Genomic DNA, 57,113 nt, shown 5'->3' with positions numbered 1-57,113 from the left:
TGGACGCCTTCCTGGCGAAGGCCAAGGACGCGGAACTGTCCGACCGCGCGCTGAAGATCAAGCGCGAACTGGCGAAAGCCTGATCCCCTTCGACCGTGGCGCCGATTCGGGGCCGGTCCCATGCGATGCGCCCTGCCGGCAACGGCGGGGCCTTTGCATATGCCTCGGGCCGGCATCGGAACGCGCCACAGCCGCCCCGCCGCGGATCGGCGGCATCGTCCCGCACGATGTCCCGCGCGGTCCCCAGGGTCGGCGGGCACATCCTGTCCGGCCCTGTCCCGCCCGGCATCGACGGCGGCCGGGGCATGAAACGGCAAGCAGGCTTTTCCAGACGAGGCCGCGATGGGTGATCCGGTTCGGGAACACAAGATCGGCTCCCTCACCGTCTTTTCCAATCATCCCGTCCTCGATCAGTTCGCCCGCGACATGCTGGCCGGCATCCGGGCGGAAAACCTTCCCGCCGCCCGGATCAACATCTATGTCGGCATCCATCGGAAATTCGGCCCCGCCCTGTTCCGCAGGGGGCTGCGGCTCGGCATCCAGACCGAACATTACTTCGACGAAGACGGCCGTGCGATGTGGAGAAAGCCTCGCCCACGGCGGTTGCTGAAACAGCTGCTGTTCTATCACCTCATCCTGGACCTCAGCCCCGCCAACGCCCCCTATTACCGATGGCTTCCCGGCTTTCTGCGGCGCCGGGTGCTGTTCGGCCCGCATGTCTTTCCCTGCCGGCCGGTGCCCTATCGGGCCGGGCAATGCCCGCCGGTGTTCTTCGGCGCCCTCAACGACCGCAGGGCCAAGATCCTGGCCCGGCTGCCCAAGGATCATTGCCACGTGCTGTCCGAGACCTATGGCGCAGACCTGCACAAGGCCGTCTGCGACAGCCGCGGCGTCGTCAACATCCATTTCGCCGATGGCATCTATACCGAATATCCGCGGCTGCTGTCCTCGTATCTCGCCGGCAAGCCCGTGCTGTCCGAAAAGCTCGGCGCGGAGCTGGTGGAGGGGCGGGATTACGGCACGCTGGGCCAGGACCACAGCGATCAGCAGCTCCGCGCGATCTTTTCGTCCTTCTGCGGCGGTTTCGCCGCCCGTCACCGGCTGACGGATTTCCTGCGCCGCATCGCCGGGCCATAGCCCCTCGCACAGGCGGGCCAGGCCGCGAAAGCCGGTGAACTCGGGCCCCGGCCATGCTATCATCGCCGCAGCCGGGGCGGAGGGCTGGGCATGATCGGCGAGGATGTTCGCGGCGGCGTGGTGATCGGCATGCTGCTGGGCCTGGAAAAGGGGCGGCCGCTGGTGGTCTTTCCCGGCAATCCCTCGGCCCAGGCGGTCCCGGCGCGCAGCCTGGTGCGTTTCGATCCGGGCGACATCGGCATCGAGCTTGCCATCCTGTTCGAGGATGGCGACGCAGCCCGGCCGCTGGTGATCGGCCGCATCGTCTCGGCCATGCCCGCCGGGCCGGTGGCGGTCGCCGATGGCGAGCCCTTGCGCATCACCGCCCGGCAACGGATCGAACTGCGCTGCGGCAAGGCCTCGATCGTGATGGAGGCGGACGGCCATATCACCATCCGCGGCACCTATCTGGTCAGCCACGCCTCGGCGGCGAACCGCATCCGGGGCGGCTCGATCAACCTGAACTGATGTATCCGCCCGCCCCCGCCCTGCCCGAGATCCTGCGCCAGCACGCCGAGCAGGCGGCCTTCCTGTGGACGCTCTACGACCGGGCGATGCTTTTCCCCGAGGAAAACCCCGAGATGGACGCCCTGCGCATCGCCCGCCTGCTGGAGCGGCTGGAGGCGCATCTGGACGGGCTGCGCCTGGCCGGCGCCGAGGGGCTGCGCATGGCCGAGGCGCGCATGGCCGAATATCCCGAGCCGGGCGAACTGTTCGTGCTGCGCATGCTGCAACCCGGCGCCGAGGGGCTGCGGGTGGCCGCGCTGGACCTGGACAAGGTCAGGGCCTATCTGGCCGGCCGGCTGGGTCAGCCGCCATAATCCGCCATGTCGAGCCGGCGCAGGAAGATATTGCCGTCATAGCCCATCTCGAACCCCTCCCAGTTCTCGCCGTCGAAGATGAAGATCTCCTTCCAGCCCGAGATCACCAGCTTTTCGGCCGAGGCGTGCATGAAAAATCCCTGCCCCAGTTTGCGGAACGGACGCAGCGCGTTGCCCTCCTGCACGCTGATGCCATAGGAGGAATCGGTCCAGTAGCGGCGGCCCTTGAAACTGCAGATGCCGAAATAATCCCAAGGCGCAGCCTCCAACGGCGTCAATTCCTCGCCCATCAGCGCATAGGCGGTGCCCTCGGCGCCTCCGAAATGCATTGCACCATCGGCCGAGACCTCCAGGGCGTAGAAATTGCGCTGGTCGGGGATCTCCACCGGCACCCAGGCGCGGCCTTCCAGCCGCAGAAGCAACCCGCCATGGCCGCAGGCATGCACATCCTGGGCCGATCTGCCGTGAATGGCGCGCAACACCGCCAGATCATGGGGGGCGATCAACTCCCAGTCGCCGCCCGGTTCGCGGACATAGGCCACGCCGCGGTCGCCAAAGACGAATTGCGGGCCGCCCTCCAGATGCCAGATCCGCCGCAATACGCCCTCGGGCAAGGCGGTGACGCTGTCGCCCGCAGGCGTCAGGTCATGGATCAACCCGCCCAGTTCCAGCACGACATGCCTGTCCGGCGCCAGCGTGGCATGGGAATTGATCGCGTCCTCGATCTGCAACCGCACCGTAAAGGTCAGCGTCTCGCCGAAGTCGATGTCGAGCAGGAAGGACCGCGAGAATTCGCAATGGATGTCGGTCAATTCGAAACTGGCGGCATAGCGCGTGCCGCCCAGGTGAAAGGCATCCACCGCCTCGATCCTCACCTCGGAAGGGTCGAGATCGTCCAGGGGATTGCCGGAAGGGGTGTCGGTATCGGCCATGTCAATTCCTCAACTGGGTATTCAGGACGTCCTGCGTCGATGGCTGGCTGGTCGAGCCGTCGGCATTCTGCTTGGGCTTGGCCACGCTTTGCAGATAGGTCACGATCACCACCTCGATGCATTCCAGCGCGGCCTTCTTTTCTTCTTCCGAGGTGGGCGGTTGCAGCTTGTCATGGTGATCGCCATAGGCTTGCTTGGTCTCGTCCAGCGCCTCGCGCACGGTCGGCTTGGGGCTCTTCTTCAAGAGATCGCGGTTGGCCTTGGACTTCATCGGATGCGGCGCCCCCTTCATGCTGCCCGCGCCGCTTTTGGGGCTGCCATCGGGGTTCAGGTTGAAGGAGCGCATGCAGATGCAGGGCGCCTTGTCCACATGATAGCCAGGAAAGGCGGCATAATTCGTGCCGCCCCGCGATTTCTGCATCATCTGGTTTTCCAGCGGATGCTCGGACTGGTCGGGATGCTTGCAAGGGGACTTGCCATGTTCGTGCAGCTGCATTTCCAGCTTGTTCAGCAGCGTCACGCAATCGGCAAAGGCCTGGTTCGCCGCGCAGATCTCGGGGAAAGGCGGCGTCTGCCCGCCGGGCGAGGCGTGGTTGTGCGTGGCGAGGTCGGAAAAGCGGATCACCGGCTCGCCGTCGAATTTCACGTCGTTCGACCACGAGGTGAAGTATTTCTTGCCGGTGTTCTTCGAGGTGATGATGCCCTTTTTCGCCGCGCAACCCGCCTCGGTCCCCGAGGTGCGGCTGACGTCGGACTTGTTCTTGATGTTCAACGTCTTGCCGCGGATGAACACCGTCCCGGTGCCGTTTTCCGTGTCCGAGGCCATGCCGAAGCTGGGATAGGGCACCGGCACGCCCGGCGGCGTCGCCGGGTTCTCGGGCGGGGTGAAGCAGGTGTCGGGAAAGGCGGCGATGGTCTGGGCGTTGACCGCCTTGCCGCTGATCTCCAGCCCGTTGGCGAAAACCCCGCTCATCGCGCCGCCCCCGTGGCAAGGCGATCCTCGGCCGAGACGCGCCGGGCGGCGCCGCGCGCCTCGTGCAGCACCGCCGCCCCGCAGGCGCCATCGTCACCCGAGGCATCGACCAGCACCGGCGAGCCCGGCGCATAGCCCCTGCGCACGGCCGCCAGCGCCATGCCCAGCAGGACGGGCACCACGGCCGCGCCGATATTGCCCAGGCTCTCGGCCGGGCTCCACAAGTCCTGGAAGGCCGAGCGGCCGCGTTCCAGCCGCAAGGTCATCAGCGCAGCCTGGCGGAAGAAATGCTGCTCGCCCGGCAGGTCCGAGATACGGTATTCGACATGGGCAAGGTCGGTCTCGGCCTCGGCCAGGGCGGCGCGATAGGCCGCGGCCATGCCGTCGCCGCGCAGGGGCAGGTCCGCGCCCCCCTCGCCCCGGCCGTTGCCCAGGAAGGCCACCTCGCGCGCCAGGCCCAGCCCGGTCAGCCGCAGGGCGCCGCCCGACCCCAGCAGCACCGCCGCCGCCGCCTCGCCGGGAATGAAGCCGTCAGCATTGCCATCCTGGAGCAGCCGCTCCAGCCCCGCGTAATGCGCCAGCGCCGGCCCGGTCAGGTAGCTGTCGAGCCCCAGCAGGATCACCCGCCCCGCCTGCCCCGCCGCGATCATGCGCCGCGCCCGCTCCAGCCCGGCGAAGCCCGAGGGCCGGCCATGCGCCACCACATGCGCCCGCCGCTCGGGCAGGCCAAGGATCTGCGACAGCATCCGCAGCAGCGCCGAGGGATCGGGCACCGGGCGGCCGGGGCGGCCCTCCTCGGCCAGGCACAGGATCAGTGCGGCCTCGGCGGCGGCGGGTTCCTGGCGCAGGATGTCGGCCAAGGCGCCGGCGGCCAGATGCGCCATGCGCCGCTGGCCGATCCAGTTGCGCGGCAGCGGCACCGGCGCGCCGATGCGCCAGCCGCCGGGGGCGGTAAAGCGCGTCTCGGCGAACCCGTCCAGCCGCGCCCGCATCGCCGCCGCCGACGAGGCCCAGTCCAGCCCCACCGCCGTGACCATGCCCGCCGCCAGCACGCCGATCATGGACCGTTCCCCCCGTCCGCGCCCCCGCCCTCGCCCAGAACGGCCGCCAGGCGGATATAGCCGCGCCCCTCGCGCTCGGCCCGCAGCATGGCGGCGGTGGGCGCGCCGATCCAGGCGCGCGAGAACTCGGCGATGGTGCGGCGGATCGGCACCTGCACGCGCCAGCTCAGCATCAAGACCCGCGCCTCGGCGTCGATGGCCAGCGTGTCGGGCAGCGCCACGGTGTCGAGGCAGCAGTCGCGCCCGCGCCAGACCCGGAACGGCAGCCGGGTGTCGGGCAGGCGGAACGCCTCGCGCCCGCGCGGGGTCAGATGCACCAGCACCACCGGCGTAAAAGGCGCGGGCGGCACGATCTGCTGGTCGGGGGGCGCCATCTGGTGGTAACGCTCGTCGAAGTCCCGCGGCAGGAAGGGCGCGGTTTCCGCCACCCAGCGCTCGTCATAGGTGCCGCCATAGGGCAGGCGCAGCGGCCAGCCGCGCCCGTAGGGCCCCAGCGCCATCGGCTGCCAGTCGCCATAGGGCGAGGTGATCTCGTGCCCCGGCGCCTCGGTATTGGGCAGCGCGAGGCCCGCCGGACTGCCGCCCGCGGCGGTGGCCCAGCCCAGCCCCACCGGATTGGCGGCATGGACCGGCACGTCGGGGCCGGGCGGACGGCTGCGGTCGGGCCCGCCAAAGGCGGTGTCATAGGAAAACGGCATCCGCGTGAAGGGATAGGGCCGGGTCGCGGCAATGGCCGGCCCCAGCGTGCGCCATTCGCGCTGGCCGACCACGTCGAACTGCTTGGACCAGTTGCCCACCGCCAGCCCCACGCGCAGCCGCTCGACCGGGCGGCCGCCGGGGGCATGGGCGGCGCCGTTCAGCACCACGTCGCAAAGAGGCTTGCGAAAGGCGAAATCGCTTTCCCAAAGCGGTGCGGAAAAGCCCGGCGCGCCGGTATATTCGTCGGCCATGACCAGCGGGCGCTGGTCCTGAAGCGGCAGGGGCGGGTCGCTTTCACGCTCGGGAAAGGCGAAGCTGCCCTTGACCACCAGCAGCATGAAGGGCTGCCCGGCCACGTCCATGCCGGTCCCCATCTGATGGGGAAAGCCGGTCTGGTCCAGGATCTGCACGGCACGCCTCAGTCCAGGGCATAGGCAAAGCCGTCCGGCCCGCCGGTCACCGTCACCCTGCCGATGCCGCGCCCCTCCAGCCTGGCGTCCAGCACCCGGCGGCTGAGTTCGGGCAGGATCGCGCCGGTCAGGATGGCGTCGACCATGCGGCCGCCCGATTCGACCTCGGTGCAGCGGGCGCGGATCTGGTCCATGACGCCCGTGCCGATCACCAGCTCGGCGCCATGCGCGGCGGCCAGCCTGCGGCCGATGCCGGCCAGCTTCTGCCCGGCGATGGCCTCGATCATCGCATCCGAAAGCGGCAGGTAGGGGATCGTCACCAGCCGCCCAAGCAGCGCCGGGGGAAACACCTTCAGCAGCGGCGGGCGCAGCGCGGCCGACAGGCTGTCGATCTCGATCCGGCTGCGGCCGGCATCGGTCAGCGCCATGATCTCGTCGGTGCCCACGTTCGAAGTCAGCAGGATCAGCGTGTTGCGAAAATCGATCCGCCGCCCCTCGCTGTCGTCCATCATCCCCTTGTCGAAGACCTGGAAGAAGATCTCGTGGACGTCGGGATGGGCCTTTTCCACCTCGTCGAGCAGGATCACCGAATAGGGCCGGCGCCGCACCGCCTCGGTCAGCACGCCGCCCTTGCCATAGCCGACATAGCCCGGCGGCGCGCCCTTGAGGGTCGAGACGGTATGCGCCTCCTGGAACTCGCTCATGTTGATGGAGATCAGGTTCTGCTCGCCGCCGTAAAGCGCATCGGCCAGGGCCAGCGCGGTCTCGGTCTTGCCGACGCCCGAGGGGCCGCAAAGCATGAAGACGCCCATCGGCTTTTCCGGCGCGCCCAGCCCGGCCATGCCGGTCTGGATGCGGCTGGCGATGGCGGCCATGGCATGGTCCTGCCCGACCACGCGCTGCGCAAGCAGGCCGGCAAGGCCCAGGGCGCGCTCGGTCTGGCTGGCCAGCATCCGGCCCAGCGGGATGCCGGTCCAGTCCTGCACCACCGCCCCCACCGCCAGCCGGTCCACCGAGGGCAGGATCAGCGGCCGCTCGCCCTGCCGCTCCGCCAGCTCGGCCATCTTGGCGCGCAACAGCGACAGCCGCGCGGCCGGGTCAGGGTCCGGGGTTTCGGCATCCGCATCACCGGACGGCGCAGCCGCGGCAGGCGCATCGGGCGCAGCCTCGGCAGATGCCCCCTCGGCGGCGATTTCGGCGGCCTCGCCCCCGGCTTCCGCCCCGGTCTCGTCCAGCGCCATGCCCTCGCCGCGCAGCTCGGCCCGCAGCGAAAGGATGTCGGAGACCAGCACCTTTTCCGCCTCCCAGCGTTCCAGCGCGGCGGCGCGCTCGGCCTCGGCCGCGGCGCGTGCGGCGTCGTTGGCGGCCTGGCGCTCGGTCGTGTCGATGCCGATGGCGGCCTCGCGGGCGATGATGCCCGCCTCGATCTCCAGCGCCTGCAGGCGGCGCTCCAGATCCTCCAGCTCCGCCGGCGTCGCGTGCTGGCTGACGGCGACGCGGGCGCAGGCGGTGTCGAGCAGGCTGATCGCCTTGTCCGGCAATTGCCGCGCCGGGATATAGCGATGCGACAGCGAGACGGCGGCGCCGATCGCCTCGTCCAGGATCTCGACCCGGTGATGCCGTTCCAGCACGCCCGCCACGCCGCGCAGCATCCCGACCGCGGCGGCTTCCGAGGGCTCCTCGACCTTCACCACCTGGAAGCGCCGGGTCAGCGCCGGGTCTTTCTCGATATGCTGCTTGTATTCGGCCCAGGTGGTGGCGGCGACGGTGCGCAGTTCGCCCCGCGCCAGCGCCGGTTTCAGCAGGTTCGCGGCATCGCCCGTCCCCGCCGCGCCCCCGGCGCCGATCAGCGTATGCGCCTCGTCGATGAACAGGATCACCGATTTCGCCGAGGCCTGCACCTCGTCGATCACCGCTTTCAGCCGCTTCTCGAACTCGCCCTTGACGCTGGCGCCGGCCTGCATCAGCCCGATGTCCAGCAGCCACAGATCGACCGCCGCCAGCTGCGGCGGCACGTCGCCGCGCGCCAGCCGCAGGGCAAAGCCCTCGACCACCGCGGTCTTGCCCACCCCGGCCTCGCCGGTCAGGATCGGGTTGTTCTGCCGCCGCCGCATCAGGATGTCGATGATCTGGCGGATTTCCGGGTCGCGGCCGACCACCGGGTCGATCTTGCCGGCCCGCGCCCTCTCGGTCAGGTTGGTGGCGTATTTCGCCAGCGCCCCTTCGGGCGGTTTCGGCACATTGGCCGGCGCGGGCTCGGGCGAGACCGCCGGTTCGGCCTCGGCCGAGCCGGCCAGGATACCGGGCAGGTCCGGCGCCAGGCGGTCGGGGTCGATGCGGCCGAATTCCGGGCTGATGCGCAGCAGCAAGCCTTCCAGCACCGGGGTCTTGAGGCAGGCGACCAGGATGTCGCCCGAGCGCACGCGGTCGGTGCCCCGCTCCAGCGCGGCCAGCGTCCAGCCCTCCTGAATGGCGTGGAAGATGTGGTCGGAAAACTCCTCGACCGCGCTGGCCCCGCGCGGCAGGGCGTCGAGCGCGCGGGCCAGATCGCCCTCCAGCCGCGCCGCATCGACCCCGGCCGCGGCGGCGATCAGCGCCAGGTCCGAATCCGCCGCCCCCGCCAGCGCGGCGATGAAATGCACCAGCTCGACATAGGGATTGCCGCGCGCCTTGGCGTTGCGCGCCCCTTCGGAAAACGCCCGCAGGCACAGCGCATCCAGCCGGCCGACCAGTTCCTTGCGCTTGACGGTTTCTCGGGATCCTCTGGCGGGGGCGCGGGGCGTCACGGTCGTCATCCTGGCCATCCTTGCAAAGCTGGCAAAAGAACCGGAGCGATAAAACGGGCTTGCCAGGGGCAGGCTCGGGGGGAAATGATCCCAAGGGAAAGTGTATTTCAAAACCGCGGCTTTCGGAAATCTTTTCGCAAGGAGCCGGCCATGGCCAGCCTGCCGCAAAAGGGAACGTCGCCATGATCCCGGCCCTGCCGGGGGACATCTTCCGCGAGGGCCAGGTGCTCAACAACACCTGGGCCGTCGAGGGCGTTCTGGGCCGCGGCGGCACCGGCGAGGTCTATCGCGCCAAAAGCCTCGTCACCGGCCGGGTGGTGGCGATCAAGGCGCTTTCGGCCGGCTTTTCCGGCGACGAGGGCTATCTTGAGCTGATGCGCCGCGAAGAGGCGATGCGCGACATCCTGCACGACGCCGTGGTGCGCTACAGCGACTGCTCGCGCACGCCCGAGGGCCATGTCTTCCTGGTCATGGACTTCATCGACGGCCCGGCGCTGTCCGAGGTGATGGCCGAGCGGCGGCTGGGCACGCGCGACTTGCTGATCGTCGCGCATCGCGTGGCCGAGGGGCTGGTCGCCGCCCATGCCCGCGGCGTGGTGCATCGCGACCTGTCGCCCGACAACGTCATCCTGCGCGACGGCCGGGTCGAGGGCGCGACGGTGATCGACTTCGGCATCGCCAAGGACACCGCCGCCGGCGCGCATACCGTGGTCGGCAACCAGTTCGCCGGCAAATACGAATATGCCGCGCCCGAACAGTTCGACGGCAAGGCCGAGCCAGCCAGCGACCTTTACGCGCTCGGCGCGCTGCTGCTGGCGGCGGCGCGGGGCGAGGTGCCCTTTGCCGGCGCGACGCCCGGCGAAATGATCCGCCGCAAGGCCGAGCCCCTGGACGTGACCGGCCTGCCCGAACCGCTGTCCGGGCTGATCCTGTGGCTTTCGGCGCCGCGCATCGGGGAACGCGCGCCCTCGGCCGCCGCAGTGGTGGCGCGGCTGGACGCGCTGCTGAAGGGGGCCGAGGCCGCGCCGGCCCGCAAGGGCGCCGCGCCGCGCCCGCAGCCGGCGCGCAAGGCGGGCGGCGGGCGGCGCTGGCTGGTCCTGCTGCTTCTGGCCGTGGTGCTGGCCGGCGGGTTCCTTGTCGCAAGGCCGCTGCTTTTCCCCGCCCTGCCGCTGGTCCAGCCCTGGCGGCTGGAGGCGGCGGGGGGCGAGGCGCCGCGGCTGGCCGGCCCGGCGCCGGATGCGGCCAGCGCCGCGCGGATCGCCGCCGCCTTCGCCGCCGCCGCCGGCGGCAGCCCGCCGCAGGACGCCCTGGCCCCGGCGCGCGGCATGCCCGCGCCCGGCTGGGCCGAGGCGGTCGAGCGGCTTTTCCCGCAATTGCAGGGCTTGCAGGACTGGACGGTGCTTGTCACCGACCTGCGCGCCGAGATCGCCGGCAGCGCCCCCACCCCGGCCGAGCGCGACGCCATCGCCGCCCGGCTGGCGGAATGGGCGCGGGCCTCGGGCATGGAGCTGGTGCCGCGGCTTGCCGCCGGCCCCGCCCTGCTGATGCCCGCCGATCTGGACGCGCTGCTGGCCGGCGCCGCCCGCTGCGGCCCGCTGACCAGCGACCTGCCCCAGGGCGGCGCCCCGCCCGGCGCCGGCGTCGCGATCCGCGGCGCCCTGCCCGATGCCGCCGCCGCCGCGGCCCTGGCCGAGGCGCTGCGCCCGGCCCTGGGCGAGCGCGCCCTGCGGCTGGAGACCGAGACGCTGAGCCCCTCGCTTTGCCGGATCCGCGCCGCGGCGGCGGGCCTGCCCGAGGGCGGCATCGGCATCCGCCTGTCCGAGGCGCGCCGGCCCGAGCCCTCGCTGACCGGCATCTATCGCCCCGGCGACAACCCGGTCGCGGACGTGCTGATCCCCGCCGAACTGGCCGCGACGCCCGGCGCCGAGCTTTGGGTCGCGGTCGAGGAAACCGGCAAGGTCTTCAACGTCCTGCCCAACATGGCCGACCAGGAAACCCGGCTGGACCGCATCGGCCAGCCCGAAGGCGCGCTCAGCCGCGTGCGCGTGCTCTGGCCCGCCGGGGATGCGGGCCTGGGACCGGGACGCATCGCCTTTCGCGTGAACGACCGCGATTTCGGCAAGGCGGGGATCTTTGCCTTCGTCACCCGCGGCCCGCTTTTCGACGAGCGCCGGCCGGGCGACGAATCCGCCGACGCCTTTGCCGAGGCGCTGGCGGCGCGGCGCACGGCCGATCCGCAGCGCATCCTGGCCGCCACCCAGCGCATCCTGGACCTGCGGCCCTGACCGCGCCAAGGCCGGGGGCACGCCCCAGCCAGGGGGCGGCACCGCCGATCCGCAGGATTTCATTGCGCAAAGCCGCAGTCCATGAGATGATTTTCCCATTTCGAGAAGAACATAATGCGGCCTTTGAAAAGGTTTCCCCTATGTTTCTCGCTCCGCTCGCCGTGCCGGATTCCGCCGGGTTGGATCTTCGCAACGACATGAGGTTTCTGGCGCTCGAAAGGGCGCTGGACGGGGCCTCTCGGGCGGCACGGGCCGAACAGCTGGCCAAGGGCAATACCGGCGACGTGGCGCTGGACTGGGCGCATCTGCTGGACGAGGCCGAGGCGCTGGCCCAGGCCGGCCGCGACCTGCGCCTGCTGGTCGTCGTGGCGCGGATCATGGCCAACCTGCGCGGCGCGGAAGGGCTGGCCGAGGGGCTGGACCTGCTGGCCGAGACGCTGGAAACCTGGTGGGACCACCTGCATCCCGCCCTGCGCGAGGGCCAGCTGGTGCGCGAGGCCGCGCTGCGCCGGATCAACGCGCTCTACCAGATCGAGAATGCCGATGCCGGCATCCTGGGCGATCTGGAGTTCAACACCGTGCTGGTCCCGCGCGGCCTGCCCGCGGTCTCGGGCGGGGATCTGGCGGCGGGGGCGGTCACGGCCTCGGTGCTGGCGGCCGAGGGGCCGACGGGGCTTTCGGCCGCCGAACAGGCCGACCGCGCCGCCCGCCATGACGCCAGGGCGACGCGGGTGCTGACCGCCTGCCGCGCCCTGCGCGACACCGAGCCCGAGGCGGTAGCGCAGCTGGAAACCGGGCTTGCGGCCGCGCTGGCGGCGCTGGCCCGGCTGGAGGCGGCCCTGGCCGCGCGCATCGGGGACGATCCGCCGACCCGCTTCCCGGCGCTGCGCCGGATGCTGGAGCGGATGGCGGCGACGCTGGCCAGCCCCGAGGCGCAGTTCAGCCGCCCCACGCAGCCGGCAGCGCAGGCGCAGGCCGATGCGCCCGCAACGCCCCGCGCGCCGACGCCCGCCCCCGCGGCCGTTGCCGCGGCGCCCGCATCGGCGGGCCTGCCGGCAAGGCTGGCCTCGCGTGCCGAGGTCGCGACCTGTCTCGACCTGATCATCGATTTCTACGAACGCAACGAACCCGCCTCGCCTTTGCCGCATCTGGCGCGGCGGATGAAGAAGATGGTGCCGATGAACTTCCTGCAGCTGATGGAGGAACTGGCGCCGGGAGGGATGAAGGAATTCCGCAATGTCGCCGGAGTGGCCGAGGACAAGGGACGCTGACGGCAGGGCGCAATCGGGGCCGGCGCCGCGATGGCGCCGCGACAGGGAGTAACCCGCGATGAGCGAGAGCAAGGCCAAGGTAATCGAGCGCAATCGCGCCCCCAGGGTGCAGATCGCCTATGACGTCGAGCATTACGGCAGCCCGACCACCATCGAGCTGCCCTTCGTCATGGGGGTGATGGCGGATCTGGCGGGCAAGTCCACCTCGCGCGAGGCGCAGAAGCCGCCCGCCGAACGGTCCTTCGTCGAGGTGGATGCCGGCCGCTTCCCCGCCTTCATGGAGGCGCTTTCGCCCCGCGTCACCGCCCGCATCCCCAACCGCCTGCCCCGCAAGGAGAGCGAGGAGGCCGGCGCGGAGGAAGAAGAGATGTTCGTGGACCTGACCTTTCGCAACATGGGCGATTTCGCCCCCGACCGCATCGCCGAGCAGATCCCCGAACTGGCCGAGCTGATGAAGATGCGCCGCAAGCTCGAGGAACTGCTGAGCTACATGGACGGCAAGACCAGCGCCGAAAAGCGCATCGCCCAGCTTCTGAACGACGAGCCGCTGCTGGCCCGCGTCGCCGAGCAGGCGGTGGCCCCCGGCGGCGACGGGACGGAGGGCTGAGCCATGGCCGAACAGGAACTCAAGGGCACCGAAGCCGCCGCCGAAGCCGAGGCCGTCGACCTGGACGAATTCGGCACGCTTCTGGAAAAGGACTTCCGCGTCAAGGAACAGGACGACAGCGCCAAGCTGCGCGAACTGGTCGCGAACCTGGCGCTTGCCGCCCGCGAAAAGGCCGGCAGCGCCACGATCTCCGGCAATGCCGTGCGCTCGATCAAGTCGCTGATCGCCGGCATCGACGAGCTGCTGACCACGCAGATGAACGAGGTGCTGCACGCCCCCGAGATCCGCCGCATGGAGGGAAGCTGGCGCGGGCTGCATTACCTGGTCAACAACACCGAAACCGACACCATGCTCAAGATCCGGGTGCTGAACATCACCAAGGACGAGCTTGCCGACCAGCTGGAGGATTTCGAGGGGCAGATGTGGGACCAGTCGCCCATGTTCCGCAAGCTCTATACCGAGGAATATTCCAGCTTCGGCGGTGCGCCCTTCGGCAGCATCGTCGGCGATTACGAATTCAGCCACCACCCGCGCGACGTGGGGCTGCTGCGCAACCTGTCGGGGATCTGCGCCTCGGCGCATGCGCCCTTCATCGCCGCGGCCTCGCCCCGGCTGTTTCGCATGGAAAGCTGGCAGGAACTGCCCAATCCGCAAGACCTGAAGATGGTCACGTCCTCGCCCGACTACGCGGCCTGGCAAAGCCTGCGCGAAAGCGAGGATGCGCGCTATATCGGCCTGACCCTGCCGCGGGTGCTGGCGCGCCTGCCCTATGGACCGGACACCATCCCGGTCAAGGGCTTCGACTTCCGCGAAGAGATCGACGGCAAGCACGACCATTACGTCTGGATGAACGCGGCCTTCCCGATGGGGGTGAACATCAACCGCAGCCACAAGCTTTATGGCTGGGGCAGCCAGATCCGCGGCGTGGAATCGGGCGGCGCCGTCACCAACCTGCCGGTGCATACCTTCCCCAGCGACGACGGCTCGGTGGTGATGAAATGCCCCACCGAGATCGCCATCGACGACCGGCGCGAGCATGAGCTGGCCAAGCTGGGGCTGATGCCGATCCTGCACCGCAAGAACACCGATGTCGCGGCCTTCCTGGGCGCGCAGACCTTGCAGGATTGCGAGGCCCGCGCCGGCCGGCTGGTCGATCTCGACGCCCAGGCCAACGAGCGGCTGTCGGCGAACCTGCCCTATCTGCTGCCGGTCTGCCGCTTCGCGCATTACCTCAAGGCCATCGCCCGCGACAAGATCGGCACCTTCAAGGAACGCGCCGACATGGAGGTCTGGCTGTCCGAATGGATCAACCGCTACGTGCTGGCCAATACCGCCATGGCCGACGACAAGGCCAAGGCCAAGCGGCCGCTGGCCAAGGCCGAGGTGCAGGTGGACAGCGTCGAGGGCCGGCCCGGCTATTACGCCGCCCGCTTCTACCTGCGCCCGCATTACCAGCTGGAAGGCATCAACGCCTCGCTGCGGCTGGTTTCGGAACTGCCCTCGGTCAAGGGGCCGTGACGCGCTTTGCCCAGGGGCCGCGGCGGCCCCTGCGGCGCCGGGCCGGCGGGCGCCAGGGCGCGCGCGGCCCCCGACGCGGCCCCGACGGGCCCCGCCATGTCTGAAACCCGGCTTGCCGAACAGGCCGAACAGGGAGATGTGAGATGGCTTTCACCGGATACCTCAAGATCGACGGCATCGACGGCGAATCGCGCCGGGCCGATCACGAAGGCGAAATCGACATCTGGGGCGCCGACCTGAAGGCCGAGCAGAAAAGCTCGGCCGCGACCGGGTCTGGCCGCGTGCGCGGGCGCGCCACCGTCAGCGACCTGACGCTTTACAAATGGTATGACGCCGCCTCGCCCTACCTGGCGCTGGCTTGCATGCAGGGCAAGGCCTTCGAGACCATGACCTTCACCGTCCGCAAGGACTCGGGCGAGGCGCATCTGGACTACCTGACCATCACCATGACCAATTGCCTGATCTCGTCCTATTCGATGAGCCAGAACCAGCCCGCACCCGAGATCGACACCATCGCCGAGCAGATCGGCATCTCGTTCGAGAAGATCGCCGTCAAATACGTCGTCCAGGCCGACGACCATTCGAAAGGCGACGAGCATGAGGTCGAATACGACCTGATGGCCGCCAAGTGACCGCCCCGAGGCGCGCAGGATCGCCATGGCCAGCCCCGCCCCCGACCGCCCCCGCACCGCCACGCCCCTCCAGGCGCGGCGCGAGGAGGTGCAGCCGAGCCTGTGGGACCGGCTGATCGACGACCTGCCCGCCATGACGGCCGAGCTCGCCCGGCGCGAGGCGGCCCTGGCTGCCCGCCACGGCCCCGCCCGGCTGGCGGCGCTGCTTGCGGGCGAGGGGCGGGACGGGCTCGACCCCGACCAGGCGCGCGACCTGGCGGCGCTGGCGCAATTGCAGGCCCGCCGCGCCGCCCTGCAGGAACGCGGCATCCTGGTCACGCCCGAGGTGCTGCGCGAGGCGGTGCGCCGCGACATCGAGGATCTGTTCGGCATCGAGCGGCTGGAGGTGCGCTATCTGCTGACCCCGGCCGAGCGCCGCACCGCACCCCCCGGCATCGCCGGCGGCGCCGAGGATCCGGCCGAGATGCTGGCCGATTTCCCCCATGTCCGCGCCTCGGTGCTGAATTACGGCGTCCCGGCCTTTGCCGGGCGGCGCGCGGGCGATTTCGACCACGAGGCGCTGGCGCGCGAATTGCGCGAGGTGCTGGCGGTGTTCGAGCCGCGCCTGCGCCGCGACACCATCCGCGTCACCGTCCAGCCCGGCACCCGCACCGGCCTGCGCGTGCGCATCGAGGGGCTGCTTCTGATGGCCCCCGCGCCCGAACGGCTGCGGCTGCTGACCACCATCGACCTTGACACGGGCGCCGCCGCCACGGTGCTGGAGGAGGGCTGATGGACCGCGCCTTCCTTGCCGCCTACGAGGCCGAACTGGACCATATCCGGGTGCTGGCCGGCGAATTCGCCGCCCTGCATCCCAACGTGGCACGCAACCTGTCGCTGGACGCCGTGCCCTGCCCCGACCCCTATGTCGAGCGGCTGCTGGAAGGCGTGGCCTTCCTGGCCGCCCGCACGCGGATGAAGGTCGAGGCCGAGGGCCAGCGTTTCGCCGCCGGGGTGCTGGATGCGCTTTGGCCCGACCTGGCCGCGCCGGGGCCGGCCATGGGCATCGGCGTGCTGCAGCCCGGCCCGCAGGTGCAGGCCATGGCGGGCGGGCATCCGGTGCCGCGCGGCAGCCGCTTCACCGCCGCCGTGCGCGAAGGCCTGGCCACCCGCGCCACCTATGCCACCGCGCAGGCGGTCACGCTCTGGCCGCTGGCACTGGCGGCGGCCGATTACCTGCCCGACCGCGGCGCGCTGGCCGCCGCCGGCCTTGCCGCGCCGGGGGCCGAGGCGGGCATCCGCATCGGCCTGCACGCGACGGGACCGGCCGCGCTGTCAGCCTTGGCGCTGGATAGGCTCGACCTGTGCTTTGCCGGCAGCGCGCGGGCGGGGGCGCTGTTCGACGCCATCTTCGGCAGCGGCCTGGGCGCGCTGGCCCGTCCCGCCCGGCCGGGTGCGCAGGCGCTTTCCCTCGGCCGGCCCGGCCTGGTGGGCACCGGCGACGACGAGGGGCTGACCCCGCGCCTGCGCCCCAGCTTCGAGGGGTTCCGGCTGCTGCGCGACTATTTCCTGATGCCGGAACGCTTTCACTATCTGCGGCTGGAGGGGCTCGCCCCCGCCGTCCGGCAATGCGGCGAAGGCGTGGCGCTGGAGCTTGCCGTGCCGCTTTCCCGCCCCGAGCCGCTGCTGGAGGGGCTGGGCCGCGACGATTTCCGGCTCTTCGCCGTGCCGCTGGTCAACCTGTTCGAGAAGGAATGCAATTTCGTCGAACTCGACGCGCGGGCCACGGCGCATCCGGTCCACCCCGACCGCGCCCGCACCCGCGACTTCGAGGTCTATCGCCTGGTCCGCGTCGCCGATGCCGACCGCGAAGGCGCGGACGGGCTGCTCTGCCCCGCCCATGCCCCCGAGGCGCCGCGCCATCCCGGCCCGCTCTGGTGGGCCGAGCGCCGCCCCCGCCGGCCGGCCACCGACGAGATCCGGCGCGGCCAGATGCGCAGTTCCCATGCCGGGCACGACCTGTGGATCTCGGTCTCGCGCGCCGGGGACTGGATGCCGCGCCGGCTGGACATCCGCGCGCTTTGCACCAATCGCGACCTGCCGATCCTGGACGACACGCCGCGGCTGACGCCCGAGGGCGGCGAGCCGGTGATGCGGGTGGATCTGGTCGGCCCGATGCGCCGGCCGCAACCGGCGCTGGCGGGCGCGCCGCCGATGGCCGGACAAAGCGGCGCGGCGGGGCTGGACGAGCTGACCTGGCGGCTGGTGGCGCAGCTTGCCTCGGGCCATCTGTCGCTGGCCGAGGCCGGGCGCGACGGCGCGCCGCTTTGCGCGCTGCTGGCGCTTTACGCCGACCGCGGCGATCCGCGGCTGGCCCGCCACGCCCGCGCCGTCGCCGCCGTCGCCAGCCGCCCGGTGATCGAGCGGCTGGACCTGCCCGGCCCGCTGGCCTTCGGCCGCGGCACCGAGATCACGCTGGAAATCGACGAGGCGCCGCTGGCCGGGGCCAGCCGGCTGCTTTTGCCGGCGCTGCTGGACCGGCTGTTCGCGCGCCACGCCTCGGTCAACAGCTTCGTGCGCACCCGCACCCGCCTTGTGCAGAAACAGGAGGAGATGTCATGGCCGATGCGGCCCGGCCTGCGCGCCCGGATCTGACGGGGAACCCGCCCCCACCCGCCGGCATCGAGGCCTTCGCCCTGATGCGGCGGCTGGAATCGCCCGGCCGCCGCTTCGGCCATGCCGGCGGCCTCGAGCAGGAGCCCGCGCGGCTGGGGCAGGAAATCCGCCTGGGTCCCGCCGCCTGCGAGGTCGCGCGCTTCAGCCCCGCCGAGGGCGACGGCCCCGCCCGCATCGCGCTGGAGATCACCGGGCTGTTCGGCCCCGAAGGCCCGATGCCGCTGCACCTTAGCCGGCGCATGCTGGAACGCATGTCCGAACGCTGGTTCGCCGGCTCTGCCCAGCCCGAGCCGGGGGCGGATCGCGCTTTCCTGGAGTTCTGCAACCTGCTCCAGCACCGGATGATGGCGCTTTACTACCGCGCCTTTGCCGAGGCGCAGCCCGCCATCGCCGCCGACCACGGGCGCGAGGGCCGGCTGGCGGCGATGATCGCGGCGCTGGCGGGCCTCGGCCTGCCCGGCATCGCCGAAGCGCTCGACGATCCCGCGCCGGTCCTGCGCCACGCCACCGGGCTGGCCAGCCAGATCCGCAGCCCCGAGACGCTGGCCGCGCTGCTGTCGGACCTGCTGGACGCGCCGGTGCGGGTGGCCGAGTTCGTGCCCTATTGGCAGGACATCCCCGCCGCCCTGGCCAGCGGCCTTGGCCGCGCCCATGCCGGGCTGGGCCGGGGCGCGATGCTGGGTCCGCGGGTCTACCAGCCGCAGGCGCGGGCCGAGATCACCGTCGGCCCGCTGGGCCTTGCGCAATACCGCCGGCTGGCCGAGGACGGCCCGGAACGGGCGGCGCTGCGCCGCCTGCTGCGCTTTGCCATGGGCGAAGAGATCGGCTTCGACCTGCGGCTGGTGCTGGCCGCGCCCCAGGTGCCGCCGCCCCGGCTGGGCGCGGGCATGGCGCTGGGGCGGACCGGCTGGCTGGGCGACGGGGCCGCGCGGGACCGCGACGACCTGTGCCTGCCGCTGGACGAAAGGCAGGCCGCCTGATGACCCTGCGCCTCACCGTCCTCACAAGCCCCGTTCCCCAGCCCCGGCCCGAGCTGCGGCTGGAGGGCGGCCGGGCGGTGCTGGGGCGCGAGCCGGGCTGCGACTGGCAGATCGACGACCCCGAGATGTTCGTCTCGCGCCGCCATTGCATCGTCGAGGCCACGGCCGAGGGCTGGACCGTCACCGATACCAGCTCGGGCGGGCTGTTCATCGACGCGGCGGCCGAGCCGCTGGGACCGGGCCGCAGCGCCGCGCTGTGCGACGGGATGCGGCTGCGGCTGGGCGACGTGACGCTGGGCGTGGCCGTCGAGGCCGTGGCGGGGGCCGCAGCGGCGGCGCCCGCCGATCCGGGCATCGGCATCGACCCGTTCTTCGCCCCCCGCGATCCGGCGCCGCCACCGCCGCCGCGGCCCTCGGATCTGCCCGAGCCCTTCGAGCGCACGACCGGCCGTTTCGCGCCGCCGCAGCCGCCGGCGCCGCCGCCCGGCTTCGACGATCCCTTCACGCTGGACCCGCTGCCGGCCGCGCAACCGGCAGCCCCGCCCCCACCGGGCGACGACTGGAACTGGGGACCGTCCGGCGCGACGCCGCCCCAGCCCGATCCCGCGCCCGTCGTGGAAACCCCTGCCCCCACGGCCCCGCCTCCGCCATCCGACGCGGCCGCCGCCTTCCTGCGCGGCGCCGGGCTGGACCCGTCGGGCGCCGAGGGCGTGGACCTGGAAGCGCTTGGCCGGCGCTACCGCATGCTGGCCGAGGGGCTGGTCGCGCTGCTGCGCGCCCGGGCCGAGGAAAAGGGGTCGCTGCGCGTCGCCCGCACCACGCTGGGCGCAGCCCAGGTCAACCCGCTGAAATTCCTGGCCATGCCCGACGAGCAGGTGGCCGCGCTGGTCGCGCCGCGCGGGGCGGGCTACCTGGACCCCGACGCCGCCATCGCCGAGGCGTTCCGCGACCTTGCCGACCACCGGATGCGCAGCTGGCACGGGCTGCAGGCGGCGCTGCGCCGGATGATCGACCGCTTCTCGCCCGAGGCGATCGAGGCGCAGCTGGCCGATGCCGGGCTGCTGCGGGCGCTGCTGGCGGGCGGGCGCTCGGCGCTGCTCTGGGACGCCTATGCCGCCCGCTGGGCCGAGATCGCCCGCGCCGCCGAGGACCGTTTCCTGGGCGAGGTCGGCGCCGAATTCCGCGATGCCTACGAAACCCCTGACAGGAGCGAGCCATGACCACGATCTTTCCCCTATTCACGCGCCGGGCCACGCTGGCCGGGCTTGGAACGCTGGCGCTGACGGCGGCCTGCGGCGGGCCGCAGGGGCCCGGTTCGGTCAACCTGGCGATGTCGGCCGCGGCCGGGGTCAATCCCGGCCCCGACGGCAGCGACCGGCCGCTGACGCTGCACATCCTGCAATTGCGCGGCACCGCCGGCTTCGACGCCGCCGACACGCTGGCGCTGCAAGACCCCGCCGCCGCCCTGGGGGCCGACCTCGTCAAGGCCGAGACGGTCACGCTGGCCCCCGGCGGCAGCGCCGAAAAGGCGCTGGTGCTCGACCCGTCGACGACGGCGGTGGCGGTGGTCGCCGGCTATCGCGACCCGGCCGGCAAGACCACCCGCGCCAAGGCCACCGTCTCGCCCACCGGGACCGCCAGCTTCACCGTCACCGCCGGGCCGGGCGGCGTCGTGATGGCTCCAGCCTGAAGGGAAAGCGCATGACCGAAGGCAGCCGCGTCGTCTGGTCCGAGGGCCTGTTCCTGCGCCCGCAGCATTTCCAGCAGCAGGACCGCCATGCCGCGGCCCAGCTGCGCGCGCTGCTGCGGGCGCGGCCGCGGCAGGCATGGGGCTTTGTCGCGCTGCGGCTGGATCCCTCGGCGCTGGAGGCCGGGCAGGTCGCCGTCGCCGAGGCCGAGGGGCTGTTTCCCGACGGCACCGCCTTTCGCATCCCGGCCGAGGCCCCGGCGCCGCCGCCGATCACGGTCGGCCGCGCCACGCCCGCCGGCGCGGTCCTGCTGGGCGTGGCGCCGCGCCAGCCCGGCACCGCCGCGGTCGATCCCGCCCATGCCGAGCCGGGCGGTGCGCGCTGGCGCGGCGAATGGGCCAGCCTGCGCGACGAGATCCGCGGCGGCGCCGAGCCGGCCGAGGTCGAGATCGCCCGGCTTTCGACCCGGCTGATCCTGCCCGGCGAGCCGGTGCAGGGCGCCGTCACCCTGCCGCTGGCCGGGATCGAGGGGCTGGCCGCCGACGGCCGCGTCGTGCTGGCCGAGGGCTGGCTGCCCCCCGCGCTGACGCTGGCCGCCGTGCCCTGGTATGGCGGGCTGCTCAAGGAACTGGTCGGCGGGCTCGACCGCATCATCGAGGCGCAGGGCGGCATGGTGCTGGGCGGCGCCGGCCGCTCGGTCGAGAACCTGCTGATCCTGGAGCTGGCCAATGCCGCCCGGCCGCGGCTGCAGCACCTGCTGGCGCAGAACCTTGCCCACCCCTCCGAGCTTTTCGCCGACCTGGCCGAGCTGGCGGGGCGGATGGCGACCTATGGCTCGTCCACGCGGCGGCTGTCGCCGCTGCCGGACTATGACCATGCCGACCCGCAGCCGGCCTTCGCCGCGCTGGCGGATGCGCTGCGCTCGCTGATCCTGTCCCTGCGCCATGTCGAGCCGAAATCCCGCGCCCTGCCGGTGGCGCGCCACGCCCAGAACGTCTGGAAGGTGCGCATCGACAATCCCGAGATCCTGCAAAACAGCCGCATCGTGCTGCGCATCGGCTCGGACATGTCGGACGAGGGCTTGATGCAGCTGTTCACCCGCCAGGTCACTGTGGGCGCGGCCGATGAGTTCGAGGCGCTCTGGACCTCGCGCCTGCCGGGCATCCCGCTGCGGCCGCTGCATTCGCAGCCGCGCGAGATCCCCTATGACGGCGACCGGCTGTGCCTGGAGTTGGACCGCAAGTCCGAGCATTGGGCGCGGCTGCAAGCCTCGCCGGGCTTCGTTCTGGGCGTGTCGGGCAAGCTGGACCGCGAGCCCGAAATCGACTGCTACGCGGTCAGCAGATAGGGGCGGGGGATGGGCGACCAGAACGATCCCTTCGGCCTTGGCGACCCCGGCCGCACCCGCATCCGCCCGCTGAGCGCGGGCCGGCCGCAATCCCAGCCCGCTTCGCCCGGCCCCGTCCCCGCCGCGCCGCGCCCCGCCTGGCAGGCCACGCCCGATCCCGCCGCGCCCGAGGCCGCGCCCCATGCCCGGCGCGGGCGGGCGCATCCCAACCCGCTGGTCGCCGCCCATGCCACGCTGCTGGAACTGGCGCCCGAGCTTGAGCGCGCCAATCCCCCCGCCCGCCCCGAGGCGCTGCGGGCGCGGCTGCAATCGGTGCTGGTCGAGGGACGCGACGCCTCGGTCGCCGCCGGCGTGCCGCTGAGCCGGGCCGACCAGGGCGCCTGGTTCGTCGCCGCCCTGCTGGACGATCTGGCGCTGAACACGCCCTGGGGCGGGCAGAGCGACTGGCCCCGCCAGCCCCTGGTGACGCAGATGACCGGCGAGGTCGATGCCGGCACCCGCTTCTTCGACCGGCTGGAGGCGCTGATGCGCAACCCGGCCGGCGAACGCGACTTGTTGGAGCTGGCCTGGCTGTGCCTCTGCCTGGGCTTTCGCGGCAAGTATCGCGTGCAGGGCGGCGCGGGCGAAGGCGCGCTGGTGGCGCTGCGCGCCCAGATCGCCCGGCTGCTGCGCGACCCCGAACGCGAGGCCATGCCGCTGGCCCCGCATGGCACCGGGGTGATCGCCCCCGACACCCCGCGCCGTTTCGCCGTGCCGCTGTGGACGCTGTGGACGCTGTGGCTGGGGGCGCTGGGGTTGGTCCTGGCGATCCATACGGGCCTGTCCATGCATCTGTCGGGCAAGGCGGAAAGCCTGTTCACCCAGGCTGCCGCCCTGCCCCCGGCCGAGCGCGCCGCGATCTTCCGCCCGGTCCGCCAGACCGTCGAGCCGGCCCCCGAACTGCCGGCGACGGTGATCGACCCGCTGCTGCCCGCCTTCGAGGCCGCGCTGCCCGCCGCCCTGCGCCCGGCGATGAAGGGGCGCGAGACCTCGGGCCTTGTCGTGCTGGTGGTGCAGGCCAGCGACCCCGAGGTGTTCCGCTCGGCCAAGGCCGCCCTCAACCCCGCCTATCAACCGCTGGTCGAGGCCATCGGCAGGACCGTCGTCGCCAATGCGCACCGCATCGGCGCGGTCGCGGTCAGCGGCCATACCGACAACGTGCCGGTGCAGCGCAGCAACCCCTTTGCCTCGAACCAGGGCCTGTCCGAGGCGCGGGCCGAGACCGTGGCGCTGGCGCTGGCGGCGGCCGGCGTGCCCGCCGAACTCATCCGCGCCGAAGGCCGCGCCGACAGCCAGCCGGTGGCCGACAACGCCACCCGCGACGGCCGCGCCCAGAACCGCCGGATCGAGATCCGCATCGAAAAGAGGCAATAGATGCGCATCTTCAAGGCCATGTTCCGGTTCCTCCTGTCCCGCGGCTTCTGGACCTTCGTCGGGCTGGCGCTGCTGGCGGCGGCGATCTGGTTCTATGGCCCGCTGGTCTCGGTCGGCGAGGCGGCGCCGCTGGAAAGCGCCGAGGTCCGCGCGCTTTGCCTGGGCGCCATCCTGGTGCTGTGGCTGCTGATCCTGCTGCTGGGCCAGATCCGCGCCGCGCGGCGCAACCGCATGTTCGTCACCGAGCTGGCCGCGCCGCCGCCCCTGCCCGACGCGCCCGATGCCGCGGCCGAGATCGGCGGCAAGTTCCAGGAAATCCTGGCCACGCTGGCCCGATCACGCCTGGGCAAGCGGCGCTTCCTGCGCGAGATGCCCTGGTATGTCATCATCGGCCCGCCCGGCACCGGCAAGACCACGGCGCTGCGCCAATCGGGGCTGAACTTTCCCATCGCACTGAACGACGACCTCAAGGGCGTCGGCGGCACCCGCAACTGCGACTGGTTCTTTACCGAAACCGCCGTGCTGGTCGACACCGCCGGCCGCTATACCGACCAGTCGAGCGAGCCCGAGCGCGACGCGGCGGAATGGGCCGGCTTCCTCGACCTGCTCAAGAAGCATCGCGGCCGGCGGGCGCTGAACGGGGTGATCGTCGCCCTGTCGCTGGACGAGCTGCTGGGCCCCGAGGACGCGCTGCGCCGCCACGCCCGCGAAATCCGCAAGCGCCTGACCGAGATCGGCGAGCGGCTGGAGATGCAGCTGCCGGTCTATCTGATGCTGACCAAGGCCGACCGGCTGCCGGGCTTCGAGGCGTTCTTCGGCGCGCTGACCTCGGCCCAGCGGGCGCAGGTCTGGGGCGCCACCCTGCCCGTCGACGCCCTGCCCGAGCCCGAGGCGATCACCCGCGAGTTCCGCAGCCTCGCCGCCGTGCTGGAGGGCCGGCTGGACGCGCGGCTGGCCGAGGATGCCGACCTGCCGCAGCGCGCCGCGATCTTCCGCTTTCCGGCCGAGTTCGAGCGGCTGGAGGCACCGCTGCGGCTGTTGATCGACACCGCCTTCGGCGAAAGCCGCTATGAGCAGGCGCCCTGGCTGCGCGGCTTCTACCTGACCTCGGCCACGCAGGAGGGCTCGCCCCTGGACCGGATGCTGGCCGGGATGGCGGCGGGCTTTGGCCTGGCGCCCGCGCCCATGCCGCATCGCATGATGGGCGAACGGCGGTCCTTCTTCCTGCACGACCTGCTGGCCGGGGTGATCTTTGGCGAGGCGGGCTTGGGCCTTTTCGATCCGCGCGCCGAAGAGCGCCGGACATGGATCTGGCGCGGCTCGGCCGTGGCGGCGGCGCTGCTGGTGCTGCTGGCGGGGCTGGGGTTTCTCTTCAACACCATGCGCCAGTCGGGCGCCGTCGCCGACCAGCAGCGCCTGCTGGCCGACCTGTCGGGGCGGCTCGCCAACGCCGCCTCGCGCCAGGCCCCGACCGAGCCGCTGGACCTGCCCGTCGCGCTGGACGCCATGACCGAGATCGAGGCGGCGCGGACGCCGGTGCCCGGCGGACCCTTGGCGCTGATCGGCCCCTCGGCCGCGGCCGAGATCGAGGGCGCGGCCCGGCTGGCCCGCGAACGCGGGCTGCGTAACCTGCTGGAGCCGCGCATGGTGGCCTTTCTGGAAGCGACGATGTGGCGGCAGATCCGCGACCCGGATTTCCTGCTGGGCGCGCTGAAGGCCTATCAGATGCTGACCGGGCTGGGCCCCTATGACCGGGCCTGGCTGGTGGAATGGTGGCAGGAGGTGCTGCCCCGCTTTGCCGCCGAGACCCCCTTCCCGACCGAGGCCGCGCGCGCCTGGCAACTGGCGGCGCTGGACCGGCTGGGCGGCGACGAAAGCCGCATCCAGGCCGATCCGCAGCTGGTCGAGGCCGCCCTGCAGGCGGTCTGCACCGTGCCCTTGTCGCTGCGCAGCTATCGCGCGCTGATGTCCGAGCCCGAGATCGCCGCCCTGCCCGACTGGATCCCCGCGGAAAAGGCCGGGCCGCTGGCGGGGCAGGTGCTGACGCGGCTGTCGGGCCAGACCCTGCGCCAGGGCATTCCCGGCGCCTTCACCTGGCAGGGCTTTCACGCCACGGTGCTGCCGATGCTGCCCAGCATGGCCGAGGCGGCGCTGAACGACCGCAAGGTCTTTGCCGGCGGCTGCGCGGAAAGCGCCGATGCATCGGCCGCCTCGCTGCAGGCCGACATGATGAAGCTTTACCAGGACGATTTCATCAACGCCTGGGAAGGCTTCCTGCGCGACGTGCGGCTGGCGCCGATCCCCGACCTGGCCACCGCCACGGCGAACCTGAAGGATCTGGCCAGCCCCGACAGCACGCTGAAGCGGCTGCTGAACGCCGTCGTCGCCGAAACCGACCTGGCGCGCCCGCCCGAACAGGGCGACAGCCCCGAGATCAACCCCGGCGTGCTGAAGAAGGTGGCCGGCAAGCTGGGCCTTGGCGCGGCGGCCCGGATCGGCACCAAGGTCGCCGCCGCCGCCCGCCGTCCGGGCGAGCCCGAGCCGCCGCCCCCCGGCGCCGAGATCGCCCGGCATTTCGCCCCGCTCAAGGCCATCGTCGCCGAGGTGGACGGCAAGCCGCCGCTGATCCTGGATGCCGAGACCGCGCTGGGTGCGCTGTCCAAGGAGCTTTTGACCGTGCAGGCCAGCCCCGATCCGCAGGCGGCGCTGCTGTCGCGCGGCGGGCTGCCGCAGCTGACGGGCGACCTGCGCAATGTCGCGGCCACCCTGCCCGACCCGGTCAACGCCTGGCTGGGCGCCATCGCCGGCGACACGATCAGCGTCACGCGCGAGGCGATCCTGGCCCAGCTCAACGCGCGCTGGCGGGCGGACGTGCTGCCTTTCTGCCGCGCGGCGACGGGCGGGCGCTATCCCTTCGTCGCCGATTCCGCCATCGACGTGACGGTCAGCGACTTCCAGCAGCTTTTCGGCCCCGGCGGCCGCTTCGACGGCTTCACCAACGAGACGCTGGCGCCCTATGTCGACAGCAGCGCCCGGCCCTGGCGCTGGCGGGCCGACCTGGGGCTGGACGCGCGCACGCTGGCGCCGTTCGAACAGGCCCGCGCCATCCGCGACGCGCTGTTTCCGGGCGGCGCGGGGCCGGTCATGGCCTTTACGCTGGAGCCCAAGGACCTGACCCCGAATGCCGCGCGGGTGACGCTGAACGTGGACGGGCAGAGCCTGGTCTATTTCAACGCCGCCGCCCGGCCGATGCCGATGACCTGGCCGGGCAAGGACGGCACCAACCTGATCTCGCTGAGCTTCACCCCCGTCGATGGCACGGGCGAGGCGATCAGCACCGAAACCGGCGCCTGGGCCTGGCTGCGGCTGGTGCGCAAGGCCGGGCTGTCGCCCACCGCGCTGCCCGAGGTCTTTGGCCTGCGGCTGGGCATCGGCCCCTATGCCGCCCGGTTCGAGCTGCGCGCGGCCTCGGTCGAGAATCCCTTCGACCTCAGCATGTTCGGCGCCTTCCGATGCCCGGAAGCGTTCTGACCGCGCAGGCGGGCTTCTGGGGCAAGCTGCCGGCGCGCGGCGATTTCGTCGGCCGCGGCCTGCCCGAACCGTTCCGCCGCCGCTGGGACCGCTGGGCCGCGGCGCATCTGGCCGGGCGCGAGGGCTGGCCGCCGGGCGGGTTGCGGCTGCGCATCGCCTCGGGCGGGCGGGCGGCGGCGGGGCTGGTGCTGCCCTCGGCCGATGCGGTGGGGCGGCGCTTTCCGCTGGCGCTGTTCGTGCTGGCCGACGGCCTGCCCGGACCCGAGGCGCTGGAGCCCTGGTGCGATGCCGCGCTGCAAGCCGCCGCCACGCCCGACCCCGATGCGCTGTGGCAGGCGCTTGCGGCCCTGCCCGCGCCGGCCGGCAATGCCGAGGCGCCGCCGCTGCTGCTGTGGCGGCGGGGGGTTGCCGCGCTGGCCGCCGACCCCCAGGCGCCGGAGCCTGCGCTGGCGGCGATCTTCAGTTCAGGTTGACCTTGGAGCCCTTGACCGAGGTCTCGCCCGAGGCCTTCACGTCGATCTTGCCCGAGCCCTTGATCGTGATGTCCTTGCCCTCGATGGTGATGGTGCCGTCCTTCTTCAGCACGATGGCGGCCGAGCCGCAGGTCAGCGCGATCGAATCCGCCGCCACGACGGCCAGCGCCGCGCCCACGTCCAGCCCCATCTTGCCGGCGACCTTGTGCAATTCATCCGCGCCGACCGTGGTGGCCCGCTTGCCGGCGACGTCCAGCGACGAATCGCCGCCGACCTTCTCGACCCGGTTGCCGCCCGCCTTGTGGCTGCGGTTGCCGCCGACCTCGACGGTCTCGTTCCCCGCCACGTTGGTCGAGCGGTTGCCGCCCACCTTCCAGCCGTCATCCGAGGAGATGGCGTGATTCTGCCCGGCCAGAACCGTCACGCCGCGCGCGCCGACGATGGTGTTGGTCTGCGCCGCGCCGACATTGCGCGTCTCGGTCGCGGCCACGCTGTCCACCCGCGCCGCCTTGACGGTGACGGTCTGCACGCCGCCCACGGTCTGGCTGTGCGCGCCGTCGATGGCCTCGGTGGAACTGGCGGCGACATGGATCGTCTCGGTCGCGCCCACGTCCAGGCTGCGATGGCCGCCGACCTTTTCCGTATCGTCCACCCCAATCGAGACCTGGCGGTTCGCGCCGATGGTGGTGAACTTGTCGTTGCCCACGCTTTCGCGCCGGTCGTTGCCGATGGACTGGGTCGCGTCGTTGCCGACATCCTCGATCCAGTCATGGCCGATGCGGCGGGTCTCGTCGTTCTTGATCAGCTCGTTATGGTCCTTCTGCGCCTGGAAATACACCTCTTCGGCGCCGGCCTTGTCCTCGAAGCGCAGCTCGTTCCAGCCGCCGCCGCCGGGCGAGCTGTTGGATTTCCAGCCCGATTGCGTGGCATTGCCGGGCAGGCCATAGGGCGGCACCTGCTCGGCATTGTAGACCCGGCCGGTGACGATGGGCCGGTCGGCATCGCCGTCCAGGAAATCGACGATCACCTCCTGCCCGATGCGGGGGATCTGGATGAAGCCCCAGCCCGCCCCGGCCCAGGCCTGGCTGACGCGGACGAAGCAGCTGGAATGCGCATCGCGCCGGCCCTTGCGGTCCCAGAAGAACTGCACCTTCACCCGCGCATGTTCGTCGGTATAGATCTCGGCCCCCGCCGGGCCGACCACCACGGCGGTCTGCGGCCCGCGCATCGGCCGGCGCGGCGTGCGGCGCTCGGGGCGAAAGGGGATGCGCGCGGGCGCGCAGACCAGCCGGACGTGATAGCCCAGCGGATCGCGCCCCTCCTGCCCGGCGCGCTGGCCGGCGCGGACCTGGTCGTCCCACATGCGATAGCGGGCGGACAGCACCAGGTGGCGGTCGTTTTCCGCCTCGCGCGGGAAACCCGCCAGCGTGAAGCTGCGCCCCGGCCCCAGCGGCCGGGCGGTGCCCTCGGCCGCGACGCGCTCGAAGGCGGCCTGCGCCTCTTCCAGCCGGATGCCGGCCAGGCGGTCGCCGCGCCCCAGCTCCAGGTGCCGGCCGGGATAAAGATAAGCCTCGCGCCGGTCGCCGGCATGGCCCTCGGGCCGGCTCGCCGTCGCCATCAGGTCCGAGGACGGTTTCAGGAAATCGTAATCGGTCTGCGCGAAGCCGCCGATCCGCACCGAGGCGCGCGGCACCCAGCCGGTCAGGTAGTCGCCTTCGCGCGGCGCGCTGGGGCTGTCGGGCTCATAGGCGATCTCCTCGGCCCCCGGCGCGGGCTTCATCGCCGCATTGGCATCGGCCAGCACGGTGACATGGCCGTCCTGGGAATGCTCGAAGAAATAGAAGATCCCCTCCTCCTCCATCAGCCGCTGGAGGAAGTCGAGGTCGCTTTCCTCGAACTGGACGCAATAGTCGCGGGGCGGGTAGCTGCCCTCCAGCCGCTTGTCCAGCACCACGTCGGGATAGGCGCGCAGCACCTCGTCGATGATGTCGGGCACCGAGAGGTTCTGGAAGATGCGGTTGTCGGTCGCCAGGCTCGCGAACCACAGCGCCGGGCGCAGAAGCAGCCGGTAGAAGGCGAAATCGTCGCGAATCTCGGCCAGGCCGAACTCGGCGACATGGCCGTCGAAATGCCGCGGCTCGCTGTCCTCGGGGCCCTTGACGGCAATGGTGGCGCGGGTGCCCAGCACGTCGGCCGCCTTCACCTCCAGCGTCTTGGCCGACAGGCGCAGCTCGAAGGCGAAGGGGGCCGAGACCTGTTCCTCGCCCTCCATGCGCTCGAAGGTGACGGGCTCGCCTATGGCGGGAATGGCGACGGTGATCTCGCGGGCGGATGACATGCTGACCTCCTGCCGATTGCCGGGCCCAGTATGACGCAAGCCGGGCGGATTGGCGAATGATTACAGCACCTGCGGGCAGGCAAGCCCCGCCAGCAGGCGCCGGGCGGAAAGCGGGTTCAGCGGCCGTTCGAACCCCATTTCCAGAAACAGCCGCGCGCCTTCGGTGCGCAGGTCGATCAGGAAGCGCCGGCCGCCGTCGCGTTCGCGCAGCCGCAGGGGCGCCAGCAGGCGCATCAGCCCCCAGGGGCCGGGCTGCTGCAACCGGGCCGCGCCCTCGGGCGTGGCGAAGCTGACCTCGATCCCGGCGGCGGGATCGGCGCCCGGCCAGTCCAGCGCCACCGCATCCCCCGCCGCGCCCACCGGCCCGCCAGCGCCGCCGATCAGCAGCGTGGCCCGCCCGCGTTCGGCCAGGGCGGCGGCCGAGATGCGCAGCCCCGGCGCCAGCGCCGCCCCCGCCGTCAGCGCGCGTTGCAGAAAGGCGGCGCTGTCGGGGCTGAGCCCGGCAAAGCGCGCCTCGGGCTTCCAGCGCCAGGGATCGGCCTCGCGGTCCAGCAGGGTGGCGGCGCGCGCGGCCAGGAAACGGTCCATCGCGCCGCCCGGCCCGATCAGGGCGGCGACCGCGGCCGGATCGGCATCGGGCCCCTGGGCAAAGGGAAAGCGCCCGGCCAGCGCCGGGGCGCAAAGCGGCAGCACCTCGGCCTGCCAGGCGCGGGTCAGGGGGTTGGTCAGGTCGCTGGCCTCGGCCGCGCCGCTTTCGGCCAGCGTGTCCTCGACCAGCCGGCCGATCAGCGGCGGCGCGTCGCGCAGCGCGCGAACCGTGCGCGCCCGCGCCTGCACGCCAAGCAGCCGGCGCTGCGCATCCGCCGCATCCGCGTCCATCGCCCCCAAGGCCACGTTCAGCTCGGCAAACAGCGCGGCGATCTGGGCGATGCGGCCGCTTTCGACATATTGGATCTCGGGGCCGAAGCGGACGGCGACGGCCAGTTGCAGCGCGTGCGGGCGGCTGCGGTCGGTGCCGCCGGCCTGGCGCCAGACCTCGGCGATCAGCGCCGCCAGGGGCGAATCCGGCCGCGACAGCGCCCCCGAGACCAGCACCGCCCGCCGCCGGTCGTCGAAGGAGCGCAGTCGCAGGTCGCCCAGCCAGTCCTGCCAATGCTGCAAGGTCGCCCCCTGCAACAGCGCCATCACCCGGTCGGGGCTGTCGTTCTGCGGGGCGGGCACTTCGGCGAACAGCGCCGCGCCGGCCTGCCTTGCCGCCTCGACCGCCAGGCCCGCGCCGCGGGCGCGCGCCATGTCCCAGCCGGCGGCGGTGTAGAGCCCCGGCACCGGCCGGTCCAGCGGCAGGCCCGAGCGGCGCTCGGCAATATCCGCCAGCGCGGGCAGCGCCTGCAAGAGGTGCCAGGGCGGCAGCGCCGCCGCCTCGGCCGAGCGGCGCAGCTCCAGAAAGGCGCGCTCGGGCTCGGGCGTCTCGGCCGCAAGGACGCGCGCCTGCGCCAGCAGTTCGGCATCGGGCGGCGCGATGGGGGTGTCGGGGCGGTGCGGCAGGGCCAGCAGATGCGGGGCAAGGCCGACCAGGGCGGGATCGGCGCCGGCGCGATCCTCGGCCCAGCCGGCCAGCCAGGCGGGTTGCCAGTCGGCCGCACCCGACAGCACCGACCAGGCGCGCAGCGTGTCATAGGCGGCGGCCGGCTCGCCCTCGCCGGCCAGGGCGGCGTCGATGGCGCGGGCCAGGGCCGGCGGCAGGTGGCGGGCGCGCCCCTGGGCCAGCGCAGCGGTGGCGCGGCGGGCGGCATCGCGGCCAGTCAGCCAGCCCAGCGGGCGCACCCGCACCCGCGCGATGCCCGCCGCCACCTGCGCCTCGGCCCGCCGCAGCCGGTCGAGCCGCGCGCCCAGGTCGGCAAAGGGCGCATCGCGGTCCAAGCCCGCCGCCACAGCCTCGGCCTGGAACAGCCGGTCCAGCGCCCGGCTTTGCCCGGTCTCGACCCACAGCGCCCAGGCCAGCGCGGCCAGCAGCCAGGCCGCCGCCAGCACCGCCAGCATGGCGCCCCAGCCGGCGGGCCGGCTGCGGTCCAGCGCCTGGCGCCGCGCCTCGGTCCGGGCCAGGCAATCGGCCACCAGCGCGCGCACCGGGTCCAGCTCGGCCCCGCCGCGCCGCAGCGCCTCGGCCAGGCTGGCGCCGTCCATGGCGCCAAAGCCGCGCGCCGCGCCCTGCCAGCCCGGCAGCGCCGGATTGGCCGCGCCCGCATCCTGCAAGAGCAGCGCCAGCGCCGCCCGCGCCGCCGCCACCGCCTGCGGCGGCAGGCCCGCGCGCAGCGCCTCGGTCCCGAAGCGGTCCAGCAGCACCCGCGCATGGCCGGCCAGCGCCGCCATGTCCTCGGCCACCCAGGGCAGTCGGTCGGCATAGGCCAGCACCGGCCCGGCCAGCCGTTCGGCGGCGGCGCTCAGAGCTTCCCCTCGGCCTGCCATTTGCGCAGCGTCTCCTCGCCGATCTCGAAATGCATCGAATCCTCGCGGCTGTTATAGGCGGCGCCCCAGAACCAGCCCTCTTCGTTGAAATATTCGGCCAGGATCAGCAGGCCGAACTGCGTCGCGCCATCGGCAAAGGGATCGAGCTGCCCCTCCAGCGTCAGGTCGATGGCCGTGCCCCAGGAATGGTTCGAGATCGACCGGGTGGAGCCGCGGATCAGCCGCGCGCAAAGCCCGCCGGCGGTGCCCAGCTTGGCATGGATGTCGGGATCGCTCTGCTCCAGCCGCTCCAGCACCCGCGCCAGGCTGTCGAGCGCGGGCTTCAGCATGGTCACGGTGATGGGACCGACCTTGCGCGTCTCGATCAGCGCCCGCAGCCGGGGGTTGGTCACGGGCTGGCAATCGGTGTTGTAGCTGTCGCGCGGCGGCCCCAGGATCGCCAGCATGGTCGCATTGCGCGGCTGGGTGATGCCCTTGTTGAAGCGCGACTTGGCCAGCCGCATCTGCTCGGTCAGCGCCTCGGTCGGGGGCGGGCTTTCGAAATCCTCGCCGCCCAGGTCCGCCGGAGGGGCGGCCTGAAGCGGCGGCGCGACCGGGGCGCGGTTCGCCACCAGGCTCAGGTCGTCGCGCAGCTGCGCCAGATCGGCGCGCAGGCCCTGGCGTTCCACCCGCGCCTCGGCCAGCGCCTCGCGCAGCAGGGCCAGTTCCGCCTCTTGCCGGGACAGGCGCAGCTCGGTCGCCTGGTCGGCGCTGTCGAGAAACCAGGTGGTGACCGCAAAGGCGATGGCGCCGATCACCACGCCGATCGCCACGATGATCGGCGCGGCCAGGCTGCCCGCCGGGCGCGGCGCGCGGGCCCGGCCGCGCCCCGGCATCGCGCTGCGCGCGGGCGGGGCGGTCGGCGGGGCGGGACGGCGGCCCATCTCAGCCCGGCCCGATGTCGACCACGATGACCGAGACATTGTCCGGCGCCCCCGCCGCCAGCGTCTGCTGCAACAGCCGGGCACAGGCGGCATCGGCGGGCGTGCCGGCGGCCAGCGCCGGGCCGGGCCGGGTCTCGCGCAGCGCCTGCGCCAGCGCGGCATCGGCCAGCACATGCGTCAGCCCGTCCGAGCAAAGCAGCAGCCGGTCCCCCGCCGCCAGGTCCAGCGCCGCCAGTTCCGGCGCCGCCCCCGCCCCCACGGCGCGGGTGACGATATTGGCCTGGGGGTGGTCGCGCGCCGCCTCGGGCGCCAGCCGGCCGGCATCGACCAGCTCCTGCACCAGCGAATGGTCGCGGGTCAGCCGCGCCAGCCGGTCCTCGCGCAGCAGATAGGCCCGCGCGTCCCCGGCCCAGGCCAGCGTCAGCCGCCCGCGCCGGATCACCGCCGCGACGGCGGTGGCGCCGATCACCGCGCCCTCGCTGCGGCCGCGCACCGCGATCAGCGCATCGGCCGCGGCAAAGCGCGCGGCCAGCGCGGCGGCAGGGTCTTCGCCGTCGGCGACCGTCTCGAGCGCGTCGATCACCCGGTCCGCGGCATAGCCGCCCAGCCGGTGCCCGCCCATGCCGTCGGCCACCGCCCAGACCCGGCCCGAGGGATCGACCAGGATCGCGTCCTCGTTCTGGTCGCGCACCGTGCCGCGATGGGTCAGCCCCGCGCCCCTGACCGACAGGCCGCGCCGGGTGGTGGGACCGTTCACCGGGTGATCCTTTGCGGGCAAGGCAGCCTCATCCCGAACAATCGCGCAAGAATTGAAAACATCTTTAGTTTAGCGTAAAATAATCTTTCAGGGATGCAGTTTTTTTATGGTGATTCCCGTGCTGCGGACCGGCTTGGCCATATTGTCCGGTATTTGCCTTCTGGTCGGTTCCGCCCAGGGGCAGGACTTGACCGAAGAACAGATCCTGCAACGCTTCGAGGCCCAGCGCGAGATGTATCGCGCCACCGTCCAGGGCCAGAAGACGCGCGGGCTGGACATGATCGCCGTCCCCCAGGGCGGCGAGCCGGCAGGGGCCGAGGCGCCGGCAGAGGGCGGCACCGTGGTCTTCGGCGAGTTCGCGCCCGAGCTTCAGGTCAATATCGCCATCCGCTTCGCCTTCGATTCCGCCAGCATCGCGCCCGACCAGCACCCGCTGCTGGAAAAGATGTGCGGGGCCATGCGGCAGTCGGACGTGGCGCTGTTCCGCATCGTCGGCCATACCGACGCCAAGGGCTCGGACAGTTACAACGAGACGCTTTCGAAGCTGCGCGCCGAAGAGGTGCGCCGCTGGCTGGTCCAGGATTGCGGCATCGCCGCAGCGCGGCTGGAGGCGCTTGGCATGGGCAAGCGCTTCCTGGCCAATCCCGCCGACCCGGCGGCAGCCGAGAATCGCCGGGTCGAGTTCCAGGCATTGAGTTGACGCGACGGGCCGCCCCGGCAGCGGCTGGATACCGATAAGAAGAACGCTTTCGACGGGCTGACGAAACCGGGGCGGCATCCCTGCCGCCGCATCGTTCGGGGGAGGCAGGAACGTGACATCTGCAAGACGCGGCATCCGCCGGCCACGCCCCTTCGCCCGCCCGGCAGGCCCGATCGCGGCGCTTGCCGCGGCGGCCCTGCTGGCGGGGCCGGCGCAGGGCCAGACACGGATCCCGACCGCAAGCCAGATCACCCAGGACAGCTACCAGCCGCCGATGCAGCGGCTGACCGGCGCGGTGGTGTTCAGCGGCTCGCCGGGGCTGGCCGCGCCCGAGGGCGCCGAGCGGCTGTCGATCCAGCTGGCCGATGTCCGGGTCGAGGGCGCCCTGCCCGGCAGCGAAACCCGCATCGCCGCGCTGCGCCAGCGCCTGATCGGCAAGCGGATCGCGGTGTCCGAGATCTTCGCCGCCGCCTCGGATCTGGAGGCGGGCTTCGTGCGCGACGGCTATGTGCTGGCGCGCGTGGTCATCCCGGCGCAGACGCTGGAGGATGGCGGCCCGCTGCGCCTGACCGTGGTCAACGGCTTTGTCGAGAAGATCGACACCAGCGCCGCGCCCCCCGGCCTGCGCGCCCGGCTGGACGCCGTGACCGCGCCGCTGATCGACCGCCCCACCCTGCGCCTGCCCGACATCGAGCGGCGGCTGCTGCTGGCGGGCGACATGTTCGGCGTCGCGCTGGGATCGGCGCTGTCCACCGGCGCCCGGCCCGGCGGCACAGTCATCATCCTGAACCCGCAATTCCGCACGATTACCGGCTTCGTCGGGCTGGACAACAGCTTCTCGCGCGAGCTGGGGCGGTGGAACCTCAGCGCCGGGGTCGAGCTGAACAACCAGCTCGGCCGGGGCGAGGTGTTCTACCTGCGCGCCTCGGGCCATCCCAAGCTGGGCGAGCGGGGCTATCTGGACGACCGGCCGCAATTGCGCACGCTGGCGGGCGGCGCGGTGTTTCCGCTGGGCAACGACGGGCTGACCTTCGGGATCGAGGCGGCCAGTTCCAAGGCCGGGCCGGACAGCGGCGACGTGGCCACGGCCTCGGATTTCGACCGGCTGTCTTTGCGGCTGTTCTATCCGGTGGTGCGCTCGGTCAAGCGCAACATCTCGGTCACGGCGGCGCTGGACCTGCAACGCGACCGGCAGGATCTGGAAACCGGCGCCGGCGATTTCGGGATCTACAAGGACCGCACCCGCGTCCTGCGCCTGACCGGCGAGGGCAACTGGCAGCTTTCCGACCAAAGCGCGCTGCGCATGGCGGCCGTCCTGTCGGTGGGGCTGGACGCCCTGGGCGCGCGCAGCGCCGCCGAGGCGACGCCGGCCGAGCCCCTGTCGCGGGCCGGCGCGGATGCGGATTTCCGCAAGCTGGAGCTGTCCTTCCGCTACGACCGCGACTTTCGCCAGGACTGGAGCATGGCGCTGTCGGGGCAGGCGCAGAGCGCCTTCGGCGACCCGCTGCTGTCGAGCGAGCAATTCGGCATCGCCTCGACCGAGGGGCTGTCGGCCTTTGACCTGGGCAGCCTTTCGGGCGATTCCGGCTGGTTCCTGCGCGGCGAGGTGGCGCGGCATTTCCCGGCGCAGGGCTTCGGGCACCCGCTGGTGGTCAGCCCCTATGTCTTTGCCGCCATGGGCGCGGTCCATCTGGAGAATCCCACCGTCGACGAGGCTGCGCGCATCGAGGCCAGCTCGTTCGGCATCGGCGTCGATCTGCGGCTGATCCGCGATCCCAGCTATTCCTCGGCGCTCATCAGGTTGGAATACGGCAAAGGGAACAGGGACGATGGCCAGGAAGATCCCTCGCGTTTCACGATCGTCAGCACCTATCGCTTCTAGCCCCGGCCGCAGGCTTTGGGCGGCGCTGCTCATGTGCAGCGCGCTGGTGCCGGGACCGCTGGCGGCGCAGACCCTGCCCAGCGGGCCGAACGTGGTCGGCGGCAGCGCCAGCGTCACCACGCCGAACCCCGGCGCCATGCGGGTCGACCAGCAAAGCGACCGCGCCATCATCGACTGGACCAGCTTCAGCATCGGCGCCGGCGGCTCGGTCCGGGTGCATCAGCCGGGGCGCGATGCGGCGCTGCTGAACCGCGTGACCGGCGACAGCCCGACCCGGATCGACGGCTTCCTGGGCGCGAACGGCCAGGTCTTCGTCGTCAACCGCAACGGCATCCTGGTCGGGCGCGAGGGGCGCATCGCCACCGCGGGCTTCGTCGGCTCGACGCTGGACATCTCGAACGAGGATTTCACCGCCGGCCGGCTGCGCTTTTCCGGCGACCGGCCCGGCAGCGCCGAGAATCGCGGCCGCATCGACATCATCCCCGGCGGCTATGCCGCACTGCTGGGCGGGCGGGTCGCCAACAGCGGCACGATCCGCGTGCCGCTGGGCACGGTGGGGCTGGGCGCGGGGCGGCGGGCGGTGCTGAACCTTTCGGGCGACGACTTCCTGTCGGTGGCCCTGCCCCCGGCCGAGGACGGCGACGCCATGGCGCTGGTCCGGCAGCACGGCCGCATCTCGGCCGATGGCGGCGTGATCGAGATCGAGGCGGCGACGGCGCGCCATGCCGCGCGCCATGCGATCAACCTGACCGGCGTGACCGAGGCGCGCACCGTCTCGGGCCGCTCGGGGCGGGTGGTGCTGGGCGGCGGCGACGGCGGCCGGGTGCGCATCGCCGGCCGGGTCGATGCCAGCGGCGGCCGGCGCGCCGCGGCCCCTCCGGTCAGCGCCGCGCGGCCGGCGGCGCGGCCCGAGCGCGGCGGCAGTATCACCGTCACCGGCGCCGAGATCGCGCTGGAGGGCGCGGTACTGGATGCCAGCGGCACCGGCGGCGGCGGGCTGATCCGCGTCGGCGGCGATTATCGCGGCGGGGCCGGCCTGCCGCGGGCGCGCCGCACCACGCTGGACGCCGGCACGCGGCTGCTGGCCGACGGCATCGGCCGTGCCGATGGCGGGCGGATCATCGTCTGGTCGGACGAGCATACCCGCTTGGCCGGCGGCGTGTCGGCGCGCGGCGGCGACATGGGCGGCGACGGCGGCTTTGCCGAGATCTCGAGCCATGGCGCCCTGGCGATCCGCAGTTCCGACGTGCGGGTCTCGGCCCCCCGCGGCCGGCCGGGGACGGTGCTGTTCGACCCGCAGAACCTGCGCATCGTCGACGAGGAGACCTTTGACCCCGACGATCCGACGCATGTGCTGGTAACGGACATCTATGGCATGTTGCTGGACCCCGGCCACTATATCCTCTCGACCGCGGGCGAGGGCGACGATGCCGGCGACCTGGTCGTCGATACGCCGATGACCCTGACCTTTGCCGCCGGCGCGGCCAGCCATCTGGACCTGCGCGCCGACAACGACCTGCTGGTCAATGCGGCGATGAGCTGGAGCGGGCCGGGCCAGCTGTCGCTGACCGCCGGCGCCGGCCTTACCACCCTGGGCGCGCTGAGCTGGGGCGGCGCGACGGCGCTGAACCTGGCGGCGGGCGAAGGCATCGCGCTGAACGCGCCGGTGCAGGGGCCGGCCGGGGTGCTGAACCTGCAAGCGCCGCTGGTCACGGCGGCGGCGGGCGTCTCGGTGGACAGCTTCCGCCTGAACGGCGCCTCGCAATGGCGGCAGGTCGCGGCCACGCTGCCGGGCTTTGCGGCGCGCGATTTCGCGCTTTCCGACACGGCGGGCTTCCTGCGGGCGACGGGCGGCGCCGGGACCGCCGCCAGCCGCTATGTCATTACCGATGCCTATGGGCTTCAGGGCATCGGCTCGGCCGGCTATGCCGGGGCGCATTACGCGCTGGGGGCCGACATCGCCGCAACGGGCACGGCCGGCTGGAACCTGGGCGAAGGGTTCCGGCCCATCGGCAGCCGCGGCACCCCCTTCTCGGGCAGCCTCGATGGCGCCACGGCGGCGGGCGGGCGCCATGCGATCAGCGGGCTGGCGCAGGTGGTCTCCTCGGGGCCGGGCGGGCTTTTCGGCATCATCGCTGGCGCCACGATCCAGAACCTGCGCCTGCTGGACATCGCGCTGGAGGCGCGGCAAAGCTTCGCCCCCGTCGCGGGCGGGCTGGTCGGCGAGACGCAGGCGGGCAGCGCGCCCAACGTGATCGAGAACGTGCTGGTCGCCGGCCGGATCGCGGCCGAGATGGGCGAGGATTCGGTCAGCAGCGCCAGCTTTGGCGGCCTGGCCGGGCTGTTCGGCGACGGCCGCATCGCCGATGCGGAATCCCGCGTCGCCCTGGCGCTTGCGGGCGAGGCGGACGGCTGGGGCGACGTGATCCTGGCCGGCGGCCTTGTCGGGCAATCGCTGGGCGGGATGACGATCACCGGCAGCCGCTATGCCGGCAGCATCGATTCCGGCTTCGACGGATCCGAGGACAACAGCGAAGGCTTCGCCCCCGCCTCGCGGATCGGCGGGCTGGTCGGGCTGACCCAGGAGGGCGACAGCATCGCCGATTCCACCGCCGCCGCGCAGATCTCCCAGACCGACAACGGCAACTGGATCATCGGCGGGCTGGTGGGCGAGAACGCGGCGGACCTGTCCGGGGCCTCGGCCAGCGGCGGCATCACCCTGTCGCAGGACGATGTCGGGACCATCCGCCTGCTGGCCCTGGGCGGCCTGGCCGGCACCAGCAGCGGCGCCATCTCGGACGCCTGGAGCGACGTTTCCATGGACCTCGACACCGCGGGCTATGTCCGGGCCGGCGGGCTGGTCGGCGTGAACGAGGGCACCATCGGCGCCGCCTATGCTCTGGGCGGGCTGGGCCTTGTCCTGTCCGGCCTGCCCGAGGGCGACAGCATCGCCGAGATCGGCGGCCTGGCCGGCGCGAACGAGGGCGAGATCGCCGATGCCTTTGCCGACAATGCCGTCAGCGTCTCGGGCAATGCGGTGACGGCGGCGGGCGGGCTGGTCGGCTGGAACCTGGGCACCATCGCCCGCGCCCGCGCCTCGGGCAGCCTGGAGGTCGCGCTGGACGGCACCGAGGCGCTGGACGGCCCGCGCTCGGCCCTGGGCGGGCTGGCGGGGTGGAACGACGGAAGCATCGCCGATGCCTATGCGCTGGCGCCCGTGACCTATTCCGGCAACCTGCCCGCGACCATCGGCGGGCTGGTCGGCTCGAACGCCGGCGGCATCGCGCGGACCCATGCGGCGGGCCGGATCAGTTCCACGGCCGCGGCGGGCCTGCTGCGCATCGGCGGGCTGGTCGGGGCCAATGACGAGGGCGAGGGCACCGGCAGCACCACCGCCTCGTTCTGGGACCGCCAGGCCAGCGGGCAGCAGCAATCCGCCGGCGGCAGCGGGCTGACCACGGCGCAGTTGCAGGACACGGCGGGCTTCATGGCCCGCGCGACGGGCTGGAGCTTCACCACCACCTGGGCGCCGGGCGGCAATGGCGCCTATCCGCAGCTCTACAGCATCGACCCGGTGCTTTGGGCCGAACTCGCGCCGCTGTCCGCGACCTATGGCGACGCCCTGCCCACGCCCGGCGGCACGGTGCATGGGCTGGGCCGCTACCTGTTCGGCGACCAGCCCCTGGTCGCGGGGATCTTCGGCCTGCCGGCGGGCGTGCGCAATGCCGGAACCTATCCCATCCAGACGGCGGGCAGCGTCACCTCGGCCGAAGGGACCGGCTATCGCATCATCGCCTCGGCGGCGAGCCTGACCATCAACCGCGCGCTGCTGACCGTCTCGGCCAACGACCTGAGCAAGACCTATGGCGAAGAGCGCCGGCTGCTGGTCGGGGACGCCACCGCGACGGGCCTGCGCTATGACGACCGGCTGGCCGCGCTGGACCTGGCCAGCGAGGGCGCGGCGGCCGGGGCCTGGGTCGCCGGCTCGCCCTATGTCATCGGTGCCGGCGGCGCCCGGATCGAGGGCGCGGGCGGCGATGCGACCGGCAATTACATCATCACCTATGCCGAGGGCGCGCTGGAGGTCTTGCGCCGCGCCATCACCATCGGCGCCCGCGACGCCGCGGCCCGCTTCGGCACCGCGCCGGTGCTGGACTGGGCGCTGATCGCGGGCACCCTGGCCCAGGGCGACGCGATCACCGACGTCCTGCTGGCCAGCGATGCCGCCGCGGCAAGCCCGCCGGGCGCCTACGGCATCACCGCCGCGGACGCGCGGATGCTGGCGGGGGCCGAGGCGAACTATGCCATCACCTATGCCCCCGGCACCTTGCAGATCCTCAGCCCCGGCACGGCCAGGGGGTTGCCCATCGCGCAGAACACCCTGCCGGAGACCGGGCTGCCGAACCCCACGGACGGCCCCCTGCCCCTTCCGGTCACGCTGCCGACCGATCCGCCCTTGATCACAGACGGCGGCGGCGTGCAGGAGGACGGGCTGGCCCGGCTTGCCGCCCTGTCGGACGAGGTGTCGCAGATGATCGACGCCTGCAGCCAGCACGAGGGCCAGGCCGAGGACATGCTGGCCTGCCTGTCGCGGGCGCTGGACCGCTATTCCAGCGCGCTGGACCAGCTTTCGGCGGAACTGCCGCCCTCGATGCAGACGGTCTCGGCCATCCTGCGCCAGGCCAGCGCCGAGATCGGCGCGGCGCGCAGCCGGGCGATGGACCGGCTGGCCACGGCCGGCAGCGATACCGAGCGCCGCGCCATCCGCGGCGACGCCCTGCGCGAGGCCAGCCAGGCCATCGCCGGCGCGCGGGCCGAGATTGTCAAGCAGATCGCGCTGCTGCGGGTCGAAGACCCCGAACTGGCCCGCGCCCATGCCCGGCAGGAGGGGCTGATCCTTGCCACGGTCGAGAAAGCCGATGCCGTCCTGGTGCGCGCGGTCGGGCTTTAGGCCCGCCCTCATCCTCGCCGCGCTAGTCGCGGCACTGTTCCTGGCCGCCGAGGCCGCGGCGGCGCCCAAGGTGGCGCTGGTGATCGGCAATGCCGCCTATGGCGGCGTGCCGGCGCTGGACAACCCCGCCAACGATGCCGAGGACATGACCGCGGCGCTGCGCGACCTGGGCTTCCAGGTGATCCTGGGCGTGGACAGCGACCAGGCGCAGATGCGGGCGCTGATCGGCCAGTTCGGCGCGGCGGCGCAGACCGCCGAGGTGGCGCTGTTCTACTATGCCGGCCATGCCTTTCAGGTCGCCGACCGGAACTATCTGCTGCCGCGGGATTTCCGACTGGAGCGGCTGGACCAGGCCACCGAGCGCACCGTGGCGCTGGATGAGGTGCTGGGGGCGATGGCCGGGGCGCCGGGGGTCAAGATCGTGCTGCTGGACGCCTGCGGCGACAATCCGCTGCGGCTTGCCGGCGCCGGCCGCGGACTGGCCCGGATCGGCAGCCCCGCGGATTTCCTGATCGCCTATGCCACCCAGCCCGGCGCGGTGGCCTTTGACGGCGCCGGCCGCAACGGCACCTTCACCGAGGCGCTGCTGAGCCATATCCACACCCCCGCCCAGGACATCGGCGAGATGATGATCTCGGTGCGCAAGGACGTGATGGCGCGGACCGGCGGGCAGCAGATCCCCTGGGACGCCTCGGCGCTGACCCGGCGGTTCCGCTTTGCCGACGGCCCGCCCACCGCCTCGCCCGAGACGCTGTTCTACCAGGTCTCGGTCCGCGCCGCCGATCCGGCGCTGCTGCGGCTTTACCTGCAGCGCTATCCCAACGGCAGCCATGTCGGCGAGGTGCTGGCGCTGCTGGCGCAGGATCCCTCACGCACGGGCCAGGCGCGGCGCAGCATGGGGCCCGAGGCCGAGGGCGCGGCGGGCGAGCAGCTGTGGGATCTGGCGCGGCGCAGCCGGCTGAAGCCGCTGCTGGAAAGCTATGCCCGCAGCTATCCCGACGGGCCGCATATCGGCGAGGCCCGGCGGCTGCTGGCCGAGCTTTCGGCGCAGGCCGATCCCGGCCCCGCCCGGCGCTGTGAATTGCTGGCGACCCATCCGCGCGACGGGACCGAGACCACGCCCGGCGTCTCCTACGAGCTGCTGGCGCAGAACGCCGTCGAGGCGATGCATGCCTGCGACGAGGCGAGCCGGCTTCACCCCCGCCAGGCGAAATATGTCGCGCTGCTGGCACGGGCGACGGCGGCGGCCGGCCTGCGCGCCGAGGCAGTGGCGCTTTACGAAACCGCGGCCGGGCGCGGCGACCTGCGGGCCATGGTCAGCCTGGCGCTGCTGAAGGAAACCGGGGACGGCGTGGCCCCTGACCCGGCCGGCGCGCTGGCGCTTTACGAAAGGGCGGCCGCCGCCGGCAGCGCCGATGCGGCGATCAACCTGGCGGTGACGCTTCTGGACAGCCCCCGCGCCCAGGACCAGCAGCGCGGCATCACGCTGATGCAGCAGGCCTCACAGGCCGGGTCGCCGATCGCCACCTTCAACCTGGGCGTGCTGGCGCAAGAGGGCCGCTTCGGCGATCCCGGCGACGCCCGGACGCTGTTCGAGCGCGCGGCGCGCGAGGGCGAGCCGCGCGGCCACCGCGCCGCGGCCGTGCTGCTGGACGAGGGGCGCGGCATCCCCCGCGACCCCTCGCGCGCGGCGGTGCAGCTGCTGCTGGGCGTCGCGTCCGACGATGGCGGCCTGCTGCGCGAGCTGGCCGAGCAGGGCGGGAACTGGAACCCCGAGACGCTGAGCGCGCTGCAACGCCGCCTGGCGCGGGCGGGACTGTTTCAGGGCCCGGCGGACGGCATGCCCGGCCCGGCGCTGAGCCAGGCGCTGGAACTGTGGCGCAACGGCGGCTTCGACGCGGCGGCACTGTCGGGCTGAGCGCGGCCGCCACGCCGGCAATGCGTCGGAACCGGCCGGGTCTTGCCGGGCCTTGCCGGGCATCTGCTGCCTGCGCAACCCCTGGGATCGCTGCCTGCCGCACAGCCGGCCCCCAGCGGCAGTTCAGGGGAGGACCTGTTGCAGGAACGCGCGCGCGGGGGCCTTGCGGGTTGCTGACGAAATCGCCGGGTGTCGCCTCCCTCGACCTTCTGACCGCAGCCCATCAAGATCCCGGTCGGCGCCCGGCCGTGCGAAGCCCATCTCATCGGTAACGCAGGGCATGGCCACGCCCACTTCGGCCGGACCGACCATGGTGTCGAGGACATCCTTGATCTGAACCTTAACCATGCCGCGACCGAAGCCCGGTCATGCAACTCGTGTGCCGTCGCGAGACCTTGCCACCCTATTTGCGCAGGAGGACTCGCTGCCTGCGCCACGGGATGGCATCGTTGAAGGGAGGGATGCGGGCCGGAAGTGTGCCTTATCAAACAAAAGGCAAGACTCTCTGAAACGCCACAAGAATTTCATGGTCGGAGCGAGAGGATTCGAACCTCCGACCCCCTGCTCCCGAAGCAGGTGCGCTACCAGGCTGCGCTACGCTCCGACCGTGAAGGGGCAGGTAGCCCCTGGGGCGGCGGAATGCAAGGGGGAATCTTGCGGGACAGCCGCAGAAAACAGCGCCAGCCCCGCGCACAGCAAGCGCGGAGATCTCGCCTGCCGGTGCCGGGCGAGTGCCGCGTCAGACCCGTGCGCGTAGCAGGCGCATCAGCGCGGTTTCCGAATGCAGGAAGCCTTTCGCGTCAGCCCCGCGCGCGCAGCAGGCGCTGCAACAGGCTCCAGCGCGGGGCCGTCACCGCCTCGGCGCCCAGGCGCGCCCGCGTCGCCGGCCGCAGGCGCGAGGCGCCCAGCCGCTCGCGCATCAGGATGTAGAGCCCCGAGGCCATGATCAGACCCGCCCCCAGCACCGTCGGCCCGTCCGGGCTTTCGCCGAACAGGAACCAGCCGTAACCCACCGCCCAGAGCATCTGCGAATATTGCATCGGCGCGACATTGGCCGCCTCGCCGGCCTGATAGGCCAGGATCAGCAGGAAACCCGCCGCCAGCCCCAAGGCCGCGATCACCCCGGTCAGCGCCAGGTCGCCCAGCTCCATCGGGCGATAGGCAAAGCCCAGCGAGGCGCCGGTCAGCAGGAAATTCCCGATCATCGGCCAAAGCAGCAGGATCACCGTGCGCTCGGACCGGCCCAGGCGTCGCACGGCGATGGCGGAAAGCGCCGTGGCCGTCGCCCCCATCAGCGCCGCCAGGTGCCCCAGCCCCAAGGGCGTCACGCCGGGACGCAGCACGACCAGCACGCCGCAAAGCCCGGCGCAGACCGCCAGCCAGCGATGCAGCCCGACCTTTTCGCCCAAGAGAGGCACCGACAGCACGGTGACGATCAGCGGCGCGGCGAAGAGGATGGAATAGACCTGCGCCAGCGGCAGCACCGAAAAGGCATAGAACCCGCCGATCCCCGAGATGACGATGCAAAGCGAGCGCAGCCCGACCCAGAACGGGTTGCGCGGCAGCAGCGTGCCATGCGTCGGGTCGCGCAGCAGCAGCACCGCCAGCGGCGGAAAGGACAGCAGCGCCGAGAAGAACAGGATCTGCAGCGCCGGATAGGTCGCGCCCAGAACCTTGATGATCACGTCATGGGTCGAATAGAGCCCCATGGCCAGCAGGGCGAGCAGCGCGCCCTTGATGTTGCCCGCCGTCATGCCCCTCCCCGACGGTTCGCAGGTTGGGCCGCGCCCGGCGATGCGGGCGCGGCCTGCCGGTCACAGCGCCGAAAGCGCCGCGACGATGTGGTCGCCCATCTCGGCGGTCGAGACCGGCTTGCCGCCTTCGGCCCCCATCAGGTCGCCGGTGCGCACGCCGTCGGCCAGCACCTTCTCGACCGCCTTTTCCAGCAGGTCGGCCTCGGCGCCCAGGCCGAAGGAATAGCGCAGGCACATGGCGAAGCTGAGGATGCAGGCGATCGGGTTGGCCTTGCCCTGCCCGGCGATGTCGGGGGCCGAGCCATGCACCGGCTCGTAAAGCGCCTTGGGCCGGCCGTTCTCCATCGGCGCGCCCAGGCTGGCCGAGGGCAGCATGCCCAGGCTGCCGGTCAGCATCGCCGCCGCATCCGACAGGATGTCGCCGAACAGGTTGTCGGTCACGATCACGTCGAACTGGCGCGGATTGCGCACCAGCTGCATGGCGCCGTTGTCGGCATACATGTGCGACAGCTCCACGTCGGGATATTCGTTGTCATGGACCCATTGCACCTCTTCGCGCCAGAGGATGCCGGATTCCATCACATTGGCCTTTTCCATCGAGCAGACGCGGTTGCCGCGCTTGCGGGCCAGTTCGAAGGCCGAGCGGGCGACGCGGCGAATCTCGCCCGAGGTATAGCGCTGGGTGTTGACGCCGACGCGGCCGCCCTCGTTGCCGGGGGTGTCGTCGGCGGAAATGCCGCGCGGCTCGCCGAAATAGACGCCCGAGGTCAGTTCGCGCACGATCAGGATGTCGAGACCCGCCACCACCTCGCGCTTGAGCGAGCTGAAATCGGCCAGCGCGTCGAAGCATTGCGCGGGCCGCAGGTTGGCGAACAGGTCCATCTCCTTGCGCAGGCGCAGCAGGCCGCGCTCGGGCTTGACCGAGAAATCCAGGTCGTCGTATTTCGGCCCGCCGACGGCGCCCAGCAGCACCGCATCGACCGCCTGCGCCTTGGCCATGGTCTCGTCCGCCAGGGGCTTGCCATGTTTGTCATAGGCCGCGCCGCCGACCAGATCCTCGCTGACGTCGAAGGACAGGCCGCGGTTCTGCTGGAACCAGCCGATGACCTTGCGCACCTCGGCCATGACCTCGGGGCCGATGCCGTCGCCGGGCAGGATCAGAAGGGAATAGGTCGTCATCGCAGGCATCCTCTTTGCTTCTGGCTGTTGGCAATCGCGTATCCTTGCGCCTGTGCTGCGTCAAGTTCACGGCGAATTGGGTTGCACGGGACCGGCGGATCGGGCGGGATGGGCGCGCGAAACCGAACGTCCAGAACAAGCAAGGGGGCAATCCATGAAAGCACTCGCGGCTCTGGCCGGCGCATTGGTCCTGGGGACCGGCGCGGCGCTGGCGGACGGGGGCATCACCGTGAAGCTTCCCGATGTCTCGGGCCTGTCCGACCCACAGGCGAAATCGCTGATCGCGGAACTGGCGAATGTGAACGTCATCACCTCGAACTGCCCCGATTACGCGATCACCGACGGGGAATGGACGCTGATCACCGGCACGGGCGATCTTCTGGCGGCGAAGCTGGGGCTGGACGCCGCGGCCTATGACCGCACCTATTACGGGCCAGCCTTCAAGCTGCTGGACGATCCGGGCGCCTGCGACCGCATCGGGCCGACGGCAAGGCCGCTGATCCAGCGGCTGGTCGGCATGGGCGGCAGCACCACGCCGCTGACGCAATCGCAGTAACGCTGGCGTCGCGCGACCGGGGCAAGGCATCGTGCCGCTCGCGCGATCGCAGCTGTGCGTCGCATCTTGCCCGCGCCCGCGCCGCGCCCTAGCCTGCGGCCATGACCGCCGAACCGACCTACAGGGGATTCGCGCTGGACGCCGAGACGGCGCTGGCGCTTTTGCAATGGCAAGCCGAGCTGGGCGCGGACGAGCCATGCCTCGACGCGCCGCTCGACCGCTATGCCGCGCCCGACCGTGCCGAACCGCCCCCTGCCCCGGCCGTCCAGGCCGCGCCGGTCGTGGCGCAGCCGCGCGACGAGGCCGAGGATCTGGTCGCCCGCGCCGAGGCCATGGCCGCCGCCGCGACCAGCCTGGCCGAACTGGCCGAGGCGCAGGAAGCCTTCGACGGCATCGAGCTGAAGAAGGGCGCGCGCAACTTCTGCTTCTGCGACGGCAATCCGGCGGCGCGGGTGATGATCATCGGCGAGGCGCCGGGCGAGGAAGAGGACCGCCAGGGCCGCCCCTTCGTCGGCCGCGCCGGCCAGCTTCTGGACCAGATGTTCGGCGCCATCGGCCTGTCGCGCAAGGCGGTGGATGCGGAACGCGCGCTCTATATCACCAACGTGCTGACCTGGCGGCCGCCCGGCAACCGTCGCCCCGAGCCGGCCGAGATCGCAATGATGCTGCCCTTCCTGGCCCGGCATGTCGAGCTGGCGCAGCCGCAACTGCTGGTGCTGATGGGCAACACGCCCTGCATCGCGGCGCTGAACCAGCAGGGCATCCTGAAGCTGCGCGGCAATTGGACGACGGCCTTCGGCCTGCCGGCGCTGCCGATGGCGCATCCGGCCTATCTGCTGCGCACGCCGCTGGCCAAGCGCGAGGCCTGGGCCGACCTGCTGTCGGTGGCGGCCCGGCTGGAGGGCTAGGCGGGACGGCTAGTCCGCCGCCTCGCGGCAGCCGCGGAACTCGACCGCGTCGTCGGGGCCGATCAGCGTCACCCGCAGCGCCTGCGGATCCAGCGGAAAGGGCTTGCCCGAGGCCGCGACGAAATCCGCCTGCGCCGCCAGCCGGCCGCCGGCTGCATGCGTTTCCGGGGCCGAGACCCAGATCTCGTCGTCGGCCAGTTCCATCGCCACCTCGTCGCCGCGGGCGCTGTCCGCCGCGGGCAGGGTGGCCGTCACCTGCATGCCGTCCTGGATCGGGGCGATGCGGCATTCGGGCTGGCGGTCCGAGGTCTCGGGCTGGCGGGCGATGGCCGCCTCGATCAGCGGATCGGGCGCCGGGCCGGGGGGGCCGGCCTGCAATTCCACCCGCACCGGCACGCAGATGTCCTGGCAGATGCCGAAATCCACCACCGCCCTGGGCTCGACCGGCGCGGCGGGGCTGGCCGGGGTGATCTCGATCGGCAGGACCAGTTCACCGTGATAGCCCAGCGTGCGCTCGCCGCCCGATTCGATCACCTCGGGGCGCGGCCAGAGCAGCCGCACCTGGGCCAGGTTGCGCGAGGCGCCCCAGTCGAAGCGCGGCGGCACGCCGGCATCGCCGGGGCTGCGCCAATAGGTCTTCCAGCCCGGCTCGAGCCGCAGGTGCAGCGCGGTCATGCGCTGGCCTTCGGCCGTGGTCCAGCCGGGCAGCAGCTCGGCAGATGCCAGTCCGGGCGGCAGATCCTGCGCCAGTGCCGGCGCGGCGGTCATGAATAGCAGGGCAAGGGTCTTCATGCTGCCGTTCTAGTCGTCCCGCCCCCTCGGGGTGAAGTCACATTAGCGGCAATCCCTTGCGAAAACAGCCGACAGGGCCGATCTTGAGGAAAAGGACGGAGCAGATCATGGACCAGTCGAGCAACCTGACCGGCAAGATGCTGATCGCCATGCCCGGCATGCGCGACCCGCGCTTCGAGCAATCCGTGATCCTGGTCTGCGCCCATTCCGAGGACGGCGCCATGGGGCTGGTGGTCAACCGCCCGCTGCCCGAGATCGGCTTTTCCGACCTGCTGGCACAGCTTGGCATCCAGGCCGGCACGAATGCGCTGGACATCCCCGTCCGCTTCGGCGGCCCGGTCGAGCCGGGGCGCGGCTTCGTGCTGCATCGCGCCCCCCGCGACATCGACCTGGGCGAGAACCGGATGCGCATCACCGACGACCTCGCCATGTCCACCACCCGCGACATCCTGGAAGATTTCGCGCGCGGCCAGGGCCCGCAGCCCGCCGTGCTGGCGCTTGGCTATGCCGGCTGGGGGCCGGGGCAGCTGGATTCGGAAATCCGCGACAACGGCTGGCTGACCTCGGAGCGCGGCGACGAGATCATCTTCGGCACCGACAATCCCGGCAAATGGCGCGCGGCGCTGAAATCGCTGGGCATCGACCCCCTGATGCTGTCACCCAGCGCGGGCCACGCCTGAACCCTAGCGCGGCGCGGCAGCACGGCGCAGCCGGTCGTTGATCGCGGCGCCCAGGCCCGCGTCCGGCACCGGCGCGACGGCGATGGGCCGCCCCTCGGCATCGGCGCGGTGCAGCAGGTCGAACAGCCGCGCCGCGGCCTCGGCCAGATCGCCCGTCTGGCTCAGCGTCATCTCGCCCGCGACGGGGCCGAAGCCGATCAGCAGCTCGCCCGGCCGCGCGTCCCCGGCGTTCAGCCGCAGGCTGGCGCGCGGCGCGTAATGGCTGGTCAGCTGCCCCGGCGAGGTCGGCGCCTCGGCATTGCCTTCGGGTCGGGCCAGCGGCTGGCCCAGCACGGATTCGATGGCCTCGGCCGCGACGCCGCCGGGGCGCAGCAGGGCGGGCCGGCCCCGGACCCAGCCGACGATGGTCGATTCCACCCCCACCGGACAGGCGCCCGCATCCAGGACCGCCGCGATGCACCCACCCAGCCCGCTTTCGGGGTCGGCGACATGCGCCGCCGTGGTCGGGCTGATCCGCCCCGAGGGATTGGCCGAGGGCGCCGCCAACGGCCCGCCAAAGGTGCGCAGCACCGCCTGCGCCGCCGGATGGGCCGGCACGCGGATCGCCACCGTATCCAGCCCCGCCGTCACCAGCGAGGCGATGCCGGCCTCGGGCCGCAGCGGCAGCACCATGGTCAACGCCCCCGGCCAGAAGGCCCGCGCCAGCGCCAGCGCGGCATCGTCGAAGACGGCGATGCGCTCGGCCGCCGCCAGGTCCGGCAGATGCACGATCAGCGGGTTGAAGCTGGGCCGTCCCTTGGCCTCGTAGATGCGGGCCACGGCGCGCGGATTGCGGGCGTCGCCGGCCAGCCCGTAGACCGTCTCGGTCGGGATGGCGACCAGTTCGCCCTGCGCCAGCAGGTCGGCGGCGGCGCGCACGCCCTGCGGGTCATGGCCAAGGATCAGCGTCTGCATTCGTTACGTCGGGTTGTGGTTGATGGACGCGGGCCGGCAAATATGATCGAAGCCCAAGGCATCAGTTACGCGCCGCAGCCGGATTTGCCAAGGCGCCAGAGGGAGAGAGTGCGGATGGCCTATCAAGCCCCGGTCGAACAGATCGCGTTCATTCTGAACCGGGTCGTGTCGTTTCCAGACCTGTCCGTCACCCAGCGCTTTGCCGAGGCGACGGCCGAGACCATGGCCGCCATCCTGACCGAGGCCGGAAAGCTGGCGACCGAGGTGATCGCCCCGGTGAACCGCGCCGGCGACCTGACCCCCGCACGGCTGGAGAACGGCAAGCTGCGCTCGTCCCCCGGCTATGCCGAGGCGTTCCGCGCCCTGGCCGAGGGCGGCTGGATCGGCATCGCCGCCGATCCCGAATACGGCGGCATGGGCCTGCCGCAGGCGCTGAACATGGCGGTGAACGAAATGCTCGCCTCGGCCTGCCTGGCCTTGCAGCTGAACCCGCTCTTGACCCAGGGCCAGATCGAGGCGCTGGAGCATCACGGCAGCGACGAGTTGAAGGCGCTCTACCTGCCGAAGCTGATCTCGGGCGAATGGTCGGGCACGATGAACCTGACCGAGCCGCAGGCGGGATCGGACGTGGGCGCGCTGACCACCCGCGCCGAACGCGCGGGCGACGGCAGCTATCGCGTCACCGGGCAGAAGATCTTCATCACCTGGGGCGACAGCGACGTGACCGAGAACGTCTGCCACCTGGTGCTGGCGCGCCTGCCCGACGGCGGGCCGGGCACCCGCGGCATCAGCCTGTTCATGGTGCCCAAGTTCATCCCGGACGAGAACGGCAAGCCGGGGGTCGCCAACGACCTGCGCGTCGTCAGCCTGGAACACAAGCTGGGCATCCACGGCAGCCCGACCTGCGTGATGAGCTTCGAGGGCGCCAAGGGCTGGCTCGTGGGCGAGGAGCACAAGGGCATGGCCGCCATGTTCACCATGATGAACGCGGCCCGGCTGGGCGTCGGCGTGCAGGGCGTGGCCCAGGCCGAGGCGGCCTTGCAGCAGGCCGTGGCCTATGCCGCCGAACGGGTGCAGGCGGGGCCGATCCTGCGCCATCCCGACGTGCGCCGGATGCTGGCGGAATCGCGGGCCGAGGTCTTTGCCGCCCGCGCCATCTGCATGGCCTGCGCGGTGGCGCTGGACATGTCGCGGGCCACCGGCCTCGACGAATGGGCGGCGCGCGCCGCCTTCCTGACGCCGATCGCCAAGGCGCATGGCACCGATGTCGGCATCCGCGTCGCCGATACCGCGGTGCAGGTGCATGGCGGCATGGGCTATGTCGAGGAAACCGGCGCCGCCCAATACCTGCGCGACGTGCGCATCACCGCGATCTACGAGGGCACCAACGGCATCCAGGCCATGGACCTGGTCGGCCGCAAGCTGGCCGATGGCGGCGCCGCGGCGATGGCGCTGCTGGACGAGATCCTGGACGGCGCCAAGGCCGCGCAATCGGCCGAGCCGGACCTGGCCAACCAGCTGTGGCAGGCCGCCGAAACCCTGCGCGAGACGACGCAGGAGCTGCTGGACCGGGACATGCCGGACCGCTTTGCCGGCGCCGTGCCCTACCTCTCCGCCTTTGCGCGGGTGCTGGGCGCGCATTACCACCTGCGCGCCGCGACCGGCGGCGGCAGCAAGGCGCTGGCGCGGCTCTACATCGCCCGCATCCTGCCGCAATTCGCCGCCGACCTGGCGGCGGCGCGCGCCGGGCTGGCCGATCTTGAGGCGCTTGACGACGCCGTGCTGCTGGGTCAAATGGCCGGGTGATACGCAGCGAGACACATAACCCCCCGGCCGAGGGCGAGGCGCATGAGATCGCCCCCGGCGTGTTCTGGTTCCAGCTGCCCCTGCCCTTCAAGCCCGATACGGTCAATGTCTATGCCTTCCGCGACGCGGATGGCTGGACGCTGGTGGACAGCGGCCTGGACACCCGCCGCACCCGCGGCATCTGGCAGGGCATCCTGCAGGGCCCGCTGGCCGGCGCGCCGGTCAGGCGGCTGATCGCCACCCATCACCACATCGACCACATGGGCCTGGCCGGCTGGTTCCAGACCCAGGGGGCCGAGCTTTGGACCTCGCGCTCGGCCTGGCTGACGGCGCGGATGGGCATCCTGGACGTGCAGGAACGCCCGACGCCGCAGGCCATCGCCTTCTGGCGCCAGGCCGGGATGCCGCCCGAGCTGCTGGAGGAACGCAGCCACGAGCGCCCCTTCAACAGCGCCGATGTCTGCGCGCCCCTGCCCCCCGGCTACCGGCGGCTGGCCGAGGGCCAGCAGGTGGCCTTCGGCGAGCGGCGCTGGACCCTGCGCATGGGCCATGGCCACGCGCCGGAACATGCCACCCTGTGGTCGCTCGACGACGACCTGGTGATTGGCGGCGACCAGCTGCTGGCGACGATCTCGCCCAACCTGGGCGTCTATCCGACCGAGCCCGAGGCCGATTCCGTCGGCGACTGGCTGGAAAGCTGCGAGCGGCTGGCCGGGTTCGCGCAGCCCGAGCAACTGGTCCTGCCCGGCCACAAGCTGCCCTATCGCGGCCTGCCGACCCGGCTGCGGCAACTGGCCGAGAACCAGCGCGCCGCGCTGGACCGGCTGCTGGACGGGCTGCGGCAACAGCCGCAAAGCACCGTCGGCTGCTTTCCGCTGCTCTATCGCCGCCAGATCGCCAAGCCGGAATTCGGCCTCGCCCTGGCCGAGGCCGTGGGCCACATCAACCACCTGCGCGCGACCGGCCGGGTGTGGCCCGTGGGCCAGACCGAATCGGGCGCGGTGCTTTGGGGGGCGTGACACGGCCGGCGCCTTGGGTTATCCCTGCCCCCGACGCATCGCATCGTTTTACGGACAGGATCATGGCCTCGCATCACGAAATCACCGAACACAAGCACGGCGAAATGGACATCCGTCACCACCAGGCAACCTTCGCAGGCTTCATCAAGGCCGCGACCTGGGTCAGCGTGCTGGCCATTGCCGTGCTGGTATTCATGGCCCTGGCCAACGCCTGATCCTGACCGGGGAAAGACCAAAGATGCAAAGGCGTGCCTTCCTTGCGCTGGCGCTGCCGGCCGCGCTTGCGGCCTGCGGCTCCGACAACAAATGGGCCAGCGACGAGTCGATCCGGCGCGCCCGCTATGTCGCGGAGGGGCCGCCCTCGATCACCCTGTTCACCGTGATCGGCATCCCCCGCGGCGAAGGCGGGCATTCCGCGGTAATGATCAACGGCAGCCAGCGGGTGATCTATGATCCCGCCGGCAGCTGGGAACACCCGGCGATCCCGGAACGGCACGACGTGCTTTACGGCATCACGCCGAACTTCAGGAACTTCTACATCGACTATCACGCGCGCTCGACCTACTGGGTGGCCGAGGACACGGTGCAGGTGCCGCTGGCCATCGCCGAGGCCGCGATCCGCTCGGTCGAGCGGCAGGGGGCCTCGAACAAGAGCTTCTGCGCCGTCAACACCGGCAAGGCGCTAAGCCGCGTGCCCGGATTCGAAGGCGCGCCCACCGGCTTTTCGCCGCTCAAGCTGCGCGAATGGTTCCTGACGCTGCCGGGCGTGACCTCGCGCCGGCACATGGACGGCGACCCGGCCAACAACCACGACGTGCTGCTGCGCCAGAAAGGCGGCGCGATCGCCGGCTATGGCCGCGACGGCCAGCTTCACGTCATGAGGTAAAGCGCCGTGTAAAGCGTGGCCATCCCGCCCAGGATGGCCGCCAGCACGTTGCGCGTCGCCACGCCCACCGCCACGGCCACCGTTGCCGCAAGCATCCGCGCCGGATCGGGCTCGCCATGCGTGGCCGCCGGCCAGACCACCAGCGGCGCCACGATGGCCGGCAGCACCCCCACCGCCGTATAGCGCAAGAGCCGCTGCGCCCAGAGCGGCATCGGCCGGCTGCCGAAGGCGCCAAGAAAGGACCAGCGCAGCCCATAGGTTCCCAGCGCCACGGTCAGGATGATCAGCCAGATCGTCACATCGCTATAGCCGGTCACAGGCGGGCTCCGTTTCTACGTTCCATCAATACCTCGACCCCGGCGCCGGCCAGCATGGCCAGCGGCGCGGCCACGAACAGCCCCAGCCCCGAGGGCAGGAAGGCAAAGGCCAGCGAGGCCACAACTGCCACCAGCGCCGCCGCGACATGGGCCGGGCTGCGCAGCATCGGCGCGATCAGCGCCAGGAAGGTGACGGGCATGGCGAAGTCCAGCGCCCAGCCCTCGGGGATGGCGTTGCCCAGCCAGACGCCCAGCAGCGTGGCCAGCAGCCAGAACGGGCAGGTGGCCAGCGCCGCGCCCAGGAAATAGCCGATGCGCTGCCCCATGCTCAGCCGCGGGTGCTTTTCATAATGCTGGATCGCCAGCGCATAGGTCTGGTCGATCAGCACATAGGAAATCCAGGCCCGGTCGCGCGGCCTGGCCCCGCCCAGCCAGGGCACCAGCGAGGCCGAATACATCGCCATGCGCAGGTTGACCGCGATGGCCGAGACGATGACCACCAGCGCCGGCGCCTGGTCGGTCAGCAGCTGGACGGCGGTGAATTGCGACGCGCCGGCCAGCACCAGCACGGTGAAGCCCAGGATCTGCGGCAGGTCCAGCCCCGCATCCGTGGCCACCACGCCAAACAGCATGCCAAAGGGCAGAAGCACCAGGATAAAGGGCAGCGCCTGCAGGAAGCCGTGGCGCAGGCATTGCGCCGGGCTGCGCAGCAGCGCGCGGCTCTGGTCGGGGGAGTGGCTGGGCTGGGCCGCAAGGCCGGCTTGCGCGGACATGGTGAAAAAGGCTCGCGATGCGGATAAGGCTGGCGGCACAATGGCCAAAACCGCCGCCCGACACAAGAACCACCATACAAGAACATGCAGGGACAGCCATGACCGGATCGCAGACCCCGCCCCGCATCCTGCGCGGCATCCCGCCCGAGCTGCGGGGCGCGGCGGCGGCGCTTTACTGGCGGCATTTCGGGGCGCAGATCCTGCCCTGGCCGGCAGGGCCGCGGCAGGGCGCGGCGCTGGTCCGCGCCGCCATGCGGCCGCAAGGCGCGCTGGTGGCGCTGTCGCCCTCGGGGCGGCTGCTGGGAATCGCCGGGCTGCGCGATGCGGGGGGCGGCTTCCTCGATCCGGGGCACGGCGGCTTCGTCGCGGTCTGGGGGCCGCTGCGCGGACGGCTGCGCCACCTGGCGACCGGGCTTTACCGGCCCGGCGCCGAGACGGCGGACCTGGTCCTGGACGGGATCGCGGTGCTGCCGCAATGGCGCGGGCGCGGCATCGCGCGGGCGCTGGTCGAGGCCGCCGCCGCCCATGCCCGCCGGCAGGGCCACCCCGCCCTGCGCGCCGAGGTCCAGGCCGGCAATCGCGCCGCGCTGGCGGCATGGCGGGCGATGGGCTTCCAGCCGCAGGACCGCCAAAGGCTGGGCTGGCCCTGGTCGGCGCCGGCCCATGTGCTGCGGCTGCCGCTTTAGCGCGCGCCCGCCCCCTCTGCCCCCTCGACCCCCTCGGCCTGGGTGCCGGCGCGGCCCAGCATGCCGGTCACCTGCGCCAGCAGGGTAAAGGCCCGGCCCGAGCGGGTCTCGGCCAGCGCGGCCAGCAATTGCGGGTCGCTGTCCTGCACCTTGCGGCTCATCAGCCGGTCGAAATGGCGCAGGAAATGATGGGCGACGTCGCGAAACACCTCGTCGCCATGCAGCATCGCCCCGGCGCTGGCCAGGGCGGCCTCGTCGCGAATCACCGCCAGGTCGGCCACGGCCTCGCCGCGCGCGCCCTCGGCAAAGCGGCGCCACAGGACGGGATCGGCCTCGGGGACGGCCAGCTCGTCCATGTAGACGCCCTGCCCCGCCAACAGCGTGACCACGTCCTGCGCCGCCCGGATCAGCCGGGCCATGCCCGGATCGGCCAGCGCCAGCCGCAGGCAGCGAATCGCCTCGCGATCCTCGGGACCGTCGGGAAAGTTCAGCGCATGGAACAGCTCGGCCGGCGTCAGCTGGGCCGCGGGCGGCGAATCCAGCTCCAGGCTGGCCTGCCGCGCATCCGCGGCAGAGGGCCGCGGCGCGGGCGGCACCATGCCGCGCCGCGCGGCCGGCGCGGAAACGGGGGCGGAGGACGACGCGGCCGCGCGCGGGTCGGCCATGGGTTCGCCGGCCATGCCCTGGTCCTGCATCCGGGCCAGCATGGCGCGCAGCTCCTCGGCCTCCTGGCGCAGGAGCAGCAGGCTGCGCGCCGACCAGACCGCCAGCCAGACCAGCGCCAAGGGCAGGATCACGCCCACCAGCCAGACCAGCCAGCCCGCCGCGCCCTGCCCTTCGGCCTCCGGGCCGAAAAGCGCAAACAGCCCGACCAGCGCCAGCCAGGCCAGGCTGACCCCCGCGCCGATCGCCAGCACGCGGTTGCGGGCCTGTTCGACGGCCAGCCTGCGCAGCGGATCAAGCGAGTCCATGCGCCCGGCCCCTTCCTTCAGACATAGCGGATCGAGATGATCTCATAGGATTTCCCGCCCCCCGGCGTCACCACCTCGACGCTGTCGCCCTCGTCCTTGCCGATCAGGGCGCGGGCCAGGGGCGAGCGGATGTTCAGAAGCCCGCGCTCCAGGTCCGCCTCGGCCTCGCCGACGATCTGGTAGGTGCGCTCTTCCTCGGAATCCTCGTCGAGCAGGGTGACGGTGGCGCCGAACTTGATCGAGCCGTTCAGCCGGCTCGGGTCGATGACCTCGGCCCGCGAAAGGATCATCTCCAGTTCCTTGATGCGGCCCTCGACGAAGCTCTGCTTTTCGCGGGCGGCGTGATATTCGGCATTTTCCGACAGGTCGCCATGCTCGCGCGCCTCGGCGATGGCGCGGATCACCGCCGGGCGCTGGACCGAGCGCAGCTCGCGCAGTTCCTCGTCCAGCTGGTCGTAGCCCGCGCGGGTCATCGGTATCTTTTCCATTCCAGTCCTTCCGGTCGCAACGGTGCGACGCCAGTCAACGCGAAACAAGCTGTTGGAACGCCCCCGGCCATCGGCCGGGGGCGCCCGCTGAAAATCCGAGGGGCATCGTGGCGCGATCCCGTCCCTGTTTCAAGTCCCGGCGGATGCGAT

General features: G+C 72.0%; 47 protein-coding genes and 1 tRNA gene (1 of these 48 running past the window's edge). 30 read left to right on the top strand and 18 right to left on the bottom strand.

Translation table 11 applies throughout. From position 1 onward, the window contains the following. The 4 genes from rpmB to KF941_RS00225 form a co-directional block, all read left to right on the top strand. Positions 1-83 carry the 3' end of a 50S ribosomal protein L28 gene (gene rpmB / locus KF941_RS00240; RefSeq protein WP_011748713.1) on the top strand. The gene continues 193 nt to the left of window position 1, outside the view, so 83 of the gene's 276 nt are visible here — the last part of the coding sequence; the start codon falls outside the window, past its left edge; the stop codon is at positions 81-83. Positions 84-342: 259 nt separating this feature from the next. Further along, entirely contained in the window at positions 343-1,137 is a 795-nt protein-coding gene (locus KF941_RS00235; RefSeq protein WP_214272256.1) for a hypothetical protein, read from the top strand. A 90-nt stretch (positions 1,138-1,227) separates the two neighbouring features. Then, on the top strand, positions 1,228-1,644 hold the full coding sequence (locus KF941_RS00230) for a DUF6484 domain-containing protein (protein ID WP_036756994.1): 417 nt from the start codon (positions 1,228-1,230) through the stop codon (positions 1,642-1,644). Continuing rightward, positions 1,644-1,997, top strand: coding sequence for a hypothetical protein (locus tag KF941_RS00225; protein ID WP_036756991.1), 354 nt, complete (start codon positions 1,644-1,646; stop codon positions 1,995-1,997). The genes KF941_RS00230 and KF941_RS00225 overlap by 1 nt, the downstream gene beginning before the upstream one ends. On the opposite strand, the gene KF941_RS00220 is transcribed toward KF941_RS00225, so the two are convergent. From KF941_RS00220 to tssH, 5 genes are read right to left on the bottom strand one after another with little or no spacing between them, the layout of a single operon-like run. Next, positions 1,985-2,929: a hypothetical protein gene (locus KF941_RS00220; protein WP_214272255.1), complete on the bottom strand. Its 945-nt coding sequence runs from the start codon at positions 2,927-2,929 to the stop codon at positions 1,985-1,987. The two genes, KF941_RS00225 and KF941_RS00220, sit on opposite strands and share 13 nt — an antisense overlap. A gap of 1 nt (position 2,930) precedes the next feature. Further along, complete coding sequence (locus tag KF941_RS00215; RefSeq protein WP_214272254.1) at positions 2,931-3,902, bottom strand: DUF4150 domain-containing protein; 972 nt, start codon at positions 3,900-3,902, stop codon at positions 2,931-2,933. Continuing rightward, positions 3,899-4,963 carry a 3-oxoacyl-ACP synthase gene (locus KF941_RS00210; RefSeq protein WP_214272253.1) on the bottom strand — a complete coding sequence of 355 codons (1,065 nt, stop codon included), beginning with the start codon at positions 4,961-4,963 and terminating at the stop codon, positions 3,899-3,901. Before KF941_RS00210 ends, KF941_RS00215 begins: the two co-directional genes overlap by 4 nt. Beyond that, positions 4,960-6,072, bottom strand: a complete 1,113-nt coding sequence (locus tag KF941_RS00205; RefSeq protein WP_214272252.1) for a DUF2169 domain-containing protein — start codon at positions 6,070-6,072, stop codon at positions 4,960-4,962. The genes KF941_RS00210 and KF941_RS00205 overlap by 4 nt, the downstream gene beginning before the upstream one ends. Before the next feature lie 8 nt (positions 6,073-6,080). Then, entirely contained in the window at positions 6,081-8,867 is a 2,787-nt protein-coding gene (gene tssH, locus KF941_RS00200; RefSeq protein ID WP_214272251.1) for a type VI secretion system ATPase TssH, read from the bottom strand. Positions 8,868-9,040: 173 nt separating this feature from the next. Here tssH and KF941_RS00195 point away from each other — a divergent pair, with 173 nt between their 5' ends. The 14 genes from KF941_RS00195 (at position 9,041) to KF941_RS00130 (ending at position 27,259) form a co-directional block, all read left to right on the top strand. Next, positions 9,041-11,143 (top strand): serine/threonine-protein kinase, encoded by a 2,103-nt coding sequence (locus tag KF941_RS00195; RefSeq protein WP_214272250.1) that lies wholly within the window; start codon positions 9,041-9,043, stop codon positions 11,141-11,143. Between the two features lie 140 nt (positions 11,144-11,283). Next, positions 11,284-12,414 carry a type VI secretion system ImpA family N-terminal domain-containing protein gene (locus KF941_RS00190; protein WP_214272249.1) on the top strand — a complete coding sequence of 377 codons (1,131 nt, stop codon included), beginning with the start codon at positions 11,284-11,286 and terminating at the stop codon, positions 12,412-12,414. Positions 12,415-12,472: 58 nt separating this feature from the next. Next, a complete protein-coding gene (gene tssB / locus KF941_RS00185) occupies positions 12,473-13,021 on the top strand; it encodes a type VI secretion system contractile sheath small subunit (protein WP_214272248.1) in 549 nt (182 codons plus the stop codon). A gap of 3 nt (positions 13,022-13,024) precedes the next feature. Continuing rightward, the gene (gene tssC / locus KF941_RS00180; RefSeq protein WP_214272247.1) at positions 13,025-14,539 is read left to right on the top strand and encodes a type VI secretion system contractile sheath large subunit; all 1,515 of its coding nucleotides are present in this window, start codon (positions 13,025-13,027) and stop codon (positions 14,537-14,539) included. Positions 14,540-14,682: 143 nt separating this feature from the next. Then, a complete protein-coding gene (locus KF941_RS00175; RefSeq protein WP_036760978.1) occupies positions 14,683-15,171 on the top strand; it encodes a type VI secretion system tube protein Hcp in 489 nt (162 codons plus the stop codon). Between the two features lie 25 nt (positions 15,172-15,196). Next, on the top strand, positions 15,197-15,943 hold the full coding sequence (locus KF941_RS00170) for a GPW/gp25 family protein (RefSeq protein WP_116221963.1): 747 nt from the start codon (positions 15,197-15,199) through the stop codon (positions 15,941-15,943). Continuing rightward, a complete protein-coding gene (tssF, locus tag KF941_RS00165) occupies positions 15,943-17,805 on the top strand; it encodes a type VI secretion system baseplate subunit TssF (protein WP_214272246.1) in 1,863 nt (620 codons plus the stop codon). Before KF941_RS00170 ends, tssF begins: the two co-directional genes overlap by 1 nt. Then, positions 17,769-18,806 carry a type VI secretion system baseplate subunit TssG gene (gene tssG, locus KF941_RS00160; RefSeq protein WP_214272245.1) on the top strand — a complete coding sequence of 346 codons (1,038 nt, stop codon included), beginning with the start codon at positions 17,769-17,771 and terminating at the stop codon, positions 18,804-18,806. The genes tssF and tssG overlap by 37 nt, the downstream gene beginning before the upstream one ends. Then, a complete protein-coding gene (tagH, locus tag KF941_RS00155; protein WP_214272244.1) occupies positions 18,806-20,026 on the top strand; it encodes a type VI secretion system-associated FHA domain protein TagH in 1,221 nt (406 codons plus the stop codon). The genes tssG and tagH overlap by 1 nt, the downstream gene beginning before the upstream one ends. Beyond that, complete coding sequence (gene tssJ, locus KF941_RS00150; protein WP_214272243.1) at positions 20,023-20,496, top strand: type VI secretion system lipoprotein TssJ; 474 nt, start codon at positions 20,023-20,025, stop codon at positions 20,494-20,496. The genes tagH and tssJ overlap by 4 nt, the downstream gene beginning before the upstream one ends. An 11-nt stretch (positions 20,497-20,507) precedes the next feature. Beyond that, positions 20,508-21,842 carry a type VI secretion system baseplate subunit TssK gene (gene tssK / locus KF941_RS00145; RefSeq protein WP_214272242.1) on the top strand — a complete coding sequence of 445 codons (1,335 nt, stop codon included), beginning with the start codon at positions 20,508-20,510 and terminating at the stop codon, positions 21,840-21,842. A 9-nt stretch (positions 21,843-21,851) separates the two neighbouring features. Further along, entirely contained in the window at positions 21,852-23,255 is a 1,404-nt protein-coding gene (gene icmH, locus KF941_RS00140; protein ID WP_214272241.1) for a type IVB secretion system protein IcmH/DotU, read from the top strand. Beyond that, positions 23,256-26,786 carry a type VI secretion system membrane subunit TssM gene (gene tssM, locus KF941_RS00135; RefSeq protein ID WP_214272240.1) on the top strand — a complete coding sequence of 1,177 codons (3,531 nt, stop codon included), beginning with the start codon at positions 23,256-23,258 and terminating at the stop codon, positions 26,784-26,786. Further along, positions 26,768-27,259 carry a TagF domain-containing protein gene (locus KF941_RS00130; protein WP_214272239.1) on the top strand — a complete coding sequence of 164 codons (492 nt, stop codon included), beginning with the start codon at positions 26,768-26,770 and terminating at the stop codon, positions 27,257-27,259. The genes tssM and KF941_RS00130 overlap by 19 nt, the downstream gene beginning before the upstream one ends. On the opposite strand, the gene tssI is transcribed toward KF941_RS00130, so the two are convergent. From tssI to KF941_RS00110, 4 genes are read right to left on the bottom strand one after another with little or no spacing between them, the layout of a single operon-like run. Continuing rightward, positions 27,246-29,597 (bottom strand): type VI secretion system tip protein VgrG, encoded by a 2,352-nt coding sequence (tssI, locus tag KF941_RS00125; RefSeq protein WP_214272238.1) that lies wholly within the window; start codon positions 29,595-29,597, stop codon positions 27,246-27,248. The genes KF941_RS00130 and tssI overlap by 14 nt on opposite strands. A gap of 60 nt (positions 29,598-29,657) precedes the next feature. Continuing rightward, positions 29,658-32,063 (bottom strand): ImcF-related family protein, encoded by a 2,406-nt coding sequence (locus tag KF941_RS00120; protein WP_214272237.1) that lies wholly within the window; start codon positions 32,061-32,063, stop codon positions 29,658-29,660. Continuing rightward, on the bottom strand, positions 32,039-32,986 hold the full coding sequence (locus KF941_RS00115) for a M15 family metallopeptidase (RefSeq protein WP_240540174.1): 948 nt from the start codon (positions 32,984-32,986) through the stop codon (positions 32,039-32,041). Before KF941_RS00115 ends, KF941_RS00120 begins: the two co-directional genes overlap by 25 nt. A gap of 1 nt (position 32,987) precedes the next feature. Continuing rightward, a complete protein-coding gene (locus KF941_RS00110; RefSeq protein ID WP_214272236.1) occupies positions 32,988-33,743 on the bottom strand; it encodes a protein phosphatase 2C domain-containing protein in 756 nt (251 codons plus the stop codon). Between the two features lie 187 nt (positions 33,744-33,930). On the opposite strand from KF941_RS00110, the gene KF941_RS00105 reads away from it, so the two are divergent. From KF941_RS00105 to KF941_RS00090, 4 genes are all read left to right on the top strand, one after another. Further along, the gene (locus KF941_RS00105; RefSeq protein ID WP_166435530.1) at positions 33,931-34,443 is read left to right on the top strand and encodes an OmpA family protein; all 513 of its coding nucleotides are present in this window, start codon (positions 33,931-33,933) and stop codon (positions 34,441-34,443) included. 112 nt (positions 34,444-34,555) lie between these two features. Beyond that, positions 34,556-36,325 carry a ShlB/FhaC/HecB family hemolysin secretion/activation protein gene (locus KF941_RS00100; RefSeq protein ID WP_214272235.1) on the top strand — a complete coding sequence of 590 codons (1,770 nt, stop codon included), beginning with the start codon at positions 34,556-34,558 and terminating at the stop codon, positions 36,323-36,325. Between the two features lie 31 nt (positions 36,326-36,356). Next, the gene (locus KF941_RS00095) at positions 36,357-41,276 is read left to right on the top strand and encodes a filamentous hemagglutinin N-terminal domain-containing protein (protein ID WP_214272234.1); all 4,920 of its coding nucleotides are present in this window, start codon (positions 36,357-36,359) and stop codon (positions 41,274-41,276) included. After that, complete coding sequence (locus KF941_RS00090; protein ID WP_214272233.1) at positions 41,245-43,194, top strand: caspase family protein; 1,950 nt, start codon at positions 41,245-41,247, stop codon at positions 43,192-43,194. The genes KF941_RS00095 and KF941_RS00090 overlap by 32 nt, the downstream gene beginning before the upstream one ends. Before the next feature lie 527 nt (positions 43,195-43,721). On the opposite strand, the gene KF941_RS00085 is transcribed toward KF941_RS00090, so the two are convergent. From KF941_RS00085 to leuB, 3 genes are all read right to left on the bottom strand, one after another. Beyond that, positions 43,722-43,798, bottom strand: a tRNA-Pro gene (locus tag KF941_RS00085). A 196-nt stretch (positions 43,799-43,994) separates the two neighbouring features. Further along, positions 43,995-44,948 (bottom strand): DMT family transporter, encoded by a 954-nt coding sequence (locus KF941_RS00080; protein WP_072461696.1) that lies wholly within the window; start codon positions 44,946-44,948, stop codon positions 43,995-43,997. Between the two features lie 60 nt (positions 44,949-45,008). After that, a complete protein-coding gene (gene leuB / locus KF941_RS00075; RefSeq protein ID WP_036759322.1) occupies positions 45,009-46,127 on the bottom strand; it encodes a 3-isopropylmalate dehydrogenase in 1,119 nt (372 codons plus the stop codon). A 154-nt stretch (positions 46,128-46,281) separates the two neighbouring features. Between leuB and KF941_RS00070 the strand changes: the two genes are divergently transcribed. Beyond that, positions 46,282-46,683, top strand: a complete 402-nt coding sequence (locus KF941_RS00070) for a hypothetical protein (protein WP_214272232.1) — start codon at positions 46,282-46,284, stop codon at positions 46,681-46,683. A 101-nt stretch (positions 46,684-46,784) separates the two neighbouring features. Then, positions 46,785-47,591 carry a uracil-DNA glycosylase gene (locus KF941_RS00065; protein WP_114537287.1) on the top strand — a complete coding sequence of 269 codons (807 nt, stop codon included), beginning with the start codon at positions 46,785-46,787 and terminating at the stop codon, positions 47,589-47,591. A gap of 9 nt (positions 47,592-47,600) precedes the next feature. Here the strand turns inward: KF941_RS00065 and KF941_RS00060 are convergent, their stop codons facing one another. Then, positions 47,601-48,383 carry a protein-disulfide reductase DsbD domain-containing protein gene (locus tag KF941_RS00060; RefSeq protein ID WP_036759325.1) on the bottom strand — a complete coding sequence of 261 codons (783 nt, stop codon included), beginning with the start codon at positions 48,381-48,383 and terminating at the stop codon, positions 47,601-47,603. Positions 48,384-48,490: 107 nt separating this feature from the next. Here KF941_RS00060 and KF941_RS00055 point away from each other — a divergent pair, with 107 nt between their 5' ends. After that, the gene (locus KF941_RS00055; protein ID WP_036759328.1) at positions 48,491-49,063 is read left to right on the top strand and encodes a YqgE/AlgH family protein; all 573 of its coding nucleotides are present in this window, start codon (positions 48,491-48,493) and stop codon (positions 49,061-49,063) included. A gap of 3 nt (positions 49,064-49,066) precedes the next feature. Here KF941_RS00055 and KF941_RS00050 read toward each other — a convergent pair whose 3' ends face one another. After that, a complete protein-coding gene (locus KF941_RS00050) occupies positions 49,067-50,017 on the bottom strand; it encodes an L-threonylcarbamoyladenylate synthase (RefSeq protein WP_214272231.1) in 951 nt (316 codons plus the stop codon). Positions 50,018-50,131: 114 nt separating this feature from the next. Here KF941_RS00050 and KF941_RS00045 point away from each other — a divergent pair, with 114 nt between their 5' ends. The 4 genes from KF941_RS00045 to KF941_RS00030 all read left to right on the top strand — a co-directional run bounded on the left by KF941_RS00045 (position 50,132) and on the right by KF941_RS00030 (position 53,728). After that, on the top strand, positions 50,132-51,823 hold the full coding sequence (locus tag KF941_RS00045; protein WP_114537285.1) for an acyl-CoA dehydrogenase: 1,692 nt from the start codon (positions 50,132-50,134) through the stop codon (positions 51,821-51,823). Next, the gene (locus KF941_RS00040; RefSeq protein WP_036759335.1) at positions 51,820-52,842 is read left to right on the top strand and encodes an MBL fold metallo-hydrolase; all 1,023 of its coding nucleotides are present in this window, start codon (positions 51,820-51,822) and stop codon (positions 52,840-52,842) included. Before KF941_RS00045 ends, KF941_RS00040 begins: the two co-directional genes overlap by 4 nt. A gap of 62 nt (positions 52,843-52,904) precedes the next feature. After that, complete coding sequence (locus tag KF941_RS00035; protein ID WP_024845773.1) at positions 52,905-53,057, top strand: aa3-type cytochrome c oxidase subunit IV; 153 nt, start codon at positions 52,905-52,907, stop codon at positions 53,055-53,057. A 23-nt stretch (positions 53,058-53,080) separates the two neighbouring features. After that, positions 53,081-53,728 (top strand): hypothetical protein, encoded by a 648-nt coding sequence (locus tag KF941_RS00030; RefSeq protein WP_052096194.1) that lies wholly within the window; start codon positions 53,081-53,083, stop codon positions 53,726-53,728. Here KF941_RS00030 and KF941_RS00025 read toward each other — a convergent pair. Together KF941_RS00025 and KF941_RS00020 are read right to left on the bottom strand one after the other, a co-directional pair. Beyond that, positions 53,713-54,045 (bottom strand): AzlD domain-containing protein, encoded by a 333-nt coding sequence (locus KF941_RS00025; protein ID WP_072461693.1) that lies wholly within the window; start codon positions 54,043-54,045, stop codon positions 53,713-53,715. The genes KF941_RS00030 and KF941_RS00025 overlap by 16 nt on opposite strands. After that, positions 54,042-54,818: an AzlC family ABC transporter permease gene (locus KF941_RS00020; protein ID WP_083539059.1), complete on the bottom strand. Its 777-nt coding sequence runs from the start codon at positions 54,816-54,818 to the stop codon at positions 54,042-54,044. The genes KF941_RS00025 and KF941_RS00020 overlap by 4 nt, the downstream gene beginning before the upstream one ends. Before the next feature lie 98 nt (positions 54,819-54,916). Between KF941_RS00020 and KF941_RS00015 the strand changes: the two genes are divergently transcribed. Beyond that, positions 54,917-55,504, top strand: a complete 588-nt coding sequence (locus KF941_RS00015) for a GNAT family N-acetyltransferase (RefSeq protein ID WP_214272230.1) — start codon at positions 54,917-54,919, stop codon at positions 55,502-55,504. Here the strand turns inward: KF941_RS00015 and KF941_RS00010 are convergent. Beyond that, positions 55,501-56,475, bottom strand: coding sequence for a hypothetical protein (locus KF941_RS00010; protein WP_214272229.1), 975 nt, complete (start codon positions 56,473-56,475; stop codon positions 55,501-55,503). The genes KF941_RS00015 and KF941_RS00010 overlap by 4 nt on opposite strands. A gap of 17 nt (positions 56,476-56,492) precedes the next feature. Further along, complete coding sequence (gene greA / locus KF941_RS00005) at positions 56,493-56,963, bottom strand: transcription elongation factor GreA (RefSeq protein WP_024845767.1); 471 nt, start codon at positions 56,961-56,963, stop codon at positions 56,493-56,495. Positions 56,964-57,113: the final 150 nt, after the last annotated feature.

Source organism: Paracoccus sp. pheM1 (genome assembly GCF_018499825.1).
Taxonomy (GTDB): Bacteria; Pseudomonadota; Alphaproteobacteria; order Rhodobacterales; family Rhodobacteraceae; genus Paracoccus; species Paracoccus versutus.
The sequence above is the reverse complement of the archived record's forward strand: the minus strand, read 5'-3'. Positions and strand labels throughout refer to the sequence as shown.

Coding starts and splice junctions, on each gene's coding strand:
- KF941_RS00235 (WP_214272256.1), top strand. CDS start 343: ATGGGTGATCCGGTTCGGGAACACAAGATCGGCTCCCTCACCGTCTTT.
- KF941_RS00230 (WP_036756994.1), top strand. CDS start 1,228: ATGATCGGCGAGGATGTTCGCGGCGGCGTGGTGATCGGCATGCTGCTG.
- KF941_RS00225 (WP_036756991.1), top strand. CDS start 1,644: ATGTATCCGCCCGCCCCCGCCCTGCCCGAGATCCTGCGCCAGCACGCC.
- KF941_RS00220 (WP_214272255.1), bottom strand. CDS start 2,929: ATGGCCGATACCGACACCCCTTCCGGCAATCCCCTGGACGATCTCGAC.
- KF941_RS00215 (WP_214272254.1), bottom strand. CDS start 3,902: ATGAGCGGGGTTTTCGCCAACGGGCTGGAGATCAGCGGCAAGGCGGTC.
- KF941_RS00210 (WP_214272253.1), bottom strand. CDS start 4,963: ATGATCGGCGTGCTGGCGGCGGGCATGGTCACGGCGGTGGGGCTGGAC.
- tssH (WP_214272251.1), bottom strand. CDS start 8,867: ATGACGACCGTGACGCCCCGCGCCCCCGCCAGAGGATCCCGAGAAACC.
- KF941_RS00195 (WP_214272250.1), top strand. CDS start 9,041: ATGATCCCGGCCCTGCCGGGGGACATCTTCCGCGAGGGCCAGGTGCTC.
- KF941_RS00190 (WP_214272249.1), top strand. CDS start 11,284: ATGTTTCTCGCTCCGCTCGCCGTGCCGGATTCCGCCGGGTTGGATCTT.
- tssB (WP_214272248.1), top strand. CDS start 12,473: ATGAGCGAGAGCAAGGCCAAGGTAATCGAGCGCAATCGCGCCCCCAGG.
- tssC (WP_214272247.1), top strand. CDS start 13,025: ATGGCCGAACAGGAACTCAAGGGCACCGAAGCCGCCGCCGAAGCCGAG.
- KF941_RS00175 (WP_036760978.1), top strand. CDS start 14,683: ATGGCTTTCACCGGATACCTCAAGATCGACGGCATCGACGGCGAATCG.
- KF941_RS00170 (WP_116221963.1), top strand. CDS start 15,197: ATGGCCAGCCCCGCCCCCGACCGCCCCCGCACCGCCACGCCCCTCCAG.
- tssF (WP_214272246.1), top strand. CDS start 15,943: ATGGACCGCGCCTTCCTTGCCGCCTACGAGGCCGAACTGGACCATATC.
- tssG (WP_214272245.1), top strand. CDS start 17,769: ATGGCCGATGCGGCCCGGCCTGCGCGCCCGGATCTGACGGGGAACCCG.
- tagH (WP_214272244.1), top strand. CDS start 18,806: ATGACCCTGCGCCTCACCGTCCTCACAAGCCCCGTTCCCCAGCCCCGG.
- tssJ (WP_214272243.1), top strand. CDS start 20,023: ATGACCACGATCTTTCCCCTATTCACGCGCCGGGCCACGCTGGCCGGG.
- tssK (WP_214272242.1), top strand. CDS start 20,508: ATGACCGAAGGCAGCCGCGTCGTCTGGTCCGAGGGCCTGTTCCTGCGC.
- icmH (WP_214272241.1), top strand. CDS start 21,852: ATGGGCGACCAGAACGATCCCTTCGGCCTTGGCGACCCCGGCCGCACC.
- tssM (WP_214272240.1), top strand. CDS start 23,256: ATGCGCATCTTCAAGGCCATGTTCCGGTTCCTCCTGTCCCGCGGCTTC.
- KF941_RS00130 (WP_214272239.1), top strand. CDS start 26,768: ATGCCCGGAAGCGTTCTGACCGCGCAGGCGGGCTTCTGGGGCAAGCTG.
- tssI (WP_214272238.1), bottom strand. CDS start 29,597: ATGTCATCCGCCCGCGAGATCACCGTCGCCATTCCCGCCATAGGCGAG.
- KF941_RS00120 (WP_214272237.1), bottom strand. CDS start 32,063: ATGGCAGGCCGAGGGGAAGCTCTGAGCGCCGCCGCCGAACGGCTGGCC.
- KF941_RS00115 (WP_240540174.1), bottom strand. CDS start 32,986: ATGGGCCGCCGTCCCGCCCCGCCGACCGCCCCGCCCGCGCGCAGCGCG.
- KF941_RS00095 (WP_214272234.1), top strand. CDS start 36,357: ATGTGCAGCGCGCTGGTGCCGGGACCGCTGGCGGCGCAGACCCTGCCC.
- KF941_RS00090 (WP_214272233.1), top strand. CDS start 41,245: ATGCCGTCCTGGTGCGCGCGGTCGGGCTTTAGGCCCGCCCTCATCCTC.
- KF941_RS00080 (WP_072461696.1), bottom strand. CDS start 44,948: ATGACGGCGGGCAACATCAAGGGCGCGCTGCTCGCCCTGCTGGCCATG.
- leuB (WP_036759322.1), bottom strand. CDS start 46,127: ATGACGACCTATTCCCTTCTGATCCTGCCCGGCGACGGCATCGGCCCC.
- KF941_RS00070 (WP_214272232.1), top strand. CDS start 46,282: ATGAAAGCACTCGCGGCTCTGGCCGGCGCATTGGTCCTGGGGACCGGC.
- KF941_RS00065 (WP_114537287.1), top strand. CDS start 46,785: ATGACCGCCGAACCGACCTACAGGGGATTCGCGCTGGACGCCGAGACG.
- KF941_RS00060 (WP_036759325.1), bottom strand. CDS start 48,383: ATGAAGACCCTTGCCCTGCTATTCATGACCGCCGCGCCGGCACTGGCG.
- KF941_RS00055 (WP_036759328.1), top strand. CDS start 48,491: ATGGACCAGTCGAGCAACCTGACCGGCAAGATGCTGATCGCCATGCCC.
- KF941_RS00050 (WP_214272231.1), bottom strand. CDS start 50,017: ATGCAGACGCTGATCCTTGGCCATGACCCGCAGGGCGTGCGCGCCGCC.
- KF941_RS00045 (WP_114537285.1), top strand. CDS start 50,132: ATGGCCTATCAAGCCCCGGTCGAACAGATCGCGTTCATTCTGAACCGG.
- KF941_RS00035 (WP_024845773.1), top strand. CDS start 52,905: ATGGCCTCGCATCACGAAATCACCGAACACAAGCACGGCGAAATGGAC.
- KF941_RS00030 (WP_052096194.1), top strand. CDS start 53,081: ATGCAAAGGCGTGCCTTCCTTGCGCTGGCGCTGCCGGCCGCGCTTGCG.
- KF941_RS00020 (WP_083539059.1), bottom strand. CDS start 54,818: ATGTCCGCGCAAGCCGGCCTTGCGGCCCAGCCCAGCCACTCCCCCGAC.
- KF941_RS00015 (WP_214272230.1), top strand. CDS start 54,917: ATGACCGGATCGCAGACCCCGCCCCGCATCCTGCGCGGCATCCCGCCC.
- KF941_RS00010 (WP_214272229.1), bottom strand. CDS start 56,475: ATGGACTCGCTTGATCCGCTGCGCAGGCTGGCCGTCGAACAGGCCCGC.
- greA (WP_024845767.1), bottom strand. CDS start 56,963: ATGGAAAAGATACCGATGACCCGCGCGGGCTACGACCAGCTGGACGAG.